The sequence below is a fragment of the Natrinema sp. 74 genome (genome assembly GCF_046097095.1).
Classification (GTDB): domain Archaea; phylum Halobacteriota; class Halobacteria; order Halobacteriales; family Natrialbaceae; genus Natrinema.
This window is the reverse complement of record NZ_CP175700.1, coordinates 57672-115342: the sequence shown is the minus strand read 5'-3', so window position 1 is coordinate 115342 and position 57671 is coordinate 57672. Positions and strand designations below refer to the sequence as shown.

49 protein-coding genes (2 of these 49 cut by a window edge) are annotated in these 57671 nt (G+C 56.3%); 21 read left to right on the top strand and 28 right to left on the bottom strand.

Annotated features, from left to right (window positions below; all coding sequences use genetic code 11):
- Nucleotides 1-92: the start of a bacterio-opsin activator domain-containing protein gene (locus ACJ70B_RS21675; RefSeq protein ID WP_408960762.1), read on the bottom strand. 565 nt of this gene lie to the left of the window's left edge; only the first 92 of its 657 coding nucleotides appear in the window; the start codon lies at nt 90-92; the stop codon falls past the left edge of the window.
- A 759-nt stretch (nt 93-851) separates the two neighbouring features.
- Here ACJ70B_RS21675 and ACJ70B_RS21670 point away from each other — a divergent pair.
- The 6 genes from ACJ70B_RS21670 to ACJ70B_RS21645 all read left to right on the top strand — a co-directional run bounded on the left by ACJ70B_RS21670 (nt 852) and on the right by ACJ70B_RS21645 (nt 3915).
- Nucleotides 852-1073, top strand: coding sequence for a hypothetical protein (locus tag ACJ70B_RS21670; protein ID WP_408960761.1), 222 nt, complete (start codon nt 852-854; stop codon nt 1071-1073).
- A gap of 54 nt (nt 1074-1127) precedes the next feature.
- Nucleotides 1128-1427: a hypothetical protein gene (locus ACJ70B_RS21665; protein ID WP_408960760.1), complete on the top strand. Its 300-nt coding sequence runs from the start codon at nt 1128-1130 to the stop codon at nt 1425-1427.
- A gap of 136 nt (nt 1428-1563) precedes the next feature.
- Nucleotides 1564-1929: a hypothetical protein gene (locus ACJ70B_RS21660; RefSeq protein WP_408960818.1), complete on the top strand. Its 366-nt coding sequence runs from the start codon at nt 1564-1566 to the stop codon at nt 1927-1929.
- A gap of 164 nt (nt 1930-2093) precedes the next feature.
- Nucleotides 2094-2513: a hypothetical protein gene (locus ACJ70B_RS21655; protein ID WP_408960759.1), complete on the top strand. Its 420-nt coding sequence runs from the start codon at nt 2094-2096 to the stop codon at nt 2511-2513.
- 10 nt (nt 2514-2523) lie between these two features.
- Nucleotides 2524-2670, top strand: coding sequence for a hypothetical protein (locus ACJ70B_RS21650; RefSeq protein WP_408960758.1), 147 nt, complete (start codon nt 2524-2526; stop codon nt 2668-2670).
- Nucleotides 2671-2913: 243 nt separating this feature from the next.
- Nucleotides 2914-3915, top strand: coding sequence for a DUF6610 family protein (locus ACJ70B_RS21645; protein WP_408960757.1), 1002 nt, complete (start codon nt 2914-2916; stop codon nt 3913-3915).
- A 181-nt stretch (nt 3916-4096) separates the two neighbouring features.
- Here ACJ70B_RS21645 and ACJ70B_RS21640 read toward each other — a convergent pair whose 3' ends face one another.
- The 5 genes from ACJ70B_RS21640 to ACJ70B_RS21620 all read right to left on the bottom strand — a co-directional run bounded on the left by ACJ70B_RS21640 (nt 4097) and on the right by ACJ70B_RS21620 (nt 6997).
- Nucleotides 4097-4567: a HalOD1 output domain-containing protein gene (locus ACJ70B_RS21640; protein ID WP_408960756.1), complete on the bottom strand. Its 471-nt coding sequence runs from the start codon at nt 4565-4567 to the stop codon at nt 4097-4099.
- A 310-nt stretch (nt 4568-4877) separates the two neighbouring features.
- On the bottom strand, nt 4878-5531 hold the full coding sequence (locus ACJ70B_RS21635; RefSeq protein ID WP_408960755.1) for a bacterio-opsin activator domain-containing protein: 654 nt from the start codon (nt 5529-5531) through the stop codon (nt 4878-4880).
- A gap of 193 nt (nt 5532-5724) precedes the next feature.
- Nucleotides 5725-5910 (bottom strand): hypothetical protein, encoded by a 186-nt coding sequence (locus tag ACJ70B_RS21630; protein ID WP_408960754.1) that lies wholly within the window; start codon nt 5908-5910, stop codon nt 5725-5727.
- Nucleotides 5907-6128 (bottom strand): HalOD1 output domain-containing protein, encoded by a 222-nt coding sequence (locus tag ACJ70B_RS21625; protein ID WP_408960753.1) that lies wholly within the window; start codon nt 6126-6128, stop codon nt 5907-5909. Before ACJ70B_RS21625 ends, ACJ70B_RS21630 begins: the two co-directional genes overlap by 4 nt.
- Nucleotides 6129-6355: 227 nt before the next feature.
- A complete protein-coding gene (locus ACJ70B_RS21620; RefSeq protein WP_408960752.1) occupies nt 6356-6997 on the bottom strand; it encodes a helix-turn-helix domain-containing protein in 642 nt (213 codons plus the stop codon).
- 118 nt (nt 6998-7115) lie between these two features.
- Here ACJ70B_RS21620 and ACJ70B_RS21615 point away from each other — a divergent pair, with 118 nt between their 5' ends.
- From ACJ70B_RS21615 to ACJ70B_RS21580, 8 genes are all read left to right on the top strand, one after another.
- Nucleotides 7116-7283 carry a hypothetical protein gene (locus tag ACJ70B_RS21615; RefSeq protein ID WP_408960751.1) on the top strand — a complete coding sequence of 56 codons (168 nt, stop codon included), beginning with the start codon at nt 7116-7118 and terminating at the stop codon, nt 7281-7283.
- Nucleotides 7284-7640: 357 nt separating this feature from the next.
- Complete coding sequence (locus tag ACJ70B_RS21610) at nt 7641-7868, top strand: hypothetical protein (protein ID WP_408960750.1); 228 nt, start codon at nt 7641-7643, stop codon at nt 7866-7868.
- A gap of 158 nt (nt 7869-8026) precedes the next feature.
- On the top strand, nt 8027-9028 hold the full coding sequence (locus ACJ70B_RS21605) for a DUF6610 family protein (RefSeq protein ID WP_408960749.1): 1002 nt from the start codon (nt 8027-8029) through the stop codon (nt 9026-9028).
- A gap of 73 nt (nt 9029-9101) precedes the next feature.
- A complete protein-coding gene (locus ACJ70B_RS21600; RefSeq protein ID WP_408960748.1) occupies nt 9102-9455 on the top strand; it encodes a hypothetical protein in 354 nt (117 codons plus the stop codon).
- Nucleotides 9456-9769: 314 nt separating this feature from the next.
- A complete protein-coding gene (locus ACJ70B_RS21595; RefSeq protein ID WP_408960747.1) occupies nt 9770-12457 on the top strand; it encodes a pentapeptide repeat-containing protein in 2688 nt (895 codons plus the stop codon).
- Nucleotides 12458-12687: 230 nt separating this feature from the next.
- On the top strand, nt 12688-13614 hold the full coding sequence (locus tag ACJ70B_RS21590; protein ID WP_408960746.1) for a DUF955 domain-containing protein: 927 nt from the start codon (nt 12688-12690) through the stop codon (nt 13612-13614).
- A gap of 589 nt (nt 13615-14203) precedes the next feature.
- Nucleotides 14204-14734: a hypothetical protein gene (locus tag ACJ70B_RS21585; protein WP_408960745.1), complete on the top strand. Its 531-nt coding sequence runs from the start codon at nt 14204-14206 to the stop codon at nt 14732-14734.
- A 63-nt stretch (nt 14735-14797) separates the two neighbouring features.
- A complete protein-coding gene (locus ACJ70B_RS21580) occupies nt 14798-15121 on the top strand; it encodes a hypothetical protein (RefSeq protein WP_408960744.1) in 324 nt (107 codons plus the stop codon).
- Between the two features lie 135 nt (nt 15122-15256).
- Here the strand turns inward: ACJ70B_RS21580 and ACJ70B_RS21575 are convergent, their stop codons facing one another.
- The 4 genes from ACJ70B_RS21575 to ACJ70B_RS21560 all read right to left on the bottom strand — a co-directional run bounded on the left by ACJ70B_RS21575 (nt 15257) and on the right by ACJ70B_RS21560 (nt 20888).
- Nucleotides 15257-16651 (bottom strand): Cdc6/Cdc18 family protein, encoded by a 1395-nt coding sequence (locus ACJ70B_RS21575; protein WP_408960743.1) that lies wholly within the window; start codon nt 16649-16651, stop codon nt 15257-15259.
- 834 nt (nt 16652-17485) lie between these two features.
- Nucleotides 17486-19633: a type B DNA-directed DNA polymerase gene (locus ACJ70B_RS21570; protein WP_408960742.1), complete on the bottom strand. Its 2148-nt coding sequence runs from the start codon at nt 19631-19633 to the stop codon at nt 17486-17488.
- A gap of 2 nt (nt 19634-19635) precedes the next feature.
- Entirely contained in the window at nt 19636-19941 is a 306-nt protein-coding gene (locus ACJ70B_RS21565) for a hypothetical protein (RefSeq protein ID WP_408960741.1), read from the bottom strand.
- 2 nt (nt 19942-19943) lie between these two features.
- Complete coding sequence (locus ACJ70B_RS21560) at nt 19944-20888, bottom strand: hypothetical protein (RefSeq protein WP_408960740.1); 945 nt, start codon at nt 20886-20888, stop codon at nt 19944-19946.
- A 1019-nt stretch (nt 20889-21907) separates the two neighbouring features.
- Here ACJ70B_RS21560 and ACJ70B_RS21555 point away from each other — a divergent pair.
- The 3 genes from ACJ70B_RS21555 (at nt 21908) to ACJ70B_RS21545 (ending at nt 24340) form a co-directional block, all read left to right on the top strand.
- The gene (locus ACJ70B_RS21555; RefSeq protein WP_408960739.1) at nt 21908-22741 is read left to right on the top strand and encodes a GIY-YIG nuclease family protein; all 834 of its coding nucleotides are present in this window, start codon (nt 21908-21910) and stop codon (nt 22739-22741) included.
- The gene (locus ACJ70B_RS21550; RefSeq protein ID WP_408960738.1) at nt 22738-23424 is read left to right on the top strand and encodes a hypothetical protein; all 687 of its coding nucleotides are present in this window, start codon (nt 22738-22740) and stop codon (nt 23422-23424) included. Before ACJ70B_RS21555 ends, ACJ70B_RS21550 begins: the two co-directional genes overlap by 4 nt.
- 229 nt (nt 23425-23653) lie before the next feature.
- Complete coding sequence (locus tag ACJ70B_RS21545; protein WP_408960737.1) at nt 23654-24340, top strand: SOS response-associated peptidase; 687 nt, start codon at nt 23654-23656, stop codon at nt 24338-24340.
- Nucleotides 24341-24358: 18 nt separating this feature from the next.
- On the opposite strand, the gene ACJ70B_RS21540 is transcribed toward ACJ70B_RS21545, so the two are convergent.
- A complete protein-coding gene (locus tag ACJ70B_RS21540) occupies nt 24359-25387 on the bottom strand; it encodes a Cdc6/Cdc18 family protein (protein WP_408960736.1) in 1029 nt (342 codons plus the stop codon).
- A gap of 314 nt (nt 25388-25701) precedes the next feature.
- Here ACJ70B_RS21540 and ACJ70B_RS21535 point away from each other — a divergent pair, with 314 nt between their 5' ends.
- Together ACJ70B_RS21535 and ACJ70B_RS21530 are read left to right on the top strand one after the other, a co-directional pair.
- Nucleotides 25702-26247 (top strand): hypothetical protein, encoded by a 546-nt coding sequence (locus tag ACJ70B_RS21535; RefSeq protein WP_408960735.1) that lies wholly within the window; start codon nt 25702-25704, stop codon nt 26245-26247.
- 205 nt (nt 26248-26452) lie between these two features.
- The gene (locus ACJ70B_RS21530) at nt 26453-27481 is read left to right on the top strand and encodes a hypothetical protein (RefSeq protein ID WP_408960734.1); all 1029 of its coding nucleotides are present in this window, start codon (nt 26453-26455) and stop codon (nt 27479-27481) included.
- Nucleotides 27482-27498: 17 nt separating this feature from the next.
- Here ACJ70B_RS21530 and ACJ70B_RS21525 read toward each other — a convergent pair whose 3' ends face one another.
- The 14 genes from ACJ70B_RS21525 to ACJ70B_RS21460 form a co-directional block, all read right to left on the bottom strand.
- The gene (locus ACJ70B_RS21525; protein ID WP_408960733.1) at nt 27499-27894 is read right to left on the bottom strand and encodes a hypothetical protein; all 396 of its coding nucleotides are present in this window, start codon (nt 27892-27894) and stop codon (nt 27499-27501) included.
- A 324-nt stretch (nt 27895-28218) separates the two neighbouring features.
- Nucleotides 28219-28659, bottom strand: coding sequence for a hypothetical protein (locus ACJ70B_RS21520; RefSeq protein ID WP_408960817.1), 441 nt, complete (start codon nt 28657-28659; stop codon nt 28219-28221).
- Nucleotides 28660-28673: 14 nt separating this feature from the next.
- Nucleotides 28674-29585 carry a ParA family protein gene (locus ACJ70B_RS21515; protein WP_408960732.1) on the bottom strand — a complete coding sequence of 304 codons (912 nt, stop codon included), beginning with the start codon at nt 29583-29585 and terminating at the stop codon, nt 28674-28676.
- A 446-nt stretch (nt 29586-30031) separates the two neighbouring features.
- On the bottom strand, nt 30032-31339 hold the full coding sequence (locus ACJ70B_RS21510; protein WP_408960731.1) for a tyrosine-type recombinase/integrase: 1308 nt from the start codon (nt 31337-31339) through the stop codon (nt 30032-30034).
- 330 nt (nt 31340-31669) lie between these two features.
- Nucleotides 31670-35143 (bottom strand): AAA family ATPase, encoded by a 3474-nt coding sequence (locus ACJ70B_RS21505; protein ID WP_408960730.1) that lies wholly within the window; start codon nt 35141-35143, stop codon nt 31670-31672.
- Nucleotides 35140-36444, bottom strand: coding sequence for an exonuclease SbcCD subunit D (locus tag ACJ70B_RS21500; protein ID WP_408960729.1), 1305 nt, complete (start codon nt 36442-36444; stop codon nt 35140-35142). The genes ACJ70B_RS21505 and ACJ70B_RS21500 overlap by 4 nt, the downstream gene beginning before the upstream one ends.
- Nucleotides 36445-36711: 267 nt before the next feature.
- Nucleotides 36712-37203 carry a hypothetical protein gene (locus tag ACJ70B_RS21495; RefSeq protein ID WP_408960728.1) on the bottom strand — a complete coding sequence of 164 codons (492 nt, stop codon included), beginning with the start codon at nt 37201-37203 and terminating at the stop codon, nt 36712-36714.
- Entirely contained in the window at nt 37169-39736 is a 2568-nt protein-coding gene (locus ACJ70B_RS21490) for a DEAD/DEAH box helicase (protein ID WP_408960727.1), read from the bottom strand. The genes ACJ70B_RS21495 and ACJ70B_RS21490 overlap by 35 nt, the downstream gene beginning before the upstream one ends.
- 2 nt (nt 39737-39738) lie before the next feature.
- Complete coding sequence (locus tag ACJ70B_RS21485) at nt 39739-41196, bottom strand: ribonuclease H-like domain-containing protein (protein ID WP_408960726.1); 1458 nt, start codon at nt 41194-41196, stop codon at nt 39739-39741.
- Nucleotides 41197-41448: 252 nt separating this feature from the next.
- A complete protein-coding gene (locus ACJ70B_RS21480; protein WP_408960725.1) occupies nt 41449-43908 on the bottom strand; it encodes a DEAD/DEAH box helicase in 2460 nt (819 codons plus the stop codon).
- A gap of 51 nt (nt 43909-43959) precedes the next feature.
- Nucleotides 43960-45726, bottom strand: a complete 1767-nt coding sequence (locus tag ACJ70B_RS21475) for a HesA/MoeB/ThiF family protein (protein ID WP_408960724.1) — start codon at nt 45724-45726, stop codon at nt 43960-43962.
- A 1-nt stretch (nt 45727) separates the two neighbouring features.
- Nucleotides 45728-46219, bottom strand: a complete 492-nt coding sequence (locus tag ACJ70B_RS21470) for a hypothetical protein (protein WP_408960723.1) — start codon at nt 46217-46219, stop codon at nt 45728-45730.
- Nucleotides 46216-46488, bottom strand: a complete 273-nt coding sequence (locus ACJ70B_RS21465) for a hypothetical protein (protein ID WP_408960722.1) — start codon at nt 46486-46488, stop codon at nt 46216-46218. The genes ACJ70B_RS21470 and ACJ70B_RS21465 overlap by 4 nt, the downstream gene beginning before the upstream one ends.
- A 240-nt stretch (nt 46489-46728) precedes the next feature.
- The gene (locus ACJ70B_RS21460) at nt 46729-48876 is read right to left on the bottom strand and encodes a tyrosyl-DNA phosphodiesterase (RefSeq protein WP_408960721.1); all 2148 of its coding nucleotides are present in this window, start codon (nt 48874-48876) and stop codon (nt 46729-46731) included.
- A gap of 275 nt (nt 48877-49151) precedes the next feature.
- On the opposite strand from ACJ70B_RS21460, the gene ACJ70B_RS21455 reads away from it, so the two are divergent.
- On the top strand, nt 49152-50279 hold the full coding sequence (locus ACJ70B_RS21455; protein ID WP_408960720.1) for a hypothetical protein: 1128 nt from the start codon (nt 49152-49154) through the stop codon (nt 50277-50279).
- Here ACJ70B_RS21455 and ACJ70B_RS21450 read toward each other — a convergent pair.
- The 3 genes from ACJ70B_RS21450 to ACJ70B_RS21440 are packed head-to-tail and all read right to left on the bottom strand — an operon-like array spanning nt 50276 to nt 56671.
- The gene (locus ACJ70B_RS21450; RefSeq protein WP_408960719.1) at nt 50276-53710 is read right to left on the bottom strand and encodes an ATP-dependent helicase; all 3435 of its coding nucleotides are present in this window, start codon (nt 53708-53710) and stop codon (nt 50276-50278) included. The two genes, ACJ70B_RS21455 and ACJ70B_RS21450, sit on opposite strands and share 4 nt — an antisense overlap.
- The gene (locus tag ACJ70B_RS21445) at nt 53707-54660 is read right to left on the bottom strand and encodes a PD-(D/E)XK nuclease family protein (protein WP_408960718.1); all 954 of its coding nucleotides are present in this window, start codon (nt 54658-54660) and stop codon (nt 53707-53709) included. Before ACJ70B_RS21445 ends, ACJ70B_RS21450 begins: the two co-directional genes overlap by 4 nt.
- Nucleotides 54608-56671, bottom strand: a complete 2064-nt coding sequence (locus ACJ70B_RS21440) for a DNA helicase UvrD (RefSeq protein ID WP_408960815.1) — start codon at nt 56669-56671, stop codon at nt 54608-54610. The genes ACJ70B_RS21445 and ACJ70B_RS21440 overlap by 53 nt, the downstream gene beginning before the upstream one ends.
- 242 nt (nt 56672-56913) lie before the next feature.
- On the opposite strand from ACJ70B_RS21440, the gene ACJ70B_RS21435 reads away from it, so the two are divergent.
- Nucleotides 56914-57671: the start of a DUF4143 domain-containing protein gene (locus ACJ70B_RS21435; protein ID WP_408960814.1), read on the top strand. Its footprint extends 949 nt past the window's final position; 758 of the gene's 1707 nt are visible here — the first part of the coding sequence; it begins with the start codon at nt 56914-56916; the stop codon falls past the right edge of the window.

The window sequence follows — 57671 nt, the reverse complement described above, 5'->3', positions numbered from 1 at the left end:
TCCAGTTCGACCGTCACGTCCGGCAGTCGGTTGAACACTGTCCCCAAGGGGAACTGGTCTGACGGAACCGTGAACGTCGCCTCAGTAGCCATCGTCTGTACCGTTGGCTTCCAGCTGTAAAGGTCTGCTACCGATCGTACCGTACTCGTGACGCCACTTTGCCAGGACGGCTGATCTATCGGATCATGAATCGGTACCAGGTGCATCTCGACCCAAACAGTGGGATCACCGATACGGTATCCGAGATCGTTACCTGCTTCCTCTATATTGAGCGGTCAGTCACTGAGAGACGATTGCGAAGAGAGCGTGCGTATCTCGTACGATACCGAGTTCAGAGATGAGTGAAAGCACAGTGAGATGTGATACGATTCCGTGTCAGGAATACGTGACAGCGATAGTCGTTGCAGACGCGGTTGGCCGGTCTCGGTAGCGGCGCAAGAACCGACGAGCCTTATCCCGATGTGGGCACACCAGGTCCCGCCGGTTTCTCTTCGTCGTCCGGTTCGTCGCGGTTGAGGATTGCATCGCGGACGCGTTCGAACGCTAATTTGTCCGTGCGAACAACGGGAGTGTCCATAGTCCATTGCCACGTTAGCACCTGCCACACTTGGGTCTGACGGGACCAAATTACTCGACAGCCGATTGTGAGTATTGACCGTTACGACACCTATTTCGCTTCCTCTACGGAGAGTAGCGTGAAACGCTGACTCAGGTGATACGCGATAGATACTCTGTACTGAGCGTTCAGCCTATTCGCCACACGACGCGAAACGAGGATGCCAAACTACTCTTTGACATTCTCAGCCCGGCGCTGTTTTTCGTCGCCTCAGCAGGAGCGGAGGCGACACTCAGTGAGTAACTCGTCAGAGCAATCCACGGTATTGAGCGGTTTGTCACCAGAACAGCGACTCGAGCCACCGAATACGCGACTTCTCAACGCCGGTATCGTGACGATCAACGACATGGAAACACTGCGTGCCTGCGTCGCCTACGAGAACACCCACCAGCAGCGCGTCCAGATCCTTCGCCGACTCGAACATTGCGCCAGCGAGATCCGCTCACAGGAGGGCTGAGACGGCGCTCGTGGAAGTTTTTCGGAGCCTCCATTGGGTGGAGGCTCGATTCACATGAGCGACCGACCAAAGATCGAGATTCAGCAACAGACCGCCTTCGGCGAGGATGGCCAGCTCGAAGTGACCGAGACGAGTGTCGAAACCTCATTGGAGGACTTCGGTGCAGACGTGGATCACCGCGACCGTGATTCGCGGCTCGACCGGCCGGAGGCGAGTGAGTTCGGCGTCGACGACCGTCCGGAAGTAGAGCAATCGTCCGAGGGTGATCAGTCTAACCTCTTCCCAGATACTGCCGAAGATCAGCAGACGCTTGCTGGTGACGACGCGGCCGATCGCTGTCTCTTCGAGGAGTAACCAACAGCCGCCTCTTTACACTGTTCGTGTTGGTTAATCCGGTTCGAGAGCGCTGTCTCGACTAGCCTCGTTAGTCGAGACACGAAGCAAGCGAACGCGGGTCTCCCAAATGCGGAGGCACCGCAATGACATGACCATGTCAAGAATCAAAAATTGGACGCGTGAGAGCCGTACCCCGAAGCTAGCGTATCGGAACACAGAGACCAAGGCGCACGCAGTACTTCACCGAGCGCCGAACTCGTACACCCACAAGTGGCGGGCCGCGATTCTCGTCGACGGATACCCCGTGTGGTCGCGCGGATTCGCGACGAAGGAAGCCACATCGCTTCGCGACGAACTCCGAAAGCGCCCCCAGCCTGAACTACCCTGTCCAGAGTGTCCGAACGACGACATCGTCATCGGACAGAAAAGTGCTGACGGCGCCAAGGTACTACGGTGGTTCGAGTGTCGAGACTGCGGCTACGAAAGCCGCTCAGTGATCATCTACGGTGCCGAGCGCTAAACGGAATCGCGGAGGATTTACGTGCTCACAAGTGAGGAGTTCCGCAGATGTTCCTCGGCGACGAACTGGACCTAATCAGCCACCTCTGACCCTTCACGAGATTGTTTTTTGAGCGCCCGAGAGGGGCGCGGGCGCGACCGAACGTGCCCTCAGAGGTAATCAGAATGGAAAATGCAGATCAGACGACAGCGTACCGACTGACGATTACCGTCGACGGCGTCGAGTTACCCGTCGACGAGGAAATGCGTCATGCACTCCTCAATGATCTTAGTGCAGTGGTCCGTGCCCGGTTCAAGGAGCGCCACGGCGTCCAGGTGGATCAAGACGACATCACCGTCGCAACGGGCTATCGCTACGCGCAGGTTTCAGCGGAGTGTCCACTCTGTAGCGAGGAACTCGACCTCCTGAGCGTCTATCTGAACACTGGGAATGGTGCGTACGCAAGCGCGAGGTGCTCCAGCGATCACTGCGAGTGGAGCGGCGATGCCATCTATCGAATCGTCGATCTCGAGGACAGCGAGAGTAATGTCGTCGAGAGCAGCGTCCTGACCGACGATATCACGCCGAATTACGCTCCCTACTGAGGTGAACTCTATGAAGGACACACCCACGTTCACGCGTATCGAGCCGATCTGCTCACGTGACGACTGCGACTCTCACCTTGGCATCGGAAAACCCGTCTATGCAGGCGAGCAGACCGACATCGCCTACGCCGATGTGTGGTGTCTCGACGAGGAATGATCGTTCACTGCCTGCGCACAGTTCGCACTCGTCGATCTGCTTCACGAAGAGGCAGACTCACAGACGAGTCTCGTCCACGCCGGAGAGATCGAACCACTCGAGGCTCGATACCACCGGTGAGTTAACCAACATCAGAAGCGGATAGCTGCTGTTGTTGGTTAAGACCGGCGTCTACTACTGGTTTTTTCTCGCCCCGAGAGCGGACGCGGGGCGATCAACCCTGCATCTTCTGGGTGATTCGAGATGGCGCTCTCAGCACGTCCGACCAGCAGTATCGCCGACGAAATTACGGCGGCCCGGCAAGCCAACCACGTAGCGTTCCTTCACCGCGTTCCCTTCGCGCTTGACGCGTTCCGACTCGGCTTTCTCACGGGCTTTCGTGAGGACTGTTCCTACCAACAGCGCCAATACACGGACTTGGAGTTGCCAGTCGGAATGCTGGATAACGACTTTCGCAATCCCGATTTTGATCGGTATATCGAGCGCTTTTTCGAGCATGAACCGCAGGTCGGCGTAATCGGTGACGCCTACGACGTCGACGAAGTCGACGAGTACGTGGCCGCCGCTCGCGAGATTCAGGGAAGTTACCCGAAGACGGACCTCGTGATCGTCCCGAAGTGCCGTGCAGCAATCCAAGCTGTCCCAGATGACCTCGTCGTCGGGTACTCGCGAGGATACGCTGATCGGTTAGCGCACGAGTTTTTTGAGCCACGCGATTGGCGCGGGCGACGTGTCCACATTCTCGGAGGGAGTCCACCCAAGCAGCTCGAAGTGATCGACCAGCTCACCCGTCCGACGCTGACGGGTGACCCACCAGCCGATATCATCGGCCTCGACTGGAACGGTGTTCATCGCGGGGCGCAGTTCGGCGAGTTCTGGACGCCCGACGGCTGGGACGACAGCGGTCGCGATGCCGAGAACATGACAGTTCGAAAGATAGTACGCCACGTCCTTAGCCGGATTCGTGAGTTCTGGCAGGCACACGGCGTCTGGCCCGAGTCGACGCCCCAAGATGATGAGCACAAACTCATATATCGCGGCCCATCACCGAGCGATATCGAGAGTGCTGCGTGTACTGAATGCGGGGCGAACGTGTGGACGACCGAGCGTGGACCCTACGTCGCCGAGTACGACACGGGTGAGATCTGTGGTTACTGCAGTTACGACTGCTACTTCACCCACCGGCACCGGAACAACCTCGAGGAACTCGCCGGCGAGCAGAGCGTCTCCGTCCCGCCCGCGTAACCCGCCTGCATCACCACAGATTCCCCCATGCACAAGCGTACTCCCAAATCCCCGCGTACTGAGAGCAGACCACGGAAAGCCACTGCTGGCCCCGAGGTCAGCGGGGCGCCTGTTTTATATCGGTTGGTGCAGCTGCAACCCTGAATGAAGGGACCTGCCCTGCTGCAGTCCTAGTCGGCATTCACTCTCTGCCCGGATTCTCCCTCTCTCGCTCCCCCCTTTCGTTCTCAGAGACATCAACAATAATATCTCCACAGCTATGAACCGCGACATCGTGCCCGTCGAGCGAGAACAAGACCTGGCCGTTCGTGCGAAGGCTGTCGTCGGAGCGCGGTCTGAACAGCGCGTCTAGGGCATCCGGGTCAAGCGCCTCGTACATCGGCTCCATCTGGTTGGGGTCCGTGTCTGTCGCTGCCCCAACGGCTTCGATGATTGTGGTACTCAGCGACTGGGAATCTGCCCAATCGTGTTGCGCGTGATATGTTTCCGACCGGGGGTCGTAGCCGGTCTGATCGGGGAATCCAGCATCTGGTTGTACACTCATCTGCTGCAGGAAATCATCAAGCGGGAGGTCTTGGATCGCCGCCGCGTCGGCCATCTCGTCTGTAACGCCAGCCGACTGCTCGCTCGGCGGTAGTGAGTCATCACTCATCTCTGGTTATATAGTCCCCCTCGCCGTCCGAAAACCAACGGCGTTCATATGAACTCCATTTAAATAACGCTGATCGTCGGTACCGGCGGTGTTCAGAGACACAGAGTCGCAAGATATCGTACTGATATTCTGCGGGCTGGAGGGTTCAGGGCGTTATACTGCTGTAATTTCACATGACCGAGCGGGTGGATCAACCGGAATCCATTCTCAATGCGCAAAAAATCCACTCGTGAAACAACAGCAGTTCGCAGTCGCCTGGCCGCACAAACCGCGCGATCGCCCGTTGCGGAACCGTCGTTGAGTACCGCCATTACCGAGCGGAATCCGATAACAGCGTCTCGGCGATGAGGCTGTGTAAGCCTCGCGCGAGGCGGCGGGCGAACGACTGGCCGGTGATCCCCACCGTATCCCCGAGGTCGCCCAGCGTCGTCTCACGCGGCACATCGAAGTAGCCGTCCGTGAAGGCTAGTTCCACCGCGTCTTGCTGCTTCTCGCTCATGCCATAGCGGTTGGTGTCCGACTCGTTCGGGTTCCGGACACGATGGACCTCAATCGAGACACCGAGTTCCTGGCACGTCTGTTGAAACGCGGTGAGATTCCCGTGGTCGGGGCCCCGAACGTGAAAGCGCCAGGAGTCGGCGGTTCCCGTCGCTGCCTCGACGATGAGATCGTGCTCCTGAAGCGCGGTGAGCAGGCCGTCAAGCTCGGTCGCCCACTCGATCTGGTAGAGGGTCTTGTCCGAGCCGTTATCCAGTTTCGTGAGGCTGGCGACACGGTCGTCAGCTCGCACAGACGTCTCGAACGCGTCAGGGTCGCTCGTTTCGGCCCAGAAGTACGGGACGAGCGTCTCCTCGATCGGAACGAAATGCGTGAGCTCGATCTGGACGTCCGCGCCGTTCTGGAGGATTTGCCCGAGCGCGAACGTATCACTCGACACCGAAAACTCCGCCGTGACAATGTTCATCGAGACAACCTCGCAGCGTGATACTGCACCAGAGCGGCCGGGGGACCAGGCGGGCTATCCGCCGTCTCGGGCGATGTGGTCGCGGTGTTAGCAGCGCTGGGTCGGGTGGCTAGTGGACGTGTCATTGATGCCGTCGCTCGTGTTGCGGAACGCATGTACGATCCACGGATGACGCGTTCTCCGACGGATGCGTTCACTCCGACCCTTCGTTCTTTGTCACTTCGGTGACGATCACGTCCCAGTCTGGATGTTCGGCCCCATTCCGACAGTCCCACGGTCCTTCGACATCGATCCCATTGGTGTACGCCCGACGAAGGAGCGATTTCAATTTGGCGTTGAAGTCCGCTTTAGACGTGAACGGCGTCTCTTCGGTAGTCATTTGTGCGGGGCTCCCTCGTTCGGGTTGTTGGTTCGATCATTTCTTGGCGGATCGATTGCGACCACACCGTAGCTGTAGACGGTGATCGCGTACTCCTCAACGATAAACGTGACCGAGATATCCCCGTCCGTCGTGTCTCGAACGCGGACAAGTTCATCGAGTGCGCCGGTGTCTACGGACGTGTGAAGCGGTTCCAGTTCAAGCGGGTCTTTGTCCATCACTTCCGACAACGACGCTATGACAGCCAGGCTTGCGGAGGTCGCGTCCTGATCGTATTGGGCGCGATACGTTTCTGACTCCCGATGATACTCATACGACTCCAACTCGACACCTGCCGGTGTGGCAAGCATATTCATCTACATCACTCTAGCGGCCTGAATCGGTTGAGCAGTCCTGCTGATTATACAGGGGATTTAAATAAGGGGGCCGAGCGGTTCGGTCGAGTCTACGGAGTGATGAGCGTGCCGCCAATGAGCCGTCGATGACCGCGTCTGAGCCGAGATGACAGTGACTGCTGGGTGATTCCGAGTTCCTCGGCAACGTCTTCAAGCGACGCCTCACGTGGCGAATCGAAGTAGCCACGTTCGTAGGCCAACACCAGCGCCTCTCGTTGCGTGTCAGTCAGCTCGTAGCCGTTTCCCTGTATCGGGAGCAACGCGTGCACGGCGGTGATTTCGATAGGGATGCCGTCCTCCTGGCAGGTGGTGCGGAACTCGCTGATCTTCTCGCGGCTCTCACCCCGGACCTCGAAGTCCCACCCGTCTTTCGTTCCGACCGCGGAGAGAACGGTGATGTCGTCATCGGCGAGGGTGTTCAGGACACCAGCGTACTCCTGATCCCACTCCGCGCGCATAAGATACTCGTCCTCGACGCTATCGATGAGATCGATGCTGTTCACGCCAGGGTGGGCTTCGAAATCGGATTCGATATCCTCGGGTTGCCCGCCACGGACCCAGAAGTACGGGACTATCAGGGACGCTTGTGGGAGGAGTCGCTCCATTGTGACCGTCACGTCCGGTAGGGTTTCGAAGACCGATCCCAGCGGAAACTCGTCGGCCGGAAGCGTGAACTCCAGTATGGTCGCCATATCAACCGATTCGTCACGAAGGCGGATAACCGAGTGGGTGGTGTACCAAGCCCCGATCACGATGGCCCACACGTGCTGAGTGACAGGCCTAGTGAGGGATACAGGAGGGGGATGCCTGATGGAGAACCTTCGGCTCTCACGAACCACCTACCAGCTCATCGAACGCGCCGTCAAGGCCCTAGAGCGGATCGGCCAGGAACTCGAACGATACAACGACCGGCACGAGCGAGACGACGTGGTGACAGCGGGGATAGACGCAGACGGGGCAGGTCGCGACGAATCGTGATCAACGTCCAGCACGGTGAGGCGACTGGTCGTGCCGGCTGGTGGGTACTATGACTCACGAGGCAACCCTCGACGACTTTGCGTCCAGAAATTCGTCCGGTGAGTCCCGCTCGCCCGCGCTCGAAGAGCGGCTTCTCACCCCGATCTCGCCGTCTGTCGGCCTTCGGCTGATTCCCGGTCGGGGTGATCCGCTCTATCTTCAGAATCGAGGGACGGAACGGTATCTCTTCCGCGACGAGCACGACCGGTGGTTCATCATTCAACCGTCGGTGAAAGCGTCGGAAGATGCGTTCGTACGCTGGGTGTACTCCCGGAGGACAGGCCCAAACGGCTGGCGCGGTCGGCACTGCGTCGACGGATGGCGATTGGCTACGAGTACGTCCGGCGGTCGGCAGCACCAGACCCGATCAGTTCGACGGTGACGGCGATGTTCGTTGCGGAACGCTGGCCTGAGGCGACCTACGAGTTCGGGTCATGTGAGGCCCGGTTCGATACGGCACGACACCACGCGCTCCATTGCTGGGAGGCCCATCCGTGGGTGCCGAATCCGGAGCAGGTACGCCGACGATATCACGCCGACAGGTGATCTTGGGAGTAGTGGACCACCTCGGGGTTTGTTCAGACGGTTAACCAACGGAACCGGGGGGTCTGGCACGCTCGTTGGTTAATAGCTGACCGCCGGTCGGTTTTTCTCCCCCTGAGAGGGTGCGGGGCGGCCAGAGACGGCCGCGCCAGGCCCTACCTATGTCGCTTGATATCAGCACCAGCAGCAGCACTGCGGGAGAAATTGCCGCTGCCAGACAAGCCGACGTCGTGGCGTTCCTGCATCGCGCTCCGTTTGCGTTGGACGCCTTCAAACTCGGCTTCTTGCCCGGCTTTCGGGAAGATTGTAGTTATCAGCAGACGCAGTTTCAGCACTTGGATATCCCCGTCGGGATGCTCGATAACGATTTTCGAAATCCCGATCTGGATCGGTACGTCTCCCGATTTTTCGAACACGAGCCCCGAGTCGGCGTGATTGGGGATGCATACGAGCCCGACGACGTCGACGAGTACGTGGCCGCCGCTCGCGAGATCCAGGCGAGCTATCCCGATGCAGAGCTCGTTATCGTTCCCAAGTGCCGAGAGGTGATTCACACGGTTCCCGACGACCTCATCCTCGGCTATTCGCGCGGCTACGCCGACCGATTGGCCCACGAGTTCTCCGAGCCAACTGACTGGCGTGGCCAGCGCGTTCACATCCTCGGTGGAAGTCCACCAAAACAGCTTGACGTCATCCAGCAGCTTACCCGACCGACGCTCACGGACGACCCACCGGCCGACATCGTCGGCCTCGACTGGAACGGCCTGCATCGTGGGGCACAGTTCGGGGAGTTCTGGTCAGCTGATGGCTGGGACGATAGCGGTCGCGACGCTGACCACGTTACAGTTCGCAAGACTGTCCGGCATAGCCTCGGTCGTATTCGAGAGTTCTGGCAGAATCACGGCGTCTGGCCCGAGTCGACGCCCCAGGAGGACGGACCCGAACTCACATATCGCGGCCCGTCACTCAGCGATTTCGGGAGTGCTGCGTGTACTGAGTGTGAGGAAAACGTCTGGACAACCGAGTGCGGTCCCTACGTCGCCGAGTACGGCACGGGCGAGATCTGTGGATACTGTAGCTACGATTGCTACTTCTCACACCGGCATCGGAACAATCTCGAGGAGATCGCCGGCGAGCAGAGCGTCTACGTCCCACCCATGTGACGCTATGAGCGGTTTTTCGCGCCCAAGAGAGGGCGAGGGCTCCTTAGAGAGCCTTCACAAGCAGGTGATCTTCGTGAGTCAACAACAGAGTCAGAATGACGTCTCGATCGATGCGATTCCAGTCGATATCGCGAACACGCAATCAGGCGAAGTTGTCCCCGACGAGGTTCCCGAGGAGATCCGGTCGATCACTCGGGGGCTCGCCGGCGAGCAGCCGCCGACGAATCCGCTCGTCGTGCTGAAGGCCGCCCGGTGGTGGTACATCCACGGGAAGGGCGGGACCGATCCCGTCTTCCAGTGGGCCATCGAGTGGACGCGACATCTCGCAACTGACACGCCCAGTGACGTGGAACAGTTCGACGAATTCCTCGAGTATCTCATTGCGATCGGCTTCGCTGACGAGGATGAATCGTTCCGATTTTCTTGAGGACGAGGCTAGATGATACCCCGTAGTGGGAGCTCCAGACCGACCAGTTATAGCATTGCAGCCGAGAATCAGCAAAGAAGCACGCCGGTGCGTAGAGGGTCAACGTATTGATGGTGACCGTAGTCACCGGCTGTAGTCTTCTAATTACGGAATAAGGCCACCTTCCGTATTCAAGAACGACGTATCAGGAGTGGTTGTGACGCGTGTAAGCAAGTTTGTTAGCGGGAACGGTGTGTCAGTCAGGGACAGAATAGTAGCGTACCCGGTATGACTAAGTGGTCAGTATCGGGAAAGGTAGGAAAGCAAGCGGCACCATGACCGATAGGGAACCACCGAACCGTTGTGGGTACACTTGGCCAGAGGACCACGACATAGACCACGACCCCGACCGACAGAGCAGCTGTTACCGAGAGACAACCGCGGATGTAGATCGGTGCATCTGGCATGCCGATCCAGAAAAAGTTGAGGAGAAATCTATCGAGAAACTGCGTTCAGCACGTGCGCCGCCGGAGATTCGAGATCTTAACGAACCGGTCGCTGAGTTGCTGGATGGAGCGTTAATGTCGAACCAAGTCCTTGGGGATGGGTTCACGTTCCATCAAACTAAACTCCGGATGGCGAAGTTCACCGAGGCTGACCTACAAGACGCAGATTTCTCCGAAGCGGACCTCGAGGGAAAACATATTCACGATAGAACTGATTTCTCGGGAGCCGATCTCGAAGGGGCCGACTTCTCGGATGCTATCATCTCAAAAACGGCGTTCTTGGACACCACACTACGGTATTCCGACCTCTCAGGTACTCACTCCGCAAAAAAATATCATGTCGATTTTCTCTCTGAAGACGCTCGACACCTCCCGGTGACAGGTGATTTCGAAAACGCCGACCTCACCGGTGCCGATGTCTCTGAAGCCGATTTGCCCCGTGTGAACCTCTCCGCCGCTGAGCTCACTGACGTAAATCTCTCGGGTGCCAGCCTTCTCCAATCGACCCTGGAGGGAGCTGTCCTGCATCAGACTTCACTTAAGGATGCAGATCTCAGATGTGCCGATTTCACTGACGCATCGCTGGAGGAATGCGATTTGTCCAATGCCAGCCTAGGTGGTGGCGACCTGTCGACTGCGTGTCTTGATAGGAACAAGTTCTCCGAAACGACAATGTTCGGTGCCGACGTCCCGGAAGGGCTGACCGACGATGAGATGTCCGGGGTGCATCTCAATATCTCCGACCTAGTTCGAAACTCGCGTTTTTCTCGACGTCTGAAGCGAAACCTATCGGATACCTACCTTAAGGGAATAGACTGCTCCGATTTCAGCCTGACTGGTGCGAACCTGTCCGGCGCATTCCTTAAAGACGCGAAGATTGGTCGTGCAAGGGACGTCGACTTTACCCGGGCTTCCCTTCGTAACGCCGATCTCACCGAAGATGACGAATCGGAATTTCATTGCATCGAGAAAAGTAAAAGTGATTTCTCAGGTGCCCAGCTGCGTGGAGCCGACCTCTCAGGAGCTACCCTGTCTAGAGCCCAGTTCCACTATGCACAACTTGGAGAGGCTGATTTCTCCGATGCCGTTATCGACGGCGCAGATTTCACAAATGCGTTCCTCTGGGACACCGACTTCTCAGGCGCTAAGCTGACGGGTGCCGATTTCACCGACGTACAATGTCATCTATATCCTAAAACGGAATTCTCGGTCGATTTCTCGGGTGCGTGTTTGGGTGACACCAGTTTCTCAGGAGCGGAATTGCCCGAGGCCGATTTCTCCGGTATCTGGTACTACTCCAACCAGGTTGAGGACGGTCCGGATTTCTCTGATGCAGTACTTCACCGAGCTGAGTTCTCCGAGGCCACGCTCGTCGATGCTATTTTCTCCGACGCTGAGACTACCGAAGCGACGTTCGGAGGGGCCTACCTCAACGATGCCGATCTCTCGGGAGCCGATTTCGGATGGACGGAACTTGCGGGAGTTCCACTGCTCGGGGCCGATCTGTCAGAAGCAAACCTCACCGGTGCCGACCTCTCGGATGTGATGGCTGGTGAGTCGGTGGATTCGGAGGCGGCCAATTTCTCGCATGTGACCTTGGAGGATGCCGACCTCTCAGAGGCCAGCCTCAAGAATGCCAACTTCTCCGGAGCAAGATGTAGCGATGCGAACTTCCGAGGTGCGAACCTAGAGATGGCAACGTTCGACGACGCCGTACTGCAGGAGGCATCACTCACCGGAGCCGATTGTGAGAGAGCGGGTTTCCAAGATGCGGTGCTGGTTCGCACCTCGTTGGAGGGTGCCGACCTTGTCGGGGCCAACTTAGCCCGAGCGCATCTGTTTGGCGCGGTCCTTGATGGCGCGCGAATAAGTAGTGAGACGCAACTCGTCGAGGAAGGCAGTATCGGTGAGATGCAGGTCGCCCACTATTTACGATACGACACCGATTCACCCCCCGATGGTCCTGAGGCATCACTTGCAATCGAGATGGAGGGTCTGGAGGATATGGAAGAGGATCTGCAGGTCATCCAGTTGCGGCGAGCACGGAGTGCATACCGACGACTGGAGGAGCTAGCGCGTCAGAACGGGTTTCCGACGCTCCAGTCAACGATGTTCAAGCGCCGACAGGAGATGCGACGGAAACTCCTCAAAGAGAACGGCGATTGGACGAGATGGCTCTTCGCGGAGGTGCAACGCTGGACGTTCGTCTACGGTGAGAGCTTCAGCCGGATACTGAGTATTTCTGGTCTGGTCATCGGACTGTTCTGGATCCTTTACTTGACGACAGGAACAATGGAGCAGGCGGCCGGTTCAGCTGTGACTATCGACGCGGTGAACGAGAATCCGTTACTCCTGATCACGGCCTTGTTCCACAGCGTGTCGGTTTTCTTTACTGGGACGCCTGTATTAGAGGCTGCGGGACAACCCGGTGAATTTCTGATGGTCATCGAAGCCATGTTTGGGCCGATTCTATTGGCCTTGCTTGTCTTTGTACTCGGCCGGCGTGCCGCGAGGTAGTGAACTTACAATCGGTACATAATCGGGATCGTAGAAAGTGATACCTCGCGACCGACACACCCAGCGATGTAAAATGGTTCATGAGTTCTTCGAGTATCTCGTCGCGGTCGGCTTCGCTGACGTGAAGGCCGCTCTCCGGTGACCGCCAGCGCGAGTTTTTTGTGCGCCCTCAAGGGGTGCGGCGCGTCCTGAACTGACGCAATCGCCGTGAACTCGATTCGGTGAACACAATGGCTACGACCAGTGACTCGTCGGTCTCGTTCGACCAGACCGACACCCGACACGACGAGATGCACAGTACCATCGAAGACTGGATTGACGAGCTCGTCGACCACGTCGACGATGCGCAGACGAGTGAGGAGTTCCAGGAGTGGCTCGACGTCCAGAGTCGCTTCCACGACTACTCCCATCGAAACACACTTCTCATCAATCTCCAGTGTCCCGAGGCGACGAAGGTCGCGGGCTACAACACCTGGCGGAATGAGTTCGACCGACACGTCCAGGAAGGCGAACAGGCCATCTGGATTTGGGCTCCGATCATCACTAAGCAGTGCCCGGAATGCGAAAATTCGCCAAGCTACCACGAGCAAAGCAACTGTGAGTACGACGAGACCTCGCCGGACGAGTGGTCGAAAGGGCTTGTCGGGTTCAAGCCGACGGCGGTCTTCGACGTCTCCCAGACCGAGGGTGAGTCGTTTCCAGAGCTAGAGACTAAGGCGACTGGCGACGCCGACGATCTCGTGCCCGCACTCAAGGATGCAGCCGCTGATATCGGCGTGACGGTCCGTTTCGTCGATGCCGACGAGTGGGAGCATGGCGACGCCAAGGGCGTCTGCAAATATCGGAGTAAGCGTGATCTCCAACCCGTCGTCGAGGCGAAAGCCCGCGCGAATCAGGCTGACCTCGCTGTGACGCTGATTCACGAGTACGCCCACGCGTTCCTCCACGGGGACGTCACGGACGGGACCGAGCGATCTAAACGCGAGGTCGAAGCGGAAGCCGTCGCGTACATCGTCGGCCGGTATTTCGAATTGGATACAAGCGGATCCGCATTCTACCTGGCCGCGTGGCAGGACGACGACGCAGACGTGATTCAAGATCGACTTGGGCGAATTGGGTCGACTGCTGAGGAGCTCATCGAAACCGTCGACGGGTAACAATGTCGTCTATGTCGTGTCGCGGGTCAGCTCCGATATCTTTGTAGAAAGAAATCGGTAGGCGGCGTCCTCATCTATGAGATTGCAGTTGACCATGTCACGAATAGACTCGTTTAGGATCGTGACTTTCTCCTCTAAACTACTTTCCTGTGAATCCACAGCATCAAACCGATTTAAACGGCTTCCAGTCGTCTCTTCTTGAGTCGTGGACTGCCCGCGACTGGTCGTCTTCGGAGCAATGGTAGACGAAACTTCGTCGGATTCGTCGAGTGGAATAACATTCTTTTCTGCTAGATCACTATCAAGTGGCAAGACGTGTGGTGATGGATGGTTCCTAAAGTAAGACGCTGAACACATCGTCAGCCACCGTCGACAAGATAAGCAGAAACGTCGATACTTGTTCCCCGGGATCGAGCGTTCCTGGACCGATGTATTGAGTACAGGAACAACCTGTTCTTGCTCACAATAGCTACATTTGGTATCCATGGTTCGTTAACAATACTGTTGTCAATTAGATGTATCTGTGAAGGGTTTTTCTCGCCGGATTGGGTGGCGGCGTGATCGAATTTATCGCGTCGAATAACCGCCTATGTCTGAACGAAACAACAAAATCGAGACTCTCGGAGAGGGCGACAATGAACACGAACAAACAGGATACGCACCCGATGGAGGAGTTGTGACTGCGGTCACGTACCCCAACGACGTTATCCAGAAACCATCGATTGGTGATGGCGAACTTCAGGAAGACAGCGATCCCCGTACCGAGCGTGCTCGAACTGAGGAGATGGACGTCTCGTTACTCAGGAAAGGTGGTGTGTACGAGGTGCAGTCGGCGTCGGGGAACACCTACGAGGTCGACATCGCGAGCAAGACGTGTACGTGTCCGGATTTCACGAAGCGCCAGCCGAGCGGTGGCTGTAAGCATCTGCGGCGGGTCGACATCGAGATTCGGAGCGGGAATGTCCCACGCCCTGATGGACGGCTTCCGGCGACAGTAGATGTGATAGAGCGACTTTCGGAGCGGATTCTCGACCTGGAGCAGGAAATCGACGAACGAGAAGCCCGGCGGAGGGAACTCGAAGCAACTGTGGCGGTCCTCGAAGAGCTCTCGATACAATAGATACCCGAATTAACCAACAACACTAAGATTCCAGTGCCAGTGTTGGTTAACACGCCGTGACCCATGTCCTATTCCCCACCATCCCCACCGCAAGAAATCCCCGACGACGTCATGGAGATGCTCAATGAGCAATCACCAGAGGTGCTCCAGCATATCGCCCAGTACGCCGAGGGGCTCGCCGAACATCGCGAACGCGAAGCCCGACTAGCCGAACAGGATGAGGAAGAACAGATCGAGGAGCGACCGGAGGATCTTCCGGACGACGTCCCCTCGAAGGCTACAATCACGATCAAGGAGATCAACGACAACCGCTACTACTACTGGCAGTGGCGGGAAGGCGAGAAGGTGCGCTCGCAGTACAAAGGACCGGTCAGTCCAGACGATTAGCAAATCTGGTTCTCTCGAGAACAACCCCCCTGATTCGAAGTGAGCTTGTTCACTTCTCAGAATATTTGACACCCCTGATTCGGAATGAGCTTCAGTAGAAGGGTTCTAGGTAGAACGAACCCTCATGATGATTGATTAAATCTCGTAGGTTCCGTTGTGAAGTTCTGAAAGCCGTTCATCGCTCTCTACAACTGCCTTCATCACTACATCTTTGTCCTTGATAAGCTGGTGTTCCAGATAGACACCCTGCTTGTGTCCGCCACCAATCTGGTGAGACTCAGAGATTCCCATTAGCGCGAGCGTGCTGAGAATCTGACTCACTCGATCATACGAGAGGGGATCAGCGCCGACGTCACCGCAGGTCGTCTCGTATTGGCTGTAGATACCAGAGGTACGGAAACGGCGGTTGTTCGAGCCAGTCAAGCGACCGAGAGTGTAGAGGACGAGTTTGGATTGCGGTGAGGTACTTTCAATCGTCTCCTTGACTCGATTGATCTCTGCACGCTTGACGGCTTTATCGACGTGGTCCGCACTAACGACCTCTGCATCGTTGTCGTCAGCGATGTCACCAGCAATCCGCAGAACGTCGACTGCCTTCCTCGCATCACCATGTTCATCCGCCGACCGGTCAGCAGTCTCGGTTATGACGCCGTCTTGTACGACACCGTCTTGGAATGCATCTCGTCGATACTCGAGGATCTGCTCGATTTGGTCGCTCTGGTATGGTTCAAAGACGAAGTCCGTCGTCCGCATCGAGCTCTGAACGCGTGCATTGAGTTTCTGCCCGAAGTCGATATCGTTGCTGATAGCGATGATTCCGATATAGGCATCAGTATGGCCGGCTTCTCGGGCTCGCGAGAGTTCATGGAGGAGCCCCTCAGCGTCATCAACCATGTCGATCTCATCAAGGATGACAATAAGCCCATCGTAGTACTCGTCGATGATGTCGTAGGCGTAATCGTAGTATTCGGCGGACCCTAAACCGACGCGGGGGATTTCTATGCCAGAACCGGATTTGTCGCTTAGGGCACGAGCGATTGTTCGGGCGACTCGCGTTTCGGTATTATTCTTCTTGCACTCGACGTAGATGCTTGCAGCAGGGACGTTACGGGCAGTGGCAGTATCAACGAGACGGTCGGAGACGTGCCGGCTGACAAGTGATTTGCCAGTTCCGGTTTCGCCGTAAATAACGACGTGATTAGGTTGGGATTCATGGACGAGGTGACGGATTTCTCCAGCAACCGACTTGATTTCGGTGTCTCGACCGACGATGCGGTCCGGCCCAGGAACGGTTCCAATTGAAAGTAGATCGCGATCCGCCCAGATTGGAGTTGAGGAGCCGTCTTCATCGCCCTCCCGAACGAACAGTGGGTCATTTGCCGGGTCGTTCGGTTCTGATTGCTGGATTTCTTTCGTGGCCGACGAAATTTCAGAAGCCGAACTGTCCCCCCTGTTTGTATCGAAATCATCCAGCTGTTGGTCCGTGATAGACGAGTCACCTCCTCCGTCTGATTCCTCGTTGTCTGTCATAGATTCATCCTGGGAAGGAACCTACTTAGTCGTTACCCCCCTGATTCGGAATGAGATTCATTGGATATCGGTGCTAAACAGCGGAAAATCGATAGGTGACGCCGTCATACAGGAGGATACCCGATTCAGAGTGAGCTATCTTCAAATCCGTGTTCTGTGGAGACTTCACTCCCCTGGTTCGGAGTGAGCTACATCGCAGAACGAGTGGATTGCCAGTAGCTCGAATAATCAGCGAGTCCAGATCAACCCCCCTCGTTCGGAATGAGGTAGGATGAGTTGGTCCATCAGCCAAGAATCGAGGACGCTACAGAGACCCCCCTGATTCGGAATGAGTTGTCCACCGAACTAATAGGCGATATTGATGCCAGCCCAATTAGGATAGATCCGGATTGGAGCTAGAGGGACACACCCCCCTGATTCGGAATGAGATACCGTGAAACTGGCCGTATGGACGAGATCTTCCAACAATCTACTAGGCGTACCCTAACTAGGGCAAGATAATTTCCCAAATCGCTAGATGGCGTAGACTTTCGCGGATCACTTGTCTAGTTACAACCCTAGCTTTATTACCTAGTTGCGCTAAAAGCTCTCCAAGTAGAATACGCCACTAGTTAGAAGTATTCTTGAATACGCCTAACAATGGAAGTACAGCTATTCTATCCTTCGAATTGAAGCAGTAGACCATACGTCGAGCGCGTATACCCAACGAATCCATTACTACAACCTTCTCATCGGGTGGAACCACGGCCTCTAATCAGGTGGTATGGTGGGTATAATCTCATTCCGAACGAGGGGGGTGTGTGATCCTGCTCGTATTTTGTCGTAATCGAATGGTCAGAACGAGGTGATCTTAGTCGTTCGTGTCTTTGCCAACCTTCGTCGAATATCCGACCGATCCCATCCCAGAGGTGAGATAATACTCTCGACAGCTCGTACCAGCTGCGTCTCGTAGTACGATGGATCATACTGGTCCGTCTCTTCGTGAGCAAGGGCGACACGCTCTCGTGATGCTTTCTCGTCGTCGACGACCACGTACTCGACATCTTGTCCGGGATGGACAGCGAGGTCCTGGTCGCGAGCACGCTCGAGTGCCGCCACGTTCTGGGTGTACTGCGTGTACGCCTCGACGGGCTTGGAAACACGGTTCCGTTCGACAAGTCGGTCAGGATCGACGTCGCCAGCGTGAAGCTCCGAAATAGCCCGTTTCAACCGATTGATAACCGCATCCGGAGAGTGCGTTCGTCCGATAATCTCGAGACAGTCGCGCTGGACGTCTTCGATGAACTCGGGCGTCGAGCGTTGCCGGGCTTCGATGCCGCGTATCTTGAACTCATCCTCGCCCGCAACCTTCCCGAAATATTTCGTCAACGCGCCGGCGTCGCTCTCGCGCTGGGGCACGAACGCTACCCACTCGTACTCGGCTTCATATTCGAGACGGATCTCGACGGTGTCAGTGATTTCAGCGGCCAACGACTCCAGTGATTCTCGTTCGCCGTCGGCAACGTCTGGATCTGGCGTCACCCAGATGGAGTCGACGATCCCGTGGATGACGCGCCAGCCGCCAGCTTCCAGCCGCTGCTTCGCCGTCAACAGAATCTCGCGAGCGAACGCGTTGATTGCCTCGTGGCACTCGATGCGGCCAAACTTCGCGTTGCTGAACCCTTGATAGCCGAAGCAGGCGACGAGAATCCACTTCAGCGCTCCTGACCGCCCCTCGAGCTCCGCGAGTCGGTCTTCGTTGGGATCGTCCCGCTGGTTTTCGCGACGGATGGCCGCCTTGATCTCATCGCGGGCGTCGATGATCGGCTGCAGGACGTCGACGAGGTAGCCGCAGTCGTCGCAGATCGAGTATCCGAGCCCAGGAACGTCGTCGCGGTCGCTGTGGCAGTCACACCGGATGACGTCGGGTGAGACGTTCCGGGAACAGATGATGTTCGGATAGAGGCTCGAGAAGTCAAGTTCGTGGACGTTCTCGTGGAGGCCGACCTCGGGGGCGAAGATGAACCCGCCACGGTCGGCGTCGTGGAGCGTCCCCATTTGCTTGTAGAACTCGTGGCGCCAGGAGTTCCACGGGACGAGGACGCCGCGGTCGTGAGCCTCACAGATCTGGATCGCCGTGAGGACGTTCCCGATCGACGCCCACGCGAGCTCCTGGACAGGCTTCTTCGAGCGCGACACGAGGTCGAGGACGCCGTCGAGGTTCGTCTCCCCGTAGAAGAACGTGTTCGACTCGTCGATGATTGCTCGGCCGGGCACGTTGTACCGTGCCGGGGAGTGGCCGACGCGGCCGTAGCTTGAGTACGTCGACCGGCTCGCAAGCTGCTGGTAGTCGACGTCCGGCCGCCGACTCAGCGAAAAGTCGTCGACGCCGGCGTCCGTCGCCATCTCGTACAGAGTCGGGACGATCTCGCTCGTCGAGCAGACTAGAACGTCCGGATCGTGTGCTTCGAGCGCCCCCTGGACGGCGGTCAGGATATTCGTCGGCGAGCCGGTGACGGTGTCGCCGGCGACAGACAGTTCCCCATAGACGTCGTTGCTCGTTTCGGTCACCGGGACGCTGAGCCGGAGCGTCGACAGCTCGCTCGCCGGCGTCGGATCGGCGCCGGTCTCCAGATAGTACCGGAACTCTCGCGAGAAGTCGACGTTGAAACAGGCGAGATCCCCGACTGGATAGGCCGACAGCTGGCGCGCTTGCCGGGCGAGTGGGGCGACGCGGTCGATGTGGGCGACGTCGACCGCGAGAACGGTCTCCTCGTCTCGTCGAAAGCCCGGCCGTCGCGCAACCATCTCGGTCGCGACGACATCCGGGTGCTGGTCGTACACTGACTGGAGCGTCGTGAGGTCGAGGTCGGACGCTGGGTCGCGAGCGGCGACGTAGAAGCGTGGGGTGTAGTCATTGCGCTCGGTCGCGACGGCGCCGTCGGCGGTTGCCTCCCACTCCAGGACGCGGCCGTCGTCCAGAAAGTCGATACTGAATGGCATCGTCACGGGTTCGAGTCCGGTGGAGCGGCCTCCTGGTCATCGCTCGCTGTGACTGCGGCTTCGAGCTCCTCAAGGCGTTCCTCGTGGTCGTCGAGGCGGGCCTCCTGTTCGAGATCGATGCTGAACAGCGCCGGCAGCAGCGGGTTCTGGTGGTTCAACAGCCCACTCGCGTCGGCGTGCTCGCGGGCGTACTCGAACAGCCGGTCGAATCGCGGCTGGTCGCGACGCCGCAGTGCCCGGCGGAACTCTGACCAACGCTCTTCGATGGCCCGTAGCGCATCCCGGTATGTCGGGTTCGTACGCCCCATCGCTATCGGCCTCCTGTCCCGGTCGCAGTCCACGCATCGAGCAGGGGGTCCGCGGTGGCCGCCACCGTCTCACCGTCAGCTGTGACACCTGTCCCGACACCCTCCGGGGTCGGCGTCGACGGCGCCGGCGTCGTCGGTTCCACGCCGACCTGCGTGGCGCGTGCCGCGAGCAGCTGCCGCCAGTACGCGAATGTCGTCTGGTAGTACGCGCCGTCGTGGACGGGATAGACGAGCGTCTCGAAGTCCTCGCTGACGAGCCGTGGCCCCATTCGGGTCTGCTCGCACTCCAGATGATGGTCGGCGACCGTCGCAATTGGTTCGGTGAATTCGTTTCGTTCGTTTCGCGTAACGAGCACCGGAATGTCGTATCCCTCGGCGTAGGTCGCCAACCGGGCGAGAGTTCGAGCCTGAAGGGTTTCCGCGTGGGTTTCGCCGAGGGTATCGTCGGCGCAGTACTGGGCGTCGACGGCCGGCGCGACGATGAGGGCGGGCGTGTGGGGCGACGTGTCCTCGTCACGACCTGGCGCCCCTCGACCGGCTGCCCGAGCGTCGGCGGTGGACGTCTGGATCGACTTGTTCACTGCCGTCGGGAGATCACAGACGGCGCCGTAGTGCTGGTAGGCGGTGAATCCGCGTGCCACGTGGATTCGGTTGAGCAACCGTTGACTGGGCGCGATCTGAGCGAGTGTCGTCGTCGTCGCGTGTCCGTTTGCGTCGACCCAGAAGGCGGGCCCGTCGTGAAGGAGGAGATGGTCGAGCACGAGCGACTGCAGGATCGGGACGCCACGGGCTCCCTCGACGTCGAACAGCGTGATGCCGTCGTCAAGCTGTGGCAGCAGCATCTCGTCCGTAGGCGGATCGGCCTGGTCAGCAAGGGACCGATTGCGGTCAGCGCCCCGTGTCGGCTGGTCCACCGCCAATCGGTTCGACGTTGAGTGTTCTTCCATACTCGACTAGAGGTCTACATCCCCGATAAGCCGTAGCGTGTCGCTTCCGCGTTTCAGGGAACTCGACTTGATCCCCTCCAATCCTGGTACAGTCGCGAGTAGTCTCTATTTGGATCCCGTTTCCGAGAATAGTTCCTGAATCCAGCGTTCTCCGTGTTAACTAACATTCGGCCGTATTGACGGCGGCGTGTTGGTTAAACCTCCACAGCTGTAGTCTCAAGCCTGACTGCTCGAAATGTTAATGCTCAACGCCACGTTGGAAGAGGTGCTCTATGAGCTACCCACGAACCCACGTCGACCACCGAAACCCCGATCACCACGAGTCAACGCACCCAACTCGAAATATCGTGAACGCCCACGTTGTTGCCGGGGAATTCCTTACTTCACGGTACCACGATGCTCTTCAAACTGTTCTCCATCCCCTCGGCGAGTCTTTGGACACCAAAGACCAACATGCGCTCAACGACCTTGGAATCGTCCATGCTACTGGTTCCTTGAACGAGCTTTCCCCTATCGTTCGCACATACGTCAAACTCGACGAGTATTGGACACGCACCCATCGTACTGCGCTCAACGAACTATTCGCTGATAGACGTGCTCACGTCCTGAGTTGCTGTACACGGTTCCTTTCTGAGTTCTCTCGACACACACTCGAAGTCGAATCTGGCCGTTCCGGAACTGCGCTGGATACTACCCTTGCTCCACTCCTCGAAAGCGGATTTCTCTCTCACACAGATGATGAGAAAACGCCATATTCTGTTGATGAACACCACGCGCTATATCGACCGACTGAACGGCTCTTCGACGCACTTCTTGACCAAGCAGCTGTTCTCTGTGAGCTACTGCCCCCGACCGAGCTCTAATCGCACGATTCAGACCCTTTTCCGCTCTGTAGAAATCCTCTTGGTCACATACCATCTGCGGTGAAACAGCCGGTAAGTGAGCTTGCGTACCGACTTTCGTCAGGGCTAGACGCCTGATACACCCACCTATTATACAACTGTCTGCCAAGTCCGAGTATGGATATTTCCGAGCTCCCCGAGGAGTTCGACTTCGTAGACACACTAACATTGGAGCGGAATAAGGCAGGAGAGGTCGACCTCAAGATGCCGCAGCCTCGCTACAATAAATCCGACCAGACTCCACTTCACGAGTATGGGTGGGGACCGTTCTGCAAATTCTATGCCGACACCTCCAACTACAAGGACATCCCCGGAGTTTACATCTTCACTGCGAACCACGAAGTCGTGTACATCGGGGAAACCGTAGACCTCCACCGCCGGATCCAGGCAGATTACTCCAATATCTCCCCGAGGAACTGTTTCAAAGGTGGTCAAGAGACAAACTGCCGAATCAACAACGCAATTCTCGAGGTCGTTCGTAATGGAGGTCAAGTTGGACTGTGGTTCACAGAGACGGAATCACGCGGACAAAAAGAGGCGGAGTTAATCGACGACCACGATCCGTCGTGGAACGAGCAACCTCCCACTACATTCCCCACAGAACAGACTACTACTGTCGGGTCTAATCCAAAGGGACAGCGGGATACGACCAAGTCCACCTCGACACAACAACCCATACAGGACATATCTACGAGTAACTTGGAATACGCTAGACACGGCAAATACGGGCCACTCTATGACTATCTTGAGGAAACAGAGGAACATACGCTTCACTTCGCATTCGAGGAGATCGAGGAAATCCTAGAGGCACCGTTACCGAACTCCGCCTACGAACACGAAGTCTGGTGGAACCCAGCTGGTCACACTCACGCTAAGGGGTGGGCGGATCTCGGATGGAGTGCAGACCCAAGTCTTGATTCTCAAACGGTCGTCTTCAGTATAGTAAAATGAAGCTTAAGCAAGACACTCTTAACGAGATTGCAGGAAAGTTCGTGGATGCCGGCGTCACAGAACGCCATGTCGAACGAGAGCGGTCTCTCTACACGGACGTATATGGGATCGATCCGGAAAGCCCAGAAGAGGATGTCCAGATGCTGTTCGACATCGCCATCCAGAATCGTGCTTGGTCACTCTCCCCGAGCGAGTACCGGGCACTCTCGGAAGATTTCGACCCGGGAGAATTCCTCAGTTGTAACTCACGGAAAGAGGCCTTCAACAATATCCGCGAAATAGACGACCTAGGCCCGAAAATCGCCAACGAACTGCTCCGGAAGGCTGTCCATGTACTCCAAATCAACGAGGGCTGGGAGAAAGATCTCCACGTCCCGCTCGATACCCACGTAATCAAGGCGTTGGTCAAAACCAAGGCAATCGACCTAGAGGGAGAGGGTTGGGAAGACGATCTCAATAAGGACCCTCAGCGTGTCGTGAATATGGATCCTGACGCGAACCCACGGAAGTTAGTGGGGTACACAGAACTCCAAGACGGGTTTGCCGAGGCAGCATCTCAGTACGACCTTCCTCGAATCACTTTCGACGAGCTCTGGGTTGAACACTCTCGTTTAATCTCAAATCCCCTGTTGCAATCAGAGAGCACACTATCAGAATTAATCCCCCCAAGATTCGAGTTCTAAGAGCGATTGCCATACTTCCCTCACTCGAAGAGCTAGACGCACTCTATCCCAGTGGCACCAAAGAATCAAGTTACAAGATTGTAATAATTTGACATAGATGAAGGTAGTGGTCTTTTCCTACTCTGTACTTACCGATCATCCCCAAATCTACCATCAAACGAGGGAGCAACGGAACCAGCCGTTTACATTTCCGGATACGTTGAAGACTCTCCCGGCCGAATCCGGATGTATGTGTGGCCGAAACTCCCTCTTCATCGACCAGACCGACCTCGAGGCTCGCTTCGACGCCGAGGTCGTCGCTGACGGCGGGTATACACCCCGATACAACATTGCACCCGGCGACGACCTCCACATCATCACGAACGAGGCTTCCGACGAGATCGACGCCTACCACTGGGGGCTGATTCCGTTCTGGGCGGACGAGCCCGAGGAGGGCATCATCAACGCTCGCTCCGAGACTGGCGACGAGAAACGCGTCTTCGAGCGGGCGTGGGAATCCCGCCCCTGTTTGGTCCTCTCGTCGGGGTTCTACGAGTGGAAATCGCCGAATGGTGGTTCGAAACAGCCCTACCGGATTCACCGTGGGGGCGACCCCGCGTTCGCGATGGCCGGACTCTGGGACGTCTGGGAGGGCGACGATGAGACGATCTCGTGCGTGACGATTCTCACGACGGAGCCAAACGACTTGATGAACTCCATCCACGACCGGATGCCGGTTGTCCTCCCGCAGGACGCTGAGTCCGACTGGCTCGCCGCAGACCCGGACACTCGCAAGGAACTGTGCCAGCCGTATCCGAAGGACGATTTGGACGCCTACGAGATTTCGACGCGGGTCAACAACCCCGGCAACGACGATCCTCAGGTCATCGAGCCGCTGGACCACGAGCAATCGGGCCTCGGCGAGTTCAGTTCGTGATAGGTGACGGCGTCACGGTCACTGCATCGGCGACGCAGCTGCCGAATCGACGAGCGAGTACTCTCGATCCCGACTCGTCCCCTCCGCCTCGAGGAGGTTGTACTGCTCCATCTTCGATAGGTACGTGCGGATAGTCCGTTTCGTCCGTGGGTCATCGACCTCTTCGGAATAGCGCTCGTGGATCTCACTCGGCCCGACCGGGCCGTGCTCGCGCACGATGTCGTAGACGACGCGCTGGTGCGGCGTGAGTGAATCGAGGCTCTTCTGCTTGATCTGGGCTCGGGCATCCTCGGCAGCGTTCAGGAGAATGTCGTCGGTGATGCGCTCGTGGTTCTCACGATCCGCCTTGCCGGCGGCCGTTCGGAGGATACCGATTGCGAGGCGGGCATCGCCGGCGGCCGCGTCGGCGATCCGGTAGAGCTGGTCGTCGGTGATGACGTCCTCGTCGAGCCCCCACTTCGCGCGAGCACTTAGGATGTCGTACAGCTGCTCATCGTGGTACTTGTCCATCCGGACGTGTTCACTCGAACGGAGCCGACTCACAAGCCGGTCGTCGACGCGGCTGAACAGCTCCTCTTCCTTGTTCGCGATGCAGATGATCGCGAACTGCGGGAGGCTGTGGAGATCGTAGATGACGCTGGGGTCTTCGAGTTGGTCGACCTCATCGAGGATGACGACGGTTCGCGGGCCGTTATGCTGTTGGAGGCGGTCGACGAGTTCGTCATGCGGTGTCGACTGCCGGTGGATGTCGATGGTTGCGCCGAGATCGTCGAGGATCTGGTAAAGCGTGCGGAACCGAGTGTAGTTGCGCCAGCAGTTGACGTAGATGGCCTCGACGTCGAGGACCTCTTCACGCAGCCGTTCCGTGACGAATTTCGAGATGCACGTCTTCCCCGTCCCGCTGGGTCCGGTGACGATAGCTGTGTCGGCTGGTTCTCCGTTCGTGATGGGCTCGAGAACGCTGGAAAGGTGGTTGACTTCGGCGTCGCGATGCTCTACTTCCCGAGGGACAAACCCAGCGCGGAGAACGCGAGCATCGCGGATCATCTGTGGTTGAGGAAATCCTTCTGTGGCAGGATATATAAGCGTATTTGGGTTGTTTCAGGAAAGCATATTCCTACAGCTCATCAGTATCGATTTACCTCTCTGCGCGGCTTTTTCTGCTCTAATCCGAATTCAGCTTTCCGGAAGTCCTAGGAAAACGTGGCTTCTGCTACCTATTCAGATTAACCAACAAATTGTCGTATGGCTCACTCTGTTGGTTAACTTTGACACTTTCGACTCACGCTAGTTTCAATAGTTTCCCCTTTGGGATGTTACTACCCGAATAATTTATTAGCTATGTCTTGTATGTAGTACGTATGCTCGCAGTTCCCGATTGGCTCAAATGGAACTACAGCCTTGCCCCACGACATACGATCTTCGTAGTGGGTGTACTATTCGTGACAATCGGATACTGGCGACTTCTCCCAGAGAGGGGATTTGATTCGATCACTACGTCACTGCTCGTGGTCGGTGCGCTTGGAACGCTCGGCGCAGCGATTCGCTGTTCGATGCAGGAACGTATGACGTTATTCGCGTGGAGCGTTCTAACCCTAGTAGCTGCCTTTCTTGGAGGAGTTGAGCTCCTGCTCATCTACGAGAAAACGTCAATGGCGAATATGAGTGCAACACACCTTGAAGCGGCGGTAATGTACACTCTCGCCACTGCTGCCTTTGTCGTCGCGATTGAGCTGTTCCTCGCCATCGTCGGTCGGATTCTTCGACAGTCACTTTCCTCTCGTTGGGGTGGAGGCGGCTCTGGTTCGACACCCGAAGAGCGAATTCTAACTGAATCCGAACTTCAAGAAGGGGGATTCAACGATAGCTCTGACCTCAAACGAATTTTCGGTCAGTTCTTGATATAGAATGCGTCGACGAGGCCGATCGAGGAGTCCGAAACCCGGTAACTGGCGTCTAATGCTTACTTTTCTCGCGCTATTCGTCGTTCTGATTGGGCTATCTCTTTATCTCGGAGTGATCGCATGGTTTGGGAATTTTGTCCATGATCTGTTCTCGGGTGCTGCTGTGTAGTCCACACCAGACCTAGCTAACCAAACAAGCTACCGACAAATGAATCGAAGAACGTACCTCAAATCAGCCGCATCAATTACCGCTGCAACCGCTAGTTTTCCCGCTGTCTCTGCTGCGAGCCGTCCTCACGAGTTTATTGATGAGTTTGGGGTTGCTGTCGTAGACTTCTTCAACGACGACTGGGACAGGGAAGATCTCGAGGATGAGGTCGGGGAAGCCGTCGATTTCGTTTGTTACGCATATGGAAAGCTTGCTGATCATGACGAGGAAGACGTCTCTGAAGAATCTGGATTTTTGAGCCGGCTAGAACAAATTAGCATGGCGAACCTCGAACAGAATCCGGAGGCGTACAACTGGCTTCTTGAATGTCTCCATGATATCGTCTACTTCGTTAGCAAGCTTGACGTCTTTGCTGATGCCGTAGCTGACGAGCTGGAGAGGTTCGTCGAAGGGGCACGGACCATCACGAAATACATCCCGCTGATTGGAAGCATCAAGAGTGTCCTTGACGCTGGTTGTTCGATTCACCAAACTATTGAGCGTGGTGAGGAGGTTGCTGAAAGCGCATATGTGAACTTCTTCAAGTGCGTCGCTCTAACAGTGGTCGAAGTCGTTCTTCTCATCACCGGCGTTGGAGCTTCGTACCGGGTTGCATTTGGCGCTACTGGGTGGGTGAATCGGCAGTTCATCAACGTTGTTGGACGGTCTATCGGCTGGGAGGCGTATGCCTGGGTATTGAGTCAGATCCACTGGGGAATCAGAGTAGCCTTCGCTGAAGGGTCAGGTTTTGCCATTGACCGCACTGTTGAGGAGGTGAGTACACTTGTCGTCTCTGACGCGCAGACGGTGGACGTCGTCTTGGATGAAGAGGAAACGAAGCAATGGGTTCAGAATGATGTGGAGGAGATCGTTGCCCATGTTGCTAGCAATGAGGTCGACTATATGCTCTGGGAGCTTGATCAGGAGATCGATCAGATGCAGGAAGACGCCCTCAGAAGGGCGGAGAGACGACAGGAACGATTTCTACGATCAGTGAACGACTTTGTTGAAGGCCTACCTCTAATATAGGCTAACATCCGATGGGATCATTCCTCACTTTCGAGTTCCTCCTCGGCAATTTCGAGTAGCTTCTGAAGTCGCTCGTTGAAGTCGTCCTCGAACTCTGTGTGGAGTGATTCGTCGTACATCCGTAGCGTACGAGAAAGGCCGATGGCAGCCAGCCAGTCGCGGAATTGGTTACTATTCATGTCTTCAACTGGCGTGTCCAACGCGGAGGAGCTGGAACCAGCCGCCCAGAGCTGAAGCAGATCTAACTCCTTCACCATCGCCAGACGGGCGAAATCTGCGAAGGCGGCACTCACTTCTCGCGATAATTGGGTGTACGACACTGAGTCTCTGACTAGCTCTTCCTCTCCGTTCAGTAGGTTGTTGACGTACGAGAGTGAGCGCAACGAGAGGAACCCCTCACGATCGACGGTCATCGGAGGATCCTTCTCTGACTCTGCAGTCTCAGAAAGCGCCTGACCACATGATCCACAGTAGTGATGAATATCTTTGACTCGGTCTCCGCAATTCGGGCAGTAGGGCATACAGACTACTGCGACTCGCGACTACACAGACTTTGCTAAGGGTATCATTCAAGTACGGACCATCGATGGGGCTCGATCTGACCTCCCCCGCCAATGCTGGATAATATAGTGAGTGACGATATATTGTCTTCAAAAGGGGGAGGTGGTTCGATACTGGGAACCTCATATCGTTGCCTGGACAACCTCACAACCTTTGCGATTCAGTGAATCACTGATTCACTGATCGACGTCTTGCTTGGCGAGCTCGCGAATCTTCTCCTTCGTTTCCTCCTGGTGCTCGCCGAACGCCACCTCGAAAACACCGCGGTAGAAGTGCTTGTTTTTCTCCAGCGTGATGTCCTCGCGTTTGAGTTGCTTTTTCAGGCGAGTGAACGTTATCTCGATGTCCTCGCTTTGCTCCGGTTCAACGTATATCGTGGCTGAATCCCAATCTTCGCGGATGTTCAGCGGTTCGTCATCTGTCTCTCCTGCTTCACTGGTAGACGAATCAGTATCGGTCGTGGATGTGGTTCTCTGCTGAGCTGACCGATCTTCGGTTGCCGTCGCAGTATCGCTACTCTGTTCTTCTGATTCTTCCGGCGTCTCTGTGGTCTCACTATCTGCGACCGCGTCTTCCTCTTCCACCTCGTCGGAGGGGTCCTCGAACCGCTCGTCCATTCCCCGGGGCATTCTTACGCCTCCACCTGCGTTTTGTCGAACGCTCGTTCCATCGTCTCCGCAACCTCCAGAAAGAGGTCGCGCTCTACTTGCTGGTCGTTCGCGTCTTCCCACCCGAAAATATCTCGTCCGTTGTCCCACGCACGCTGGATCGCTACTCGCATCGGGAGTTTGAAAATCGGTGCCATCGACGCGAAGGACTCGTCGAAGGAGTTGAGGAATTTCTGTGACTGACCGTCGTCCCGGTACATATTCGCCAGGAGTCCGACGATTGCGATCTCGATCTGCTGGTTGTCCTCGATGGACTCCAGCTGGTCCCATAGGTCGTCAAGTGCATCCCGTGATGTTGCTTGGGTCTGTGCAGCCAGGAAGACGTTTTGAGCCGCGATGAAGGCCGCGTCCGTCAGGACTGAGAGGTCAGGAGGGCAATCGACTACGATAAAATCGTAGTTGTATCCGTCGTCAACCATCTCTTCGAGGGCGAGTTTCAGTGAGAGGCGGGCATTCGCATCGTCCATCCAATCTCGAGCAAGGCCCATGTCCTTATGACTGGGAATCAGATCGAAGTTCAGATGGTCGTACTCGTCGGCTTCGATCACGATTTCTGAAAGACTAGTATCGTGTGTGCGCGGATTGTCGACGAGTACGTCGAGCAGGTTCTCGTCATCGGTGACTAGTGTGTTGGGGAGTTCGTTCTTCGGGCTTGATGAATCGTTGTCGTCGCCTGGACCAAGTCCAAGCCCTTTCGTCATGTCGGCTTGTGGGTCCATATCGATTGCAAGAACATCGTGGTCGCGAGTGGCCAGCGCCGCGGCACTGTTGATCGTCGCCGTTGTTTTTCCTGTCCCGCCTTTTTGGTTGCCGAAGGCGATCGTGGGGATGCCAGTCGATGGGGTGACGCCCCATCCACGAGGTGTCTCAGCCATGGTTCGATCATTGAATCAATGACTCATAAATCCATGTCAGACACTCAGTTGTATCTCTCTCAATGCGATTCTGCCGAATATCGTCGTTTGATGGGCTGAGGGACGCAATCGCCTCTCTTTGAGTGCTATCTTTGAATCATTGTTTCAATGAGTCACGAAATCAGTACTTCACTGATTCACTGATTCAATGGCCTCGCGATGCGAGTCTCGTGTTCCTGAGTCCTCAATTCAATACTTCAGGTACTCACTGATTCAGTGACTCAATGAATCTATGAGTCAGGGACTCCATGCCCTCCATGACGCTAAGCAACTCAGTGAATCATGGACTCTTTGATCTCCTACTCCCAGCATTCAATACTTCATGGAATCTGTGACTCAGTGATTCATTGAGTTAATTATCAACCGAAGAAAGACAACTGGGATGACTTGACAGATGGCGATTGATGTTACGTTCTCTCTCCGAAGGCTGCGTTAAGTTGGTCTCGCATGAACTCTCGTCGGACTCGACGAGAACGCGAGTCAGACAGGTAATTTTGCATCACCACCCGAGGATCGCTACTACCCTGCTCTGCAGCGATTTCATCGACACCTTCGAGAACGCCTTCGAGGACTGCTGTATAGGTATCGTACCAGAATCGGCGACAGAGCTGTGGACTTGGTCGTTCACCCCCAATCCGCTTGGGGAGATCTGCTTCCAATGCAAGATTTTGGAACCAATTTCGGATTGTATCGCGGGTCACGTACGGTGTTTCTCCCTGTGAGGAGGGGAACAGGAATCCAGTCCACGTATCGTCTTCCGCTAGCTCGTCGATTCGGGAGTCGAGCACATCCATTCCGTACAAAAGTGATACTTCGCCGGGCCCGTTCTTGCGGTTCTCGAACGTGATGAAGGGGACGTCATCTTCGTGAACGTCACGCTGGAACTGCGAGATATGGAGTGCTGCGACCTCACTTGCTCGAAGTCCCCAGCCAGCTAATGCTACCACGAGCAGCTCTTCTCGCGTTGTCCCCGATGCCTGCATCAGTTTCCGAATATGATTCGCTGAAAGCGAAGGAGTCGGGGAATCTTCGACTTCCCACTTGAATTCGTCGTAGAGGCCGCTGGCAGGATTCATCGAGGCGACCCGCCGCCCGACCAGATGCTGATACCACGCGTCGACGACGCGCCGCACCCGCTGGAGAGTCTGGGCACTGTATTCCCGTTCTGCTCCCTCATTCAACCAATCAAATGCTGCATAGACCGCGTCAACGGCTTCGTAGGCTGGATTCTCTCGCTCCCGTTGAATCGGTGTGAGGAGGTCGTCCGTCCCGTTCGCCTCCTGGTAGGCACGTGCGTAGAGGTTCAGTCGCGTTCGCAGCGCGTCGACAGAAGACGACGCCAGACTGTACCGTGATTTTCGCCGGTTGAGGAACTGTTCGAGGGCGTCGATTGTTGTAGCATCCGATGTTGCCCATGTGTAGCCTTCTTCATTGTCCCCGAGCTCGAGATCCTCGTTCCAGAACTCTCCAAACGAGCGGTCGTGATGGCGACGGAGAGCGGCGAGGAACGACCGCGCATCGTGGTCTCGAAACCACTGGTGGGTAGGTTTCTCGCTTGTTGGATCGATACCCTCTGTTTCGAGGCAGGGCGCGATCTCGTCCCAGTACAGGTCCGTGAAGTCCTCGAGTGAATACGAGGTCCATCGGACTCCCTCGAATGATGGCACTCGCTCAACGTCGGTCTCGCTCTCCTGTTTGGCGTCCGATCGACTCATTGTAGTGGTCTCTGAGGGACTCGACTGTCTGAAACTGAATTGGTGCAAAACCTCGATAGAAGCCTAGTCGCGGCCCAGTATGGCGATTCTAAGAGCGGCATATTCGAGTTGTTCAGCGTTTTAGTCGGATTTGTTATTAGTTTGTGGGTTCGGCTGACCGGGAGAGTCTGCAAAACCCACGCCAATACCGGGAATAAAATACGCTATGGTAATAAACCATATACCGCAATACAATTTTCTTGGGTGATCTCTTGATTCTCGTCTTCATTGGGCCAGAGACTTCGGACCAGTAGCTAGCAAGGCACAAGTACCGAATTCAGCGAGAAAGAATCAGTTTTTGTTTATACGTGAAAGCAGGTTTTCAGTCCTGTCTTTGGCCTCATCTCGAGAGATACCTTCGTCGACGTAACGCTCGATGACACGAGCACGAATCTGGCCCTGATCCAGCGTCTCACGAAGTTCGATGTACCCGTTCTCTTCAAGATACGTCTCCAGCTCGTTCGCCTTACTGCTATAGAACCCGCTTATTTCGTTGTGCAAGGCCTCAACGATCTGCCTGCCATCGCCATTGACTGACTCAGCAAGTTCACTAACTTCGTCGATGAAGTTACTGCTTACGGCGCCAGAGGCTTCGAGAACCTCTCGATCAACGGGCTCGCCACGACCAACCTTCCAGGCGTCGACGAACTCGTTCAGTGCCGCGGCATTCTCTTCTACTACCGTTACCTGTTCGGAATCAACTGAGGAGAGGCCTCCGTTGCCCCACTGCAGCAGGTTATTCAGCTGCCCCCAGTGCTCGATCCCGAGCTCCAAGAGTTGATGAAGGGTTTCGACATCGTCGACTACGTACCACAGGTGCGCCGTCCCGACGCCACGGTGCGGATTGAACGAATCCACCTTGAGTTCGTCTCCATACGAGGAATGGTCGTGACCGTCGGGACTGGGGGACTTCGGAGTGGACGACTCGATAGAGTCCAGATCGGGGATGTGAACGGAGTCGTCGACATCGCGAACCGTTGCAAGGTCGATGATTTCGTGGTTGACGCTGTTCGTACTCTCTAGTGCAGCAGTCCACTTCGCCACTTCGTCGCCCTGTGCGGTGAAATAGAAGACCTGCCGACCGTTCCGGGCGAGTTCGATCGTCGACTCGATGATCGTCTTCGCCCTGCGGTCGTCGGTGTTGGCAAGCGTCTCGTCGAGGAGGAGTGGAATCCGAACGCCCTGTTCCTGCTGTTCCACGAAGGCGATTCGAACGGCGAGTAGGACCTGCACCCGAGTACCGCTCGAAAGCTCGTCGAGCGCGAGTCCCTTCTGTTTGGATTCGTCGAACGCACGGAACTCGGCTTCGGCCTCATCGAAGTCCAACCGATACCGGCCGCGAGTGATCGTCGTCAGGATTTCACGAGCACGCTCGAAGACGTCCGGGCGACTAGTCTCCATCGTCGCCTCCTGAACGTGATCCACCAGCACGTCGCCGACCATCGCACCACAGTCGTCCTCGAGTTGGTCTTTCAGATCATCGAGCGCCCGATCACGCTCCGCAAGCGCCGTTTCAACTTGGTCGTCGGACTTTGCCTGCCTGATTTCTGCCTTGATATCGGCAATCCGTGACTGCAGGTCGTCGAAATCCTCAGCAGTTCGTTCCGCCTCACGGAGGTCTTCTCTGAGGTCAGCAATCTCTTGCTTCTTGAGGTCCGGTTCGAAGCCCGGGTAGCTTTCGAGTTCTTCGGCTTCCGTGTTCGCCCGGATGTTGGCCTCTCGTACGTCCTCCGCAGCCGATTCGTATGCTTCGACCTGCTCACAGAGTTCCTCCAACCTATCGTGGTCATCGGAGTCGAGATCCAGAGCCGCAAAGATTTCGTCGCGTTCGTCCGCCAACGCACCTATCTTCTCGGTCGCTTCCTGAATCGTCTCGGTAGCTTGGTCGAGGTCCCGCTGTGCGGCTTCGCGCTGCTGTTCGCGGTTCTCGAGGTTTCGGATTGCCTCGGTCGCCTCACCAGACCTCTCGACATCGTCATAGCTGTAGGGATCGAGTTTCGCTTGGAGTTCTTCGCGGGCGGTCTCGATCTGGTCGTCGACGGTTTCGATGCTCTCTTGAATCCCCTCAACCTCGTCGTGGGCTTCCTGCCAGTCGAGCACTCGCTTGGAGATCACCGCGAGTTCGACATCAGACGTATCTGGCGCGGCGCCCAACTGGTCTTGGAGTTTGGCACGCGTTTCCTCCAGATCCTGCTCTTTCTGTTCGAGCGTGTCTGAATCCGTGGCCAGGCTATCGCGCCATTCGGACCGTCGCTCGGCCAGTTTGTGCGCTGCGATTGCGTCGTACAGTCCGATCAGACGAGACCGAACCTCGTCTTCGGTCCACCCCGCCGGCGGGTTCAGACCGGTTTTCTCGAACGACTTGCGATGCGGTTCCCGTGAATCCCCTCCGTCTTTGGACTGTGAACGAGCGCGCAGCCCATACCAGAAGATACCAGCGGCGACGAGCAGGATGGAGAACAGCAGTGGATGCACCAGCAGACCCAGCGCGATGCCCGTCGAGGCGAGAGAAACGGCCGAGAACACAGCGATTCGGAATGCCTCTGAACCGTCGTTCGACTCCGTAGGAACCGACGCAGCCAGCCATTCCTCCAGCGACTGACTCGCGCGTTGGAGCGTGGGTAAATCGGGCTCAGGGTGCTCACCGTCCTCCAGTAGTCGCTGGACGGCCTCCCGGGTTTCACGCTCGGACTGGAGTTCCTCGGCCTCTCGTGCGAACTTCGAGACGGTCTTCCACGTGACGGGTTCCAAGTCAACGAGGTCCCCGGTATCGACATCTAGGGGAATGTCATCTCGGGCAGTTTCTCGCTGCCGTTGGGCGTCAGCTAAGTCGCCCTGGAGATCGCGCTTCCTGTCCTCCGCAGAATCAAGGTCATCGCGAAGCTCTTTCAGATGGTCGATACGGCCTGTCGGGAGCCCCTCTTCAGGAAGGTCGGCCTCATCAAGCCGTTCTTGAGCGTCCGTTTTCGTTTCCTCGGCCTCGTCTTTTTTGTCGGTCCACTCGTCGATGTTATCTTCGAGGGATCGAACACGCTCGATTTCGTCTCCGTCGACCTGGTCTAAGATATCGGGGAACTCGTCGAGCCTCGATTCAGCCTGCTCCAGCTGGTTTCTCGCCTGTGCGTAGTCGATCGCCTGCTCGAGCAGTTCGGATCGCTCTTGTGCTTGACGCGCTGCCTCCAGTTCACCACGTAACCGGGAGAGTTCGTTCTGCTCTTGGCGTAGTTCGGAAACGTCGTTCCGCGCCTCACGTAACTCCTGAATCGCTCCCTTGGCGTTCTGGACGACATTCCTGTTGGCCCGACTCGGGGAATCCGAATACCCGAGCTCGTCGTATGCTGCAGAGAGATCGTAGCCACCAGCTGATTCTCGCTCGATTATCTCGGCGAACGATTCGTTGTTGTTGTCTCGCTGGAGTAGGTCGTGGAGGGAGAGACGGTAGCGGTCGCGTTGATCGGCTGGAGGAAGGCTCGGACCGTTCGCCTCTTGGCCGTCACGTTGGTAACTCGTGCGGCCATTGTCGACTTCGACTCGCCAGTCTTCACCGTTCAGTGAGAGCTGCCCTACGAGGGATGCACGCTCATCGGCGGTCTCGGGCCAGCAAAGCCATTCGAGCGACTCAGCGAGCGTCGTCTTTCCTGCCGCGTTCGGTCCATGAACGACATTGATGCCGGAGCACAGGTCGTCGACAGAGAAGCCACCAGTTTCGAACCCAGGAGCTTGGACGATCTGGATTTCCTCGAAGCAGATCGGGTCCCTGGTCATGCGTTACCTCCCTTTTGGCTGAGTAGGGTATCGAGCAGTACCCGTGCCTGCTGTTCGAGATGTTCGATAGCGTCAGTGCCGTCCGGATCCCCGAGTTCGGTTTCGCGTCGGAGCGGATTGTACGCATTCGCACTATGAGCCTGCCGCACCGCTGCTAACGAGTCATCGACCACGTTGCCGTAGGATTCGCGAGTATCACCGTTCTCGATTTCGAGCAGGAGGTTAGCGAGGTACGCAGCTGCATTGTCTCCTTCTGCAAGGTCTTCAAGATCGATTGCCGGACGAGTGTCGACGTCAACCGATTCGATTCGGACTGAAACCGATCCCTCCCGGAATCCGAGGTCACGCTCCATCGACCGATGCTGATCGACGAGCGTCGAGTGGGCATCCGTCCGACCGGTAAGATAAACCCGAACTAGACTGAGTTCCAACGATCTCGTGTCGAGTTCGGATCGAACGTGTTCCTTGATTTCCTCTGAAATTACGGAGGTTGCTTCTTGCGGGTCGTCTACCCCGGACACGTCGACCGAAACCTGGTCGTAGCGAACGGATGCTAGAGGGATCTGTTCAGCATGTACCTCTCCGTTTTTGGGTATCGTAATCGTCCACGGGCCGTGGGCCTGCTGTTCACCCGGATCGAGCGGTTGTGGCGATCCAGAGTACAAAGCCAGTGGACGCGAGTCGATCTGGATCCCCGGACTGTGAATATGACCGAGAAGCCAGGCATCTGCTGGGGTATCGCGGAGCTCGCTGGACAGAACCGGTGCGTATCGGCTTCCTCGTGAGTCGAGGTCGGCGTGAAGCACTCCGATCTGAGGCGCGTCATCGGTCTCCGGAAGCTCGTACTCCTCGAGCGGAGACTCGTAGACGTGTTCGGCCGAAAACGACCAGCCATCGAAATGGGCTACCGGCTCGCCGTCCTGTTCGAGCGTCCAGCGTTCCCACTGACCCTCTCTCCCGAGGAATTGGAGCGTGTCAGAATCGAGGTTATCAACCATATCAGGGAGGGCATCGAAGTCGTGATTCCCGGCAACCACGACGACTGGGATCCCTGCTTCGTCGAGTTGGGCAATTCCGTCTTCGAACGCTCCGTACGCCTCGAAATAGCGATTCTCCTGATCAACAATATCACCTGCAATCACGACCGCGTCAACATCCCGGTCGATTGCCTCTTGGACCGTCGACAGCCAGACGGCTTTCGGTGACAGCTCGGGACCATCCAGATCATCCGGGATCCGACTCGGGTGACGGCCGAGGTGAAGATCTCCCGTGTAAAGTAGTTCCAGAGCGTCCTCCATCATTGCGACTAACCAGTGAGCTAGAAGCACATATCACTGATAAATAAACTCTGTCAATTCGTATCGAAATGCCATGAAAAAGATGTCCTACCCCGTCGACAACTGATGGTCTATCAACATATTAACGGTCTACATTTTATCGAATATTTCAGTGTGGTGGTGATTTGCACCCTAATGACGAAGTCACCGAAGATACTGATTCTCAACGAGGTTCTGAGGGATTCTTTGATCGTATTCGATCCTTGTTGGACTGAAAACTCGCTTTATGAATCACCCGGAAGCCAATTCACGAGCACGTTCAAGTCGGTTAACGAGTTCGTCTTTCGGCGTCTCCCCTAAATCATTCATCGTTTCCACATACCGCTCTAATATGTCGACCTCATCGCCGAAGCGGTCGTCCTTCCGATAGACGATTGCCAAGTGCTTGTAGTACCACGGTGCCACAATAGCGTGGCCGTCGAGTTCGTATTCCCGCTGTGCTTGGTTCTCAGTAAAATCGATACACCACAAGAGCAACTCCTTGGCTTCCTCGTGACGACGTTCGCGTTTCAGATGCTTTATATCTTCAACAGCACCAGTGTAGTGATCGTACGGGTACTCGTCCGCTCGTTCAAAGTCCGGATGATGGTTCTCACGTGCTCGCTCACTCTTTTGATCTCCAACTCTACGAGCAGAATCCTTCTCATTTCCAAAGATCTTCTTGATTAGTGTTCTGAACATGGGATTCTTATGAGATTGAGGCAGGCGGTCGCTGTTCTTCAACAGGGTTCACTTCGCTATCCGTCTCTGGGAGGTGTTCGTTGAGGTCATCCTCCTCCTGATCACCGAGCAGATGCTCGAGGACATCCGCAGCTGCAGGAGAGTACAGCGGGCGGTTGTCGTTTCCGCAGCGGTCGTCCATCGTACAGGCGGGACACCCTTCGTCACGGCCGCACGAACAATCAACAATGAGGTCGTGGGCACGCCGGGCGACATCTTCGAAGTGTTCGTAAATCGAACGTGAGAACCCGAGACCGCCCTCGATACCGTCGTAGATGAACCAACCACTCTTCTCGGGATTTCCAGGAAGCCGATTCGTTGCGAGGCCACCGATGTCACCGCCATCGACTTTCAGCTCAAGTGGCGAGACGGCGATCATCGCGTGTTCGACGGCGTGAATCCCACCGAGGTACCCGTGAAGCCGCGGTGGGAGGTTGATGCATTCAGGATTGTGGTACTCCGAGTGCTTGTTGAGCATCGCCCGTTCGATGTCGTTGGGAGTCTCGGCCCAACACAGCTGGGTTCGCATTTCTAACGGAGGCACACCAGTTTCATTGCCCAGCTCGAGTACGTCCCCGCTTCCGATTTCTCGCTTGAGGTACGTGCTATAGTGGACAGATACCGTTCCATACCCCCAGTTGAGCGTGAACGACCCGACCTCGCGCGAGTCCTCGACGACCGTGTCATAAATATTGACTTGGCCTTGGGACTGAGTGTAATAGCTCACATTCGCTTTCTCGAGCGAGATGTACGGCTGTGGGATGTCCTCTCGGAGTTCGACGACCTGATACTGCTCGCCCTGGTGGAGAACAGTTGCTCCTTCGTGGTAGTCTCTGTAAGCCCGGTCACGGCCGATCGGTTGGTGGTCAATCGATCCATCGCCAGCTAGTCGGACGTCGAAGGTGTTTCCGCCGGAGGAGTACAGGCTGATCGCATCCTGTGGGCGGTCGCGATGGGCGTACATCACGCCGCTCTCGAGCGATCCTTCGAGGTCGCCCTTACGTCGGCCGTATTCCACGGCACGTTCCAGTCGTTCCTCGCCTCCGAAATCCTCTGCATCATCGCGTGTGAGGGGGAGTTCCTGCGCGGCGCAGTTGAGTTGCTGGAGGTACACGGGATTGTTGTCGAGGTCAACGACGGCGCTCTCGTGATCTTCTTCGAGGACGTACTCCGGGTGCTGGAGAATGTACTGGTCGAGCGTGGAGTGGCTCGGGACGAACACAGAGAGCGCATCTCGCGTTCCTCTGCCCGATCGACCGATTCGTTGCCAGAACGACTGGCGCGACCCCGGATAGCCCATGAGGACGGTCCCATCGACGCCGCCGATATTGATACCGACTTCCAGGGCACTTGTCGTTGAGACGCCGTCGAGGTGTCCTTCCTTGAGTTGGTACTCCGTCCCCCGACGGGACTGTTTGCCGTGTCCGGCATGGTAGGATGCGAGGTCCGGTCTTCCCTGATATCGGTTCTCCGGGTCGCTGATGAACCGCTTCGCACGGTTGACAGACAGTTCGGTGAGCTTCCGCGAGTCACAGAACAGGAGCGACTGAACGTTCTTCTGGCACATATGCGCCCACACTTCTGGGGCTTCGACCGTCGCAGGACGCTTCGACAGCGCCGGAGAGTCAATGTCGTCAGTGAGACCGTCGTCACCACTCATCGGGGGGTCCCAGAACACGAGGTGACGGATGCCTCGCGGTGATCCGTCTTCGTCGACGACTGCCGCGGGCTCACCAGTGAGTGCGAGAGCGTGTTCTGTGGGATTGCCAATCGTCGCCGTCGTGAGAACGTACTGTGGATCGCCACCGTAGTAATCGATGATCCGTTGGGCGCGTCGGAGGATCCAAGCGACGTGCATCCCGCCGAGGCCAGTCCACATGTGGGCTTCATCGATAACCACTAGCGAGCAGTTCGAGTGGAAGTCTGCCCACAGGTGGTGACTCTCCAGATACTGATTCAGCCCGACGAAGTTCGTGATTACGACGTTGCACTCATCGCGGATGCGAGACTTTTCCTCGCTCTTCGTGTCACCGTCGTAGACGCCGACACTGATATCCAGTCCAAGCGTGTTACGAAGGAACTCGTTGAGTTCTTGCTCCTGGTCGCGACTGAGCGCCTTCGTCGGATAGACGATAAGCGACCGCGTCTCCGGGTCTTCAAGGTATTGACGAGCGATGTGAAGACCGTAGACCAGCGTCTTCCCCGAGGATGTACTGGTCGCTACACACACGTTGTCACCGCGGTCGAGTACCTGGAGAGCATCTGCTTGGTGGCTCCACGGGTCGAATTCGAGGTTTCGAGCGATCTTGGGCGGAAGCACGTCCCCTGCTGGAACAGTCTCTTCCTCACGAGCGGGAATCTCGAAGTTCTCGTGAACCTGCCCGAAGTAGCGGTTATTCGGGTAGGTACTCTCGAGCTCCTCGCCGGTGAGTTGGAGGATGTCCGTCTCGATATCGATGTCACCGTTGTTGGTGTTGTCCTTCGGGTTGGTCGTGAGGTCTGTCTGGCTGTGGTCGGTATCGTGGTCGTCGTGCATTGTTAGAAGTCCATGAGTCCGGTCTGCGTGGTGTTTTCATCAGCAGGAACGCTGGCACGCTTGTGGCCAGGCGTCGCCTCAGCAATCGATTCGTAGACTGCAGCCAGCTCACGGACGTCTGCCTCACAGTATGCCCGTGCAGTGTCCCAGTCTACGTCTCGAGCGCGCTCTGGAGACACGAGAAGCCGCTGAATGGTCTTCGCCAGTGATTTCCCATCCACGGCGGCAGCAGCCGAATCGCGCCCATGCCCGAGAGCCTCAGCGACGTCTTCAACCCGGTTCGTCCGACCGGGGAGGATGGCGTTGTCTTTTCGCACGGCCCAGTCGAACAGGTCGTACTCGAACACGGAGTCCGACCAGTAGTCTGCGTACTCCGGTGCGTGTCCCCGGATGAATCGGCTGAGGTGTTTGAAGTCGAAGTTGTGGCCGTTCCACGCGATGAGGGACGTGCGATCGTACTCGCTGGCTAGCCACGCAACAAACTCTCGAGTGGCTTTCCCTGGGTTGTCTCGTGACGGTTCCGTATCGATGAAGTCCACGTACTCGTCTGTTTCAGGGTCGTAGACCCCGATGAGCCAGATGATACTCGGGTTGAGGCCGTCAGTCTCGATATCAATGAATAGCAGACTGTAGTCTGCTGCGGGGACAGCTTCGTCTGTGAGACGGATGACGCATCCTTCGGACAACGCGTGGGCGCTCTGGCGGATGCTCTGCGCTTTCGACTCACCGATACCTCGAACCTCACGAAGATCGCGTTCCGTCGCGGCTGCGACGTCGTCACGCGTCTCATACCCATTCCGAGAGAGCTTCGGGGCGGTTCCCTTGCCCACACCCGAGAGCGCTCGGAGGCCGAATTTATCCGCCGGTGTCGTGGACAAAGCGATGCGGCCACCCGAATCAAGCGAAAGGCAGGCGAGTTCGGGTGCCCCTTGCCGACGGGTTGGAGCAAGCCCGCGGACGGGAAGGCGAACGCTCTCGTCGTCGACGTCGGCCTTCCACACGAAATCGTAACTGGCCTCCATGGCTCCGGTGAGGAACGTCGCTTCTCGGTCAGTTCGGTGTTGGAAGCGAGCGAGGTGTTCGAGGCCGTCGAGCGAGACATCTAAAGAGACCGAGTCGGCGCTCGTCTGTATCTCATCACAAATGACGTAGTCGACGTCGTCTGGAATCTCTTGCCCGCTGGCGGTAGAGGCTCCACCAATGAAGTCGAGCGACCTGACGATGGACACGGTAATCCCGTCAACAGTCTCAGTGTGAACCGCGCTCCCCCGAGTGTAAATTACCGGGCACGAGGCGGTACGCTCAACAGTGCTTACGGTTCGCATATCCAACTTTTCTTCGACAATGTAGATGAGATCCGCATCGAAGTAATCGACGAGATCTTCGATGGCGGTCGTCGTAGCGTCGACTAGCGCATCACACCGGAGAGCAAGCAGACGTACTCCAAGGTCGCCCGCCATGTCTCAGTGGGTGGTTGTTCCCTGTCCCGGTTGGCTATCAGCAGGTTGTCCCTCGTTTCGCGTGTTGGTCATATACTCACTATCGTAACCCTCTGGCTTATACTTTCTGACTAGCAACTCTGCGATGTCCCTATCTTAGGACTTAGACGAATTCAAAAGTGGATCTACTGGGGTCCGTGGTAGCTATCAATCACTATGCTCTCACCAGCCAGTGGATCTATAGAGTACTGAAATGACTGAGTATAGTCTTCCCTATGGCTGAACAGGAACCTCTAACAGTTGCTTCAGAAGACGGATTGCGAGCCGTTTGTTTAGCGTCCGATTCGCATTCCCACATTGCGGCGAGTGAACGCACGATGGACACCCGTCTTCACAGGGACAGCTAGAGAGCATTTCCAACGTGCGCTCAAGCATTGTCTCCAGCTTCCCGAACGCTTCTCGAGTAAGTCCTACTCCACCTGGATGACCATCGTGGACGAAAATCGTGCTCCATCCAGTGTGTGGATGATACTCGGTCGAGAGCCCACCGACGTCGCGACGAGCACAGAGAATCTCGAGTGGGAACAAAGAGATCAGTGCGTGCTCCAGAGCGTGAATACTCGCGAGAAATCCGTCCTCTTCCTCACTCGCAGCTTTGATGTCCTGCTCGATCTGCGGCGGAATTGTGAAATAGAGCCCACGGGTGCGCATTGTCCGTTCAGGAAGCGGCTCGTCGAAAGCCCGCTCGACGCCGTCCTCATCTGATGGGTGGTCATAGAGCATGTATCCCGTCACTTCTTCGGCGACGGTGAGATCCGCAAATCCAACAGAGACCGTCTCCTGTGAGGCGAGACCGCCCGTCTTGAGCTCCTCTTCGATAGTAATTCGTTTCTCAGTGAGTGGACGGGTATACCCCATCGTGTTCACTGACTTCAGGAGCACACGGTCAGCATCGAATTCTGCCTCCGTCACACGATACGACTCCTTTTGATGATGATAGATTGCACCGGGGTGTGCATCACGAAGCGCATCGCCAAACGGCAGCGTGGTAAGTGTCCTATTACGCAGTCGATCATAAAGTTCGATTTGCCGATCATCGATAGAGCGGATGTCCATCGTGTGTTGCGGGCTGTCCTCTCCCATGTACTTCCACCGGGGACCGGTTCGAGAGCTAAATCGCTCTAGTTGGTCCGCGTCATCAAGAGACGCAACAGTCGCCGGATATTCAGCGCCAAAGTAGGTGTCGTCACTGGTGCGCAGGAACAGCTCTTGAGCCGCACAGCAGACGTGGTCATCTAGTATTTGGGTGTTTGCGGGGTTTACTGCTGCCTGTTCAGGGTCGCCGTCGAACAGGAGATCCGGATTCGCCATGCAGTACTGGTCTAACGGATTCGGGCTTGCTACGAGGACAACGAGACTCGGATTTTCTCCACGTCCTGCCCGCCCCGCGCGCTGGAATGTGCTCATGCTTGTTCCTGGATGCCCGTCGAGAAGGACGACGTCAAGACTGCCGACGTCGATGCCGAGCTCGAGTGCGTTCGTACTCCAGACACCTCGAATGGATCCATCGCGAAGCCCTGCCTCGATGGTGGTCCGACGCTCGTCCTGGAGTGCTGAGTGGTATGCAGTAACCTGGTCCGCTAGCTCGTGTTCACCACGCTTTCGAAGTTTGCTATCGCACCAGTTTGCGTACTGCTCGGTTCCCTGTCTGGCCCGTGTAAAGACGAGCGTTTGATACCCTTGTTGAACAAGGTCGCAGAACAACCGCACCGTTTCTGGGTGATGGGAACGGCGCTCTCCACCTATAATCCCGTTGTGGTGGGGTACTTCAACTGGACTCGATGGTGGTGGACTCGCTTCAGAATTGCCTTCTGTATTTGAAGGTAGTCCGTCGGCTGCCGCCGATTCTGCCTCCAGTTCCTCGTCTTCTCTTAGCGGTGGATTCCAGAATACCCACTGGCGAGGGCCTGTCGCACTGGCATCGTCGTTGATTAGTGAGAACTGGCTAGGTTGCTGTCCGGTGACTGCTGCTGCGTGCTCGATTGGATTCCCGATAGTTGCAGAGCAGCAGATGTACTGGGGAGTAGAATCGTAGTACTCTGCCATACGCGAGAGACGACGGAAAATGAGAGAGACGTGGCTTCCGAATATCCCTCGGAACTCGTGTACTTCGTCGACGACGACCGTCTCAAGCTGTTGGAAGAGCCACTTCCAGTGTTTTGGTGATTTAGAATATGGGAGCAAACTTTTATGGATCATATCGGGGGTGGTCAAGAGAACATCTGGTTGGCGGGCCCAGACTTCGCGTTTCTCGGAGTCCGTCAGTAGTCCTGTATATGTCGCAACGTCGACGCTCTGACTCCCCTCAAGATCTGCAGCAATCTTAGAAATGGTATCTCTTTGATCGTTAATCAGAGCGTTCATCGGTGCGATATAGAGCGTCTTACCGTGGTGATCAAGAGCGTGTTCGAGTGCTGGCACCGTATAGGCGAGACTCTTACCGCTAGCTGTCGGAGTAGCGAGTACGACATTGTCTCCGTCTCGGACGACTTCGATTGCGTCCGCTTGGTGTTGAAAGAGTTCGTTGATATCGCGACGAGAGAGTGCGCTCGCTAACCGGTGATCGAGATCAATTGGTGAGGTTTCGGCCGAGGCCCCTGGCGTTCGCTCTTGATGTGTGATTTGGCCCTCGTAGTAGGGCCGGTCTCTAAGCCACTCGATTGTCTGCTCCACGGACGATTCTCGATTCACGTGATCGTGTGTTGTTATTGTCTATTTTTCGCTCTACTGAGACGATTCCTTCGAGCTTCGGTTCATGAGACGAGCGACATACGCAGTAATGCGCTGAAATACGCCCCTCTCTGTTTGCTCTTCATCATCCGGTTCGGCGGTCTGTTGTTGCTGATCGCCCTCTCTGTGTTCTTCGAGAACCTTCCGGAACGTCGGATCGGGCTCAGTCGGCAACTCGTAGTGGTCGCCCCGTGCGAGTGCTTCTTTCCGGTCGCAGCCCTCCTTGCACGAGATCCGTTTTTCATTATTGCTATCTTCTTGCCAGTCAACTGTACCAAAGAGAGCATCGTACTCCTGACTGCCAACGAGAGCTTGTGAGGTGATGCCGACTGCAAGCGCTTGGAAACGAAGGGTCAAGAGTGATGCCACGAGCCCGTTGTTCGTGGCCACGGAGGGCGCCCGCTCATCACCTTCACCATCATCTGCCAGCTCTTCACCATCCTCCCGGCCTTGGACGTATCCCGCTCCACGGGCGGCATCTGGCTCTCTGTCGTGAATCACGCCCTCTTCCTCATCTCCGTGGAACCAGTGGCCAGTACACTCGAGACAGGGATGTCCTGGTCCCGTAGCGGAGACAAGCGATCCAGACCCGATGTCGAGTTCATCTTTTTCGTCATTCGGGATGAGCTCGGTACCCCCGTCGAGAACAGGAATGAGGTGGGCATGTGAGACCTCGTCAAGGAGGAATCGAACCCAGTGCGTGTCAGCGGCGTTGATGATGACATCGCAGTCGAGCAGTTGTGGAAGGCAAGCGTGCTCCTCGTCTTCCTCGACTACGCTTCCGTACTCTGCCTGTGCGGTGAACCGCGGGTTCGTCGCCGACCGCTCCGCGACTTTCTTTGCCACCTCGACTTTCGGCTTACCGACATCATCAGCTGTAGCGCCGTAAGACCGATTGAGGTTCGCACGTTCGAGGTAGTCGAAGTCGACGAAGACCGTTTCTTCAACGCCGAGACGCGCTAACTGTTCGGCGAGGAGCGAACCGACGCCTCCGAGACCTACGACCCCAACGCGGAAGCCAGCAAGCGTCTGTTGACCGCGTTCCCCCCAGAGCTCTACCGTAGAATCCTGAGCTTCTGAGTCGATCGCTCCGCCTGTACCAGCCGGCCCAGCAGCATCCCTAATCGTTGGGAGCTTTTTGATTCGTTCACCTACAACTCGGACCGCTGTTGCGTGCGTGAACTCACCTGTTTCCTCTCCGGTACGGCTTGCCCCTTCAGCCTTTGATGAGTTCGGGTAGACGAACTCATACGCCCGAACCGACCATTCGCGTTGGCCAGTCTCGGGGTTAGGACGATCTGTCACGATACCCGCTGCGAGCGGGACCTCCGAGCCGAGATTCAGACCGATGTCGTACAGTTCTTCTTTATCAGCTATTTTGTCGGGGCCAGACGGGGTCGCACCGCTTCCCGGATGGGTGTGGATGAAGATCAGACCCGCTCCTGGCACTTCTGCAGCCTCGTTGATTGCCCGTAGTGTATAGTCTGGGTGGAACTTTAGCTGGCCGTCGAAGTAGACGTCTCCCGGGCCCGGTTCGACGACCTTCTGTAACAGGTACGTCGTCCTTCTGTCTCCCGTGCTGGGGGTGATGATTCCGATGGCTCCTCGCTCGGGTAAACCATGCAGATGGTGGCCTTCGGGCGGCTTCAGGAATCCATCAAGTGTCTCCCATGCCTCTTCACTGAGCGCAAACTGGAACTCTGCCGCCTGACTGGGTGGCGACTTCTCACCGACTGCACGGGCACGGTACGCTCCTGTCATGCTATCCTGTTTCGAAGCCGGCGTTGATCACTTCGATTGCACGCACAGCGTGCTCTGGCTTGTCCGGCTTAAAATTCAGCTTCGACCATCTTAGACTAAATGTGATACCCGAATCAGTACCTAACTCATTCTGGAGGTGACGGTCTGGATCTCGTCGGTCCGGGTTATTGTCTTGCCATCCAGTGCGGTCGGAACGCTCGACTGGTGGAACGGTAACGACCCAGTGTGGATCACTGTTCACGAAATTTTCGGGCAGGAATGTGTATACTTCCGCCCGTTCCGGTTTGTACGGGGGTGAGTACTTGGAGAAGTCGAACTCACCAAGCCAGACTGCGATTTCCCCGTCGTGTCTTCCGACGGGGATTGCTGGTGTGTGTCTTTCTCGGAGGGCCGAAAGCGCCTTCTGAAACGAAGGTTTCAGATTCTCTTCTGCGAGCCTGTCTGGCGGGGAAGGTCCATCTATCTCGCCCGTGGACGTTTCGCCTTCACTCACGACCGACCGCTCCCCTTCGGGACAATTCGGAAGAACTTCCGATTCTCGTCACTGAGGTCGACGGTGTCGGAGTCCTCGAACTGAGTGTCCTTGGGCTTGTTCTTTCCTTCCAGAGCGTAGAGCCACTTCTGGTCGGTTTTATCCTCGTCTGTTCCTGCTTCGATCATAATCGTCTCTGCGGTCTGAACGGGGTCGTCGAACCGAATCGTCGTGTTCCCGATGTGGATCGGGTACGTCCGGTTCTCCTCCCCTTGGTCTTCAGCTCCCATACCACTACATCTATTCTGGGATGACTTATATCTTGCCACTAGCGACATCCGAAACACGCTAAATTAGATATTGCGCCCCTGAGCTGGGAAATGCTGTGGTATAGATCAATAGGATTTGACTCCCCAGTGTGCGAAATCCGCCAGCTCGAGGGCCAAACGACAATCTATAGAGTGTATTCAGCAGTGTTGAGTTCCACGAGAAGGTCACATCGCGTCCGCCGATCTACACAAGTTTCCTGGTTACCGCTTCAGAAGGCTACGAGCGCGTGAGAGGAATCCTTCTCGCGGATCGCCGGTAGTCGTCTCCCCCAGCCAGTCGAAGAACTCGTCCGGCGTCTTGATGATCAAGTCGAGTCCCCGCTTTTCAATTCGAACCGTCATCGGAGGGTCGCGCTTGTACTCGTGGAGTTCGAAGTTCATCGACTCCGGGAAGGTCACCTGTAGCGTATCACTGTCTTTAGCAATTTCGACGTCCCCTCGGTCGATGAGGTTTCGCCAGCGCTCTCTGCCAGTGTCATATGCTTGCTCAGCCGGTTCGGTTGGGAAGTAGTCTGGCAGTGGACGGTCGGCATGCTCATAGAGGTCCTGCATGGCCGCCCTCACTTCCCGAAGTGCGTCAGAGTCAGTTCCCAGTTCGAGATCGCGGTTGAGATACTCGTACCCAAACCACTGGAAAATCGGGTTCTCCGTGTCGATTAGACGGTTTACTTCAGCTTCCCCCTGATGTGAGGTCATGAAATTCACGTCGAATCGGAGGATCTTAGCACGGTTACGGAACCACTCTCCAGGGCGCTTATCGTTCGAGATGAAGGCGAACATCGGATAGGCTGTTTCGCCGGTCCATCCACTCCAATAGTTTCGAAGGGTATCCAGCGAGTTCACCTTCTGCTTGGTGATGTCGTCGACGACGACGGGGAACGACGTGTGTGCTGAACGCAGATTCCGGACTTTTCGCTTCCCAATTTCGTCTGCGTCGACGGGTGCTTCGACACGGTTTCCACTGATCAGAGACAGGGCAAATCGACAGAATGTCCCTTTTCCTCCGTTTGACTCGCCAAAGACGTAGAGGTACGGGAGAGCCTTGTCGAGGTTAATCCCGTGCTCACGGTAAAACGCGGCCTGTCGATTGGCGAATGGGGCCCAGAAGAACCAGAGTAGTGCTTCGTACATGTGGGCCTTGACTGCGGTTGGATTGTTGGAATTCCCATAGTTGTCCACTGTCGCAAAGTAGTCCTCAATCTCGGCCAGCGCTTCGTCGACACGCTCTGGATTAGACGGAGGCTGCGTGACACGATAGACCGTGCCGTCGTAATGGAACTTCAGCTCATCCTTGGACTCGTTCAGGTGCATTGTCGGGACATCGAACACCTGTTGCGCATACCGCTGGAACGCATCTGGGGTCGTCGTCAACGTATCATTCGACACTGTCGCATCAAAGTCAGTCATCTGCGACAACGTATCAACTGTCGACTCTTCGTACCCGCGTAGAGACAAGGTGATGCGGTCCTGTGGCGCATCTTCCAAATCAGGATCATTCTCGACAGATTCGTCCTCTGTATCGAGCTCTGGCTCCTCTGACTCCTGCTCTGCGACGGTATCCGTGCCTCCATCGAGCGCGAGATCTACCGCCTCAACTTCTGCATCGATATGGTCCGCGAGACGACCGTGAACCTCCCCTAGCTCGTCTTGTGTACCCACACGCCCTTCGGTGTACAGTTTGATTACCTCTTCTCGGTCATCGTCCGAGAGTTCGAGTTGTTCGGAGAGATCCTCCAGGAAGGGTCCACCACTGTTGTACGAGTCCCGGTGATCGCGATAAAGCTCCTCAAACTCCCCGTAGAGCTCACTGTCCGTCTTCGTATCGTAGACGACGCCCATGTTCGTCTGATTCGACCATGCATTTCGAGAGAGGTTCGGGGAGCCAACGATGACCTTCGCCGGTGTACCGTCATCAGTGTCCTCGGGTTCGGTTTCAACCGGAGCCTCTCCGCCAAGGGTCATCTGATCCTCATCGCCGTCCTCATCTGCTTCTTCTAAGACGGAGTCGTTGTACTCGACGAGATACAGCTTAGAGTGAACTTCCTTGTTCTCACAGAGGTAGATTACGAGCTTGCCTTCACTCCTGAGCTGTTCAAGCCGATCTGCGAGGTCGGGCTTGTCGATGAGGCGCTCGCGGTAGTCGGAGACGTCCCCGACGACCACCTCTAAGGACTCCAAGTCGTCGAGGTCTTCGAAGAGATCCAGAATAAACTCGGGGGAGTCACAGTAGGTGACGACACGCATTCGTTTTGCGCCATCGAATACGTCGGAGAATGACCGCCAGCTCTTGAAAATCTCGACGTGGCTGTGATCACTGCTTCCGGTATCAAGTGGAGCGTCGAATTTCATTGGATTCGAAATTGGTCCTTCATCATTTAGGTGTAATCCGGCCGAGGTTCGTTAGGGCCGCTTTCCGTACGACAATATGTAGGTTCGATCCATCCAGCTGTAATCCCGGCTCGTTTGTCGGATGAATGCCGACTCGTGTGTTCATATGCCATCCTCTTTGAGGCCACCAATACTCTGTCAGGAAATAAGCGTTCCGACTAAAACCATCCTAAACACAGTATTATGGAAATACTGCCATCAAAAAGTAGTTATACTTCTAGTCTGGTGGGACTATTATGGCAACAGACACCCTGACCGCGAGTAATCTCGTCGCGGCGGAACGAGATGGCGAATACGGTCTTACAGTCCCGTTGCGGATCGACAAGGTCGAACGAACCCCAGACCACGACTGGTGGGCGCAGCTTGTCCACTGTTCAGATGTGCTGGGGACGCACGTGAAGCTCACAGTTTTCGACGATGACGACTGCGATCTCGTTGACCACTCCTTTCAAGAAGGGACCTGGTATGGGTTCGACGACGTCAACCCAGACGTGTACCAGGGAACCATCGGTATCAAAGCGAAGTGGGATCGGCAGGTCCGCCAGCTCTCTGGCCGCCCAGAGATGCCGCCTTCAGATACGACTGATATTGTGCGTCGACTCGGTGCAGCCGATGCCATTGCAGCACTCGACATCGAGACGATTACGACTGTTTCCGAGCGAGAACTCGAACCACCGAACCCGGACCATCAGGAACTACTCTGTACCGGCGTTGGATACCGAGGCAGTCCGAGCGAGGAGATTGAGGCTGAGGTCCTCTTCCGTGAAGACGAGACGGCTTCTGCAGAACTCGACGCTATTGAGGCGGTTGTGAACTGGATCGATGCGAGGGATGTCGATGTTCTCATCACCTTCGGGGGCGCGTGGTTCGACCTCCCAGTCTTGGTGGGTCGTGCGGAACGGGCCGCTGCGGAAATCGGTGAGCCTGGACGAGCAGAGAATGTACGTACAGCACTCGAGTCGTACTACCATGCCGACCTTTCGTCGGCAAAGAATCGGGTGCTTGGGGAGGGTTCACTCGAGGATATGGCTGAACATGTTGGATCGCCCGCACCGAAGACGCTCTGGACGGATTACGAAACTGGGCTTGAACCGCAGACATGGCGCGAGAGCCAGTGGGAGATCATGCGAGAGGAAGACCGCGACCCTCCGTCTGACGATCTTGGGGATCCCACCGTATTCAACAGCGACGTTCCATACTTCGGTGAGGCGTGGCTAACGGCTAGCGCAGCAGGAGAGGACAACCGAGCCTCGAACCTGTATGCGTGTCTCGAAACCTATACGCTCGCAGACATCCATCCCTTGTTCGCTATAGCTGACGATGAGCGGTCGACCGGTCAACCGTCATTCCCGATGACCTACTAGCGGCCTCCGTCCTCTTGACGCCACTCTTCCCCGCAGGGAAGGGAACTGTGCTGGCACCACCGACAGTGCTCCCCAGTCTCGTACCCGCTGAACGATGTCTCCTTGATTCGATCCATCGTCGTCGACACCGCTGCTCGTACTGAATCTAGTTCACCCTCATCGAACGAACGGGCCTCGACTTTTGGACCGATATCGCCGACATAGGCGTATCCCGCGCGGGTAATCGGTTCCTCGTAGAGGTCACGACAGGCGAGCAGGTACAGTGGCAGCTGCTTGTTCTCGTCAATGTCTCGGTGACGCTCGGTGGCTTTGTAGTCGATGACGACCAACTCACCGTCAGGGGTCCGATAGACGGCGTCGATAAACCCGACGAGTTCGTGACCATCCACTTCTAGCTGGAACTCTCGTTCAGCATCGACGATTTCCCAGCCGCTTAGATCAAGGTCGAAATACCGGTCGATGCATTCCTTCGCGACCGGTAATTCATCCGTGGCACGCCGTTGTCCGGCCAGCCGCTCACAAATAGCGTACCATTCTGCTCGCTCTGCTGCCTGTTCCTTCGCAGCGATTTCTGCGGTATCGTGAAACAGAAGCCCGACTATCCGCTGTGAGATACCGTCTCCGCCATAGCCGTTCTCACGGTAGTCGGAGAACCCGTTGACGACGTAGTCCAGGAAGTGCTGTCGGGGGCACTCCTCGTAGGCCTCGAGTGAGGTGTAACTGTGCTGGAGTGCCGGGCTTGGGGTCATTGGCCCAGTCAGGGCGTCAATTAAAAATCGTCGGTTCTCAGGTTCTCTCTCTATTGAGCCTTCTATGAGCTTGTTTCCGAATGTGATCACGCGGTCTCGTCCGTCTGATGCTGAGAGGTTCTCAGAGCCGTACGTCACTTGTCCAGAGACGTCCCCAACTACTGTGCTCGCGAGAGAGGCTGTCCAATCAGCATGGTTCGATGGAAGACACTCCTGTAAATCGCGCCAGATCGGGAGGTGACCGTTACTTGGCCGCCAGGGAACGGATTCTGGAAGGATACTCTTGACAGCATCGTGTACGGGCCTTTCGTTGTCTGTGTCGTCTTCCTCTCTGCTTCCGTGGAGTACGAGTATCCCTTCGGCACGAGTGATCCCCACGTGAAGTATTCTGCGGGCCTCGTTGGCATCTTGAGCGACGAGATCTTTGTCGAACACTGATTCTGGACCTTCAGACAGTGCTGACTCGAATGTATCGTAGGTTCGTGACCCTGGTTCCCACTCGTCAGCGGTCAACCGGGGCATCAGAACCACGGGAAAGTCGAGTCCCTTACTCTTGTGAATGGTCATGACGTTGACCGCGTCGTCGGCCAGCTCTGGCTGACTTGTCGGTGCCGACCCGCTCTCCTCGAGGAGCGAGTCATAATGCTGCAGCGAATCGATGAATTGCGGCGTGAGTGGGGGCTGTACAGCGTCGTTTCCATACTGGTCGATAATCTCGTCCAGCTGCGCCAGGTCACGACGCTCTTGCTCGCTGAGGTACCAATCGATGTTGGTCAGGCGTTTGAGTTCCCGGTAAAGGTGGCTGAGGGAGGCTGTTTCACGTAGTTTGAGAAGGCGAGAAATGTGTTCTCGTACTTCCTGAATACGGTCGGGCTCATCGAATACTTCGAGGGGTTGGTTGCATATCCTAGCATATGTACCGTCATCGTGGCTATTGACACGACGCAGATCAGCATCGGTGAGACGGTAACGCATCGTCAGTACCCGGTTCCAGCTTACGTCGTCTTCTTCGGGACGTGCCAGCGCCTTTAGATAGGCGACGACTGTCCCGACCCCGATTGATTCCGTAGAGAGGTCTCCCGCAACCTGATAGGGTATTCCTCCCTCGTCGAACCCTTCGAGAATTGGGGTTGCGTGGTCATTATTCCGAACGAGGAGTGCTATCTCCCCCGGATCGTACGCCCGGTCTAGTGCTTCTGCATCGCCACTCAGAAGATTTCGGGTGACAGTCACCAACTGTTCAGCTCGGTCGCCTTCGTCGTCGGCTTCCTCAACGACTGCGACCGTGTCTCCGTCGAAATCGGGTTCGTCGACACGCGTGAGCGTTTTGGTACTCCGCCGATCCGCTAACCGCTCTAGTGCTTCATTTGCGAGGTCGAGAATAGGCTGACGTGACCGGAAGTTCTGTTCTAGCGGTTCGTCTTCGAGATCGGGTCCGAAGACGTCGTCGAGTTCGTCAGTGATGTTCGCGACGTTCGCGCCGCGCCATTCGTAGATTGCTTGGTCGTCATCGCCCACGACAAATAGGCGATCCTCTGAGACAAGGGACGTAATGAGGTCGAACTGGAGACGATCAGTGTCCTGGAACTCGTCACAGAAAACGTAGTCCCATCGGTCGCCCAGACCCTCTCCGACGTCAGTCTCGAGCAGCTCTACTGTCTTGACCACGAGACCATCGAAGTCGAGCAGATTTCGACGGTCGAGCTCTCGCTCGTATGCCTCATACCCTGCGTTCAAATCCAGGGCAGTTTTGCACTCGTCGAGAGCGTCTCGGAGGTAGTCTGTCAGTTCGAGCTTCAGGTCGTTTGGTATCCCGCTCGGAGCACTACTGTACCCTCCAAGGAGATATTTCGGCAGCTTGTGTGCATCCTCGGGAAGCGACCGCTCACCAGCCTCATGCTCCTCAAACGCTACTTCGAGTGCGTCACAGAGGTCAACGAGTCGGTCGAGGAAGTCTTTGATGCTCGCCTCTAATCCTTCATCGCGGAGGGTATCCCGTTCTGCGACGAGGTCGGCTCGTGTATCCGGGATGCCGTCGAGAACGGTCGAAACTGAACGACCACCAAGATGGTCACTTGCAATCTCCTCAACACGATCTGGCACAGCATCGAGCTCATAGACTTGTTCCGGTGACCCGAGATACTCCTCGATCTCTGCGGGCGAAATCCCACTTCGCTTCATCGACCCGATAAAGGAGAGGAGTTCCGATGCGACGCCGCTCACGTATGAATCTGGGCCGTAGACGTTGGGTTTGACGGCACGGTAGTCGATTTCGTCGAGGACATCGAGCACGATGACGTACTTTTCAGCATCCGTTGCGATCTCGAAGTCTGGATCTAATCCCGCATCATAGGCATAGTCCGTCAGTATCTCGTTACAGATAGAGTGGTACGTATACGCGTCGACGTCATACCCTGCGGGTCCGAGTTTTGCATTGAGTTTCTCACGCATCGAATCAGCGGCGTTGTTGGTGAAGGTCAACGCGAGAATCCGATCCGGAGAAACTCCGTGTTCGTCAATGAGGTTCTCGATTTTCCGGACCATCGTGAACGTCTTTCCGGTCCCCGCACCTGCGAGGACCCGCATGGGATACCGCTCCGACTCGATGATCGTCCGCTGCTGTGGTTTCGGATCCTCATCGTCCTCGATGGTTGGGAGCCAATCAGGCACGTCCTCGCTCATCGCTTCACCCCCTCTGCGAGAGATTCTGTGCACATCTCTCGGTACTTGCAGTCGGGACAGGCCTCATCGTGAATGAGTGGGAACGGATCGGGGTCGTGAGAGCCGCACGTGATCCCGTCGTGTGCACGTTGTAGGAGATTCCATATCGTGTCATGATACTCTTCGTAGATGTCCGTGGTATCGCGTTGGTAGCCTCGTACAGAGATTTCATATCCGTCTTGTGTACTTTCGAACGACGTGTGATTCAGGAGACCGTAGAAACTGAATCGAATATTCATCCCGTCTTCGTAGAGGTCAGATTGTTTGACGCCCTCGATGTATGTGGCCGCCTGGAATACGTTCTTGACTCTCTTCGGGTCGTGATCCGTTCCGTCTAGGTGGTCCTCAAGGACGCTAGCAGTATTGGACGTAATTACGTCCCTGAGCTTCCGCTTGTAATCGATGACGTGGATCCCTTCGTCCGTCCGAAGAATATTATCGGCTCTCCCACGCAATCCGAGGCCGTTCTCGACGCAATCGAGCCACTTCTCCGTCGCAACGGATTGACGAGCGTGATCGATGCCGTGGCCACCATCAGGGTCAAAGAAGGTCTTGATTGCCTCTAGATTTTCAAGGCGCTGGTATTCCTGGTGAGCGTTTGACGCGTACTCGTCCGGAGAGATATGTTCTCTCCATTGCTCAGGGAATGCCTCTACTGCCCGATCGTAGATGATCTGGGCGTCATCTTCTGGGCTAGTTGCTTCGCAGACTACCTCGATCGTTCCGTGATAGGCCCGCCCCTGGTTCAGGTACAACCGTGTCTTCTCTGGGGCGTTGACCTTCTGAACGTACTCATAATCGAACTTCCGCTGGCAGTCCGCGTAGGTCGCGAGACGCGACGGCGAGAGGAAGGTAACGTCAGTCACGTCGAACCCCTCCGGCAGCAAATTCGATACGTGCTTGCAGTGCATCACGAAGCTGCTCGCCGCGGTTCCCGCTTTCACTGAGGAGGTGCTGAATCTCCGAAAGCTCGGCTTCGACCTCGTCGAGAGAGACCGTCACGTCTTGGCTGTGAGAGCGACGAACGTCAGCGAGAGCGTTGTCGACCCGAGAGAGCAGATATTCTTCCGCTCTTCGCTCGCTCCTGATCTCTGATTCTGTCGCCTCTTTTACCCACGGCAACTGCCGATACGCGTCCGTGATAAACCGCGACGGCTGAGCACGTTCTTCCAGTGCGGTGTCTTTGTGATTGTACAGACAGAAGTACAGGCGATCGCCAGCAGCAGTTGCTCCGATGGCGAGCCGCCGCCGTGCATGCTCTGCATGGTATCGTCGGAACGGGCGGCTTGACGCTGTCGAGGAGGTCGGGAAGGTGTTGGTGACATCTTCTGCGTCGACCTGTGTTACGCCCGGATAGTCCGGCATCTCTGAGAGGCGTTCTTGGGGGAACAACCGAGTCAGGGAAGGTGATCCAGGGTACTCTTCGTCGACGATGTCCAGCAAGAAGACTGCTCGGAAGGACCCGTTTTTGATCGCCTGTAAGTGATCGACTCGGACACCTCCGTCAAGTTCGGTCGAACTTGTTTGGTTCTGTTGAGGGGCATACTCGTGGGCGCGTTCAAGCATCGTCGCGAACGACTCCCAGGTCGTTTCGATGAACGGCGTGTCTTCTACGAACTCCGCCATCGCGAACGCCCGCTGAACGTTCCCGAATTGGGCACGAACGTTCAGTGGAGACGTCTCCTCAGCGATTCGAACCTTCATGTTTGACTCGGTCGCCCACCGTCTGAGCGGACTCGAGAGGCCCTCCATCTGCTCGATAGAGGCCAGAATCGATTCGTCTAAAACCGAGGCTTCCAGCAGCTCTGTTCGAGCATCGTCATCATCGGCCGCCAGATAGCGAACAACCTGCAGTAGCTCTCGAATAGCGGGATCATCGCCGAACCCCGTGACAGTCGTGGACTCTGTCGGAACCCCTGTTTGCTGGAAGGCACGAAGCGTCTCGATTACTGCGGAACCGCTCTGCTTCAGTGCGACGGCGAAATCCTCGTAATCCCAGTTCTCTCTATCTCGAAGCCGCTCGATTTCATCAGCGACTTTCTTGATCTGTTCGTCGGCGGTCTCTGTCGGGATGACGTTCACCTCCCCCGCCTCGGGATCTTCGTGAACGGTTTCAGTCGCCAGGTACGCACCCGTCGCAGCCGGTCGAGATGGGGGTGCTGTCCTTGCAGTAGACTCTGTCCTCGAAAATGAGACGTAGTCAGTAATTGGTCCTGGCTCGATCCATGTACGCCGAACACTCGCGTTCTCTTCTGCTACACATACGAGTTCCAACCCATCCGCCACAGTAGCAAGATAGCGACGGTCAAGCGGCAGGAACTCCTCAAACTCGACGGCGAGGACTGCCTCGGCATCGACTACGTCGTCTCGTTCCTCGGTCTCCGACAGCGCCGCATTCGCCTCAGTGATTAGCTGGCCCCGTTCTAGGTGGTTATGGTCGTCGAGCCATTCGTGGAACGCTTCGACGAGTTCCGCAACTTCAACTAGCTCTGATGTCTTCTCGAAGGAAACGTCCTGCCACGTGGCAGTTTCCATGAGCTGGGCGATATCACTCACGAAGGAGAGTTGTTCGGCTGCACGCCGGAAATGCTCACTGTCCCACTCTTGCTCTTCGAGGAACCGATGGACGAGCTCGCGCCGCATTGCATCTGAGAGAATCGCTCGGTTATCGGTCTGGTTCACGACGTCGGTCGCTTGCACGACCAGGGACGTGACACGTGGGACAGCTGATCCGGGTGCTATGTCTTTGAGTTCCTCCCGAAACGTCTCCATGCTCGTCGGAGATCCAGTGATGACGAGGATGTCTTCTGGATTATATTCCTTGAGAAGGGACTGATATTGCTCGGTTACTGTTGATCTGGGCTCACCAGTGCCGAATGGAACAGTAATGAGCGCCCCATCGAAATGCTGGACCTCAGACACGCTTATCGTCCCCCGAAGCCACCAGTTGTTCCTCCGTGGATCGGAGTCTGGGCCAGAATCTCCTTGACTGAGAGCCTGCTGCTGATTTGCAGGGTAAGTCGAAAACGAATCTAGCCAAACGGGGACATATCATATTGAGGGTCCTCACAGCCCACCTACAAGAACGTTGGTGCTACGCTAAAACTGAAATTTGCCTCATCAGGATGCTACATATTTATACTATGCCGGGGTCAAGTTCCTCTATGACAGACCCATCTGACGGTTCTGATTTCATCGCAGACGCTGAATGGCATAACGAATGGTGGGATACAGGCAATAGTTCACTATCTGAGTTAGAACAAACCGCTTCTCTAGACCCGCGATCAGACTTACTCAAAGTACTGCAGTCCATTGATGACGAGCGAGAAGACGGTACTGAGAGTCTCGTGTATCCCATTTACGGACCAACCGGAATCGGCAAAACGACGCTTCTTCAGCAATTCATCGCTGCAATTCTTGATTCAGACACCGTTGACTTCTCTCCCGGCCATCGTGATTTAGATATCGTCGGCTCCGTTGATCCACGCCAGATCCTCTATGTCCCTCTTGAGGATTCTCTCTACCATCTCGAACCTTCAAGCAGCGCTGTGGAAAAACTGGAAAACGTTATCGACTATTTCCGTTCTCACGTCGCTCCACGTCGAGGTCGCAAGTACATCATCCTCGACGATATCGGGGCTCTGCGACTCGAGGAAGATCAACAAAGTGCCCTTCTCGACCTTGTAGATGATGATACCTATCTACTGCTGACTGGTATTGTAGAATCGCAGGTCGACCTGAGTGGTATCTCGGCTTCGAGCGAGCCCAAGATCAATTATCCTCGTGCGATGTTGCCGATGAAGTTTGTAGACACCATCAAGCAGGGAGCGTATGATGACTCTGCGTTACTCGAGACGGACCCTGATTTTGCTCTTCGCGTGGAGTCCCATCAAACGAGGAGTATGGACGGTGAAGCACTGAT

What these genes read in the sequence shown, in the direction of transcription:
- ACJ70B_RS21665 (WP_408960760.1), top strand. Translation starts at nt 1,128, where the DNA reads ATGAGCGACCGACCAAAGATCGAGATTCAGCAACAGACCGCCTTCGGC.
- ACJ70B_RS21660 (WP_408960818.1), top strand. Translation starts at nt 1,564, where the DNA reads ATGTCAAGAATCAAAAATTGGACGCGTGAGAGCCGTACCCCGAAGCTA.
- ACJ70B_RS21655 (WP_408960759.1), top strand. Translation starts at nt 2,094, where the DNA reads ATGGAAAATGCAGATCAGACGACAGCGTACCGACTGACGATTACCGTC.
- ACJ70B_RS21650 (WP_408960758.1), top strand. Translation starts at nt 2,524, where the DNA reads ATGAAGGACACACCCACGTTCACGCGTATCGAGCCGATCTGCTCACGT.
- ACJ70B_RS21645 (WP_408960757.1), top strand. Translation starts at nt 2,914, where the DNA reads ATGGCGCTCTCAGCACGTCCGACCAGCAGTATCGCCGACGAAATTACG.
- ACJ70B_RS21640 (WP_408960756.1), bottom strand. Translation starts at nt 4,567, where the DNA reads ATGAGTGATGACTCACTACCGCCGAGCGAGCAGTCGGCTGGCGTTACA.
- ACJ70B_RS21635 (WP_408960755.1), bottom strand. Translation starts at nt 5,531, where the DNA reads ATGAACATTGTCACGGCGGAGTTTTCGGTGTCGAGTGATACGTTCGCG.
- ACJ70B_RS21630 (WP_408960754.1), bottom strand. Translation starts at nt 5,910, where the DNA reads ATGACTACCGAAGAGACGCCGTTCACGTCTAAAGCGGACTTCAACGCC.
- ACJ70B_RS21625 (WP_408960753.1), bottom strand. Translation starts at nt 6,128, where the DNA reads ATGGACAAAGACCCGCTTGAACTGGAACCGCTTCACACGTCCGTAGAC.
- ACJ70B_RS21620 (WP_408960752.1), bottom strand. Translation starts at nt 6,997, where the DNA reads ATGGCGACCATACTGGAGTTCACGCTTCCGGCCGACGAGTTTCCGCTG.
- ACJ70B_RS21615 (WP_408960751.1), top strand. Translation starts at nt 7,116, where the DNA reads ATGGAGAACCTTCGGCTCTCACGAACCACCTACCAGCTCATCGAACGC.
- ACJ70B_RS21610 (WP_408960750.1), top strand. Translation starts at nt 7,641, where the DNA reads ATGGCGATTGGCTACGAGTACGTCCGGCGGTCGGCAGCACCAGACCCG.
- ACJ70B_RS21605 (WP_408960749.1), top strand. Translation starts at nt 8,027, where the DNA reads ATGTCGCTTGATATCAGCACCAGCAGCAGCACTGCGGGAGAAATTGCC.
- ACJ70B_RS21595 (WP_408960747.1), top strand. Translation starts at nt 9,770, where the DNA reads ATGACCGATAGGGAACCACCGAACCGTTGTGGGTACACTTGGCCAGAG.
- ACJ70B_RS21590 (WP_408960746.1), top strand. Translation starts at nt 12,688, where the DNA reads ATGGCTACGACCAGTGACTCGTCGGTCTCGTTCGACCAGACCGACACC.
- ACJ70B_RS21585 (WP_408960745.1), top strand. Translation starts at nt 14,204, where the DNA reads ATGTCTGAACGAAACAACAAAATCGAGACTCTCGGAGAGGGCGACAAT.
- ACJ70B_RS21580 (WP_408960744.1), top strand. Translation starts at nt 14,798, where the DNA reads ATGTCCTATTCCCCACCATCCCCACCGCAAGAAATCCCCGACGACGTC.
- ACJ70B_RS21575 (WP_408960743.1), bottom strand. Translation starts at nt 16,651, where the DNA reads ATGACAGACAACGAGGAATCAGACGGAGGAGGTGACTCGTCTATCACG.
- ACJ70B_RS21570 (WP_408960742.1), bottom strand. Translation starts at nt 19,633, where the DNA reads ATGCCATTCAGTATCGACTTTCTGGACGACGGCCGCGTCCTGGAGTGG.
- ACJ70B_RS21565 (WP_408960741.1), bottom strand. Translation starts at nt 19,941, where the DNA reads ATGGGGCGTACGAACCCGACATACCGGGATGCGCTACGGGCCATCGAA.
- ACJ70B_RS21560 (WP_408960740.1), bottom strand. Translation starts at nt 20,888, where the DNA reads ATGGAAGAACACTCAACGTCGAACCGATTGGCGGTGGACCAGCCGACA.
- ACJ70B_RS21555 (WP_408960739.1), top strand. Translation starts at nt 21,908, where the DNA reads ATGGATATTTCCGAGCTCCCCGAGGAGTTCGACTTCGTAGACACACTA.
- ACJ70B_RS21550 (WP_408960738.1), top strand. Translation starts at nt 22,738, where the DNA reads ATGAAGCTTAAGCAAGACACTCTTAACGAGATTGCAGGAAAGTTCGTG.
- ACJ70B_RS21545 (WP_408960737.1), top strand. Translation starts at nt 23,654, where the DNA reads ATGTGTGGCCGAAACTCCCTCTTCATCGACCAGACCGACCTCGAGGCT.
- ACJ70B_RS21540 (WP_408960736.1), bottom strand. Translation starts at nt 25,387, where the DNA reads ATGATCCGCGATGCTCGCGTTCTCCGCGCTGGGTTTGTCCCTCGGGAA.
- ACJ70B_RS21535 (WP_408960735.1), top strand. Translation starts at nt 25,702, where the DNA reads ATGCTCGCAGTTCCCGATTGGCTCAAATGGAACTACAGCCTTGCCCCA.
- ACJ70B_RS21530 (WP_408960734.1), top strand. Translation starts at nt 26,453, where the DNA reads ATGAATCGAAGAACGTACCTCAAATCAGCCGCATCAATTACCGCTGCA.
- ACJ70B_RS21525 (WP_408960733.1), bottom strand. Translation starts at nt 27,894, where the DNA reads ATGACCGTCGATCGTGAGGGGTTCCTCTCGTTGCGCTCACTCTCGTAC.
- ACJ70B_RS21520 (WP_408960817.1), bottom strand. Translation starts at nt 28,659, where the DNA reads ATGGACGAGCGGTTCGAGGACCCCTCCGACGAGGTGGAAGAGGAAGAC.
- ACJ70B_RS21515 (WP_408960732.1), bottom strand. Translation starts at nt 29,585, where the DNA reads ATGGCTGAGACACCTCGTGGATGGGGCGTCACCCCATCGACTGGCATC.
- ACJ70B_RS21510 (WP_408960731.1), bottom strand. Translation starts at nt 31,339, where the DNA reads ATGAGTCGATCGGACGCCAAACAGGAGAGCGAGACCGACGTTGAGCGA.
- ACJ70B_RS21505 (WP_408960730.1), bottom strand. Translation starts at nt 35,143, where the DNA reads ATGACCAGGGACCCGATCTGCTTCGAGGAAATCCAGATCGTCCAAGCT.
- ACJ70B_RS21500 (WP_408960729.1), bottom strand. Translation starts at nt 36,444, where the DNA reads ATGATGGAGGACGCTCTGGAACTACTTTACACGGGAGATCTTCACCTC.
- ACJ70B_RS21490 (WP_408960727.1), bottom strand. Translation starts at nt 39,736, where the DNA reads ATGCACGACGACCACGATACCGACCACAGCCAGACAGACCTCACGACC.
- ACJ70B_RS21485 (WP_408960726.1), bottom strand. Translation starts at nt 41,196, where the DNA reads ATGGCGGGCGACCTTGGAGTACGTCTGCTTGCTCTCCGGTGTGATGCG.
- ACJ70B_RS21475 (WP_408960724.1), bottom strand. Translation starts at nt 45,726, where the DNA reads ATGACAGGAGCGTACCGTGCCCGTGCAGTCGGTGAGAAGTCGCCACCC.
- ACJ70B_RS21465 (WP_408960722.1), bottom strand. Translation starts at nt 46,488, where the DNA reads ATGGGAGCTGAAGACCAAGGGGAGGAGAACCGGACGTACCCGATCCAC.
- ACJ70B_RS21460 (WP_408960721.1), bottom strand. Translation starts at nt 48,876, where the DNA reads ATGAAATTCGACGCTCCACTTGATACCGGAAGCAGTGATCACAGCCAC.
- ACJ70B_RS21455 (WP_408960720.1), top strand. Translation starts at nt 49,152, where the DNA reads ATGGCAACAGACACCCTGACCGCGAGTAATCTCGTCGCGGCGGAACGA.
- ACJ70B_RS21450 (WP_408960719.1), bottom strand. Translation starts at nt 53,710, where the DNA reads ATGAGCGAGGACGTGCCTGATTGGCTCCCAACCATCGAGGACGATGAG.
- ACJ70B_RS21445 (WP_408960718.1), bottom strand. Translation starts at nt 54,660, where the DNA reads ATGCACTGCAAGCACGTATCGAATTTGCTGCCGGAGGGGTTCGACGTG.